Genomic DNA, 57,671 nt, shown 5'->3' on the forward strand with positions numbered 1-57,671 from the left:
TTCTACTTCTACTTCTACTTCTACTTCTACTTCTACTTCTACTTCTACTTCTACTTCTACTCATAACTAATTGTTTATTTGCATTTTATGTAAAAAACAGTGCGGACAGAAGTTTGAAGTTCTATGGTAGTAAAATTTAGTTTAAAAAGTCACGTGTCGTTGCGTCTGGGGGTATTGCTGACTTTAAGGGGAGATTCATCGCACTGATGCAAATTTTCATACTCGTATGAAAAGAGCTGACCCAGTTCTAAAAAAATATGACGTGCCCAGCGACCATCTTGCGTCAACATAAAATACTGGATATAACCTTACGACTATTTAGCGATAGCCATTATTTACCGTAGCTAGTTAATCTATGCAGACGGATGGTGTGTTGTCATTCGCCAGAGATGAAATAGTGGATTTTCCGCAAGCGGTATTCAATCGGGCCAATATGATTGCTGATGAATATTCGATGACTTACGACATGACAATGCCGGGCGGATTTGATGGCGTTGAGGTGGAATACGTCAGCCCATCGACAAACAAGAAAACCTATATCCGCTATCGAATAACGGATGCAGGTATTGTTGAGCAGGAGCCAGAGAACCCAAACAAAATTAAACTCGCGGGGTGCAGGAATGAATATCAGGCAAGAGACAGAGCCTTGCTTGAAGCAAATCGTTTGCTGCACTCCCGCATTAAAATGCAGTGCAAGGTATTAGCCGATGGCGAATACACGAATGTCGGGATGATGATTCAGGTTCCTGACACTTACGATTCTAACCAGCAGGCCAGATATCTTGTATCAAGAAACGGTTATCTGTTCGAAACAAACGAGAGGATAAATTTTGAAGGGGATATGTATGTCGTAATCACCGACTACATAGGAAATGCAACAAAGAGGTATAGAGCATATCCGCGCGATGATACCGAGTTCGGCTTTTACGCAGAAATACCCATCATACAGCTTAATTTTTGGGATGGAACGGATATCCAGTCACCATCTAGGTGGATTATCGCAACGCAAACGGAACTTGACAGCACCTTATGGCGAGTGGATGAGAAAAAACCTAATTCAGATGGAACTACCTCGTTGACTCTTTCCGAGTATAGCGATTCGATTTACGCCTACACCGTAAATTAAAAAAACACCGTTAAATCATCCAACCAATGCCCATCCTTATCGCTGGGTTTTTTATGGAATAATTATGGCCACTACACCAACCACCAATCCCGTTCCTAGCGAATCCCCTCGCGACCTGAAATTTAATGCTGGGAAAATCGACGATTTTGTGACATCGATTGTTAATTCATATATCGACCGATTGGGTAATGAGCATTACACAATTAATGGTTTGGAAAATTTAGTCCGCCAGATTATCGGCACGCTTGGCTGGGTGCCGTTTGGTACGTTTGAAGATGGCGCGACGCTAACAAACGCAACGCAGACGCTGAAATATGAGGCGGATGGAAACTATTACCGCTGGAATGGAGATTTCAATAAGATTATTCCTGCTGGTTCTACTCCAGAAAATAGCGGGGGCGTAGGAATCGGGGCATGGGTTAACGTTACTGACCTGACGCTGCGTAGCGCTCTTTCTCAGCTCACAGGCGCAAGTATGATCGGGATTTCTCAGGGCGGCACAGTCCAGAACGCTATCACTTATATCACACCTGAAATGTTTGGTGCGATTGGGGATGGGGTCACAGATGACTACACCGCGTTGCAAGCAGCTTTGACCTACTGGCGCAATAATCCTAATTGCGATTTTATGGCCGCTGGTAATTATCTGTTATCGCGAGGTGTAATAGTTGTTAGCCCGCGAAAAGGTTCCCGTTGCTTTATTAATACACTTATCCAATCATCGACTTGGACTGACAGCGGTGTAGACCTATTCAACCGTATAGGCTCGTTGGTTACACTAAGTACCGGTGGGGTTGGTAACTCTATGTGGGGTGCTAGTTTTCATGTAGGGGAGATGGTTGGTACCGGGTCTGGCCCCGATGGTATTAATTACCATATACACGGCATACGCAATCTGGGATGGCAGCAGTGTGAAATATCGTACGGTCACGCAACTGGGTTAATTTCCACCGTAGAGATTGTCAACTCGGAAAACACAACCCCAACAGTTCAGTACAAGGCCCGTATTGCCCGCGGTAATTTATTTAACTTCCTCGCACGCTCGAACCTGTCAAATATGTTTGAAGGTTGTTCGTTTGAAACAATGTGGGGTTCTGGCGGCGGTATGGGTGCAGAGGTGTTGGGTGCTGGTTCAGCGTACACCCACATTCACAACGGTAGTGTTGATTTCTCTGGTGGACTATTATCATTTCTAGCACTAAACACTATTCCGGCTAATGTACCAATAGGCCAACCAGTGACACTGGGTGGGAACTTGGTTGGTTGGACTATTGGTGTTTATTACAGAGAGTCTGATAGTACCCGGTACGCAATCATTGCTGAGAGGAAATTTATAGATGACGCAACCGGCTCTGCCGCAGCATCGGCATTTTCCGTAGGGTCTAACCCCGCATTTGGTGGTGTGACTTATACTGTCACAGGCAAGTTTGGCCCCAATAACTCACATACGCCCGGAAGATTCCTTCCCTCCGCAATTTGTATTGCTCCAACAACGCAAACAATAGTCAGATGGCGCATTGACCGTAATTATGACGCTGGGGTTATATTCCCATCTGACGTATACCGTGCTGACTCCTTTGTAGACACTGCCAATGAGGTTTCTGCACGTACCACACCACTACCGAGTGCGTGTAAATTTTCTGCCAGTGTACCGCAGGGGGTGTTGAGTCTCGCTGGGGCTAGATTTGCCACTCGATTGGTTCTATCTAATCTTGAGATAAAATCCCCGGGGGGGTTTAATACTGCAACGGCGGCAAGTGTATGGAGGCACAACGGGGGAGGCGTTACGGTATTGGTATCAGATGGGGTATCAACATCAACAGTAGCATTTACATCTGCCGGGTTAGGACGAAATCAGATAACAGGTAGAATATCTGGGCGAGGAACTGACCCCGCTACAGATTCTATTGGTTTGTGGGAGATTACTGGTTTTGGTGAAAATACTGACGGCTCCTTGTGTATAGACAAATGGACTGTCCTCACAAGTGGCGGCGCTTTTAAAATCATAAAATCGGTAAGTGGTACTGCGTCCACACTGACTAGCACAGTTGATGGTTCAGGATTATATCAACTAACATTAAACGCTAGCATTAATGCAACACAGGCAGCTTCAGGCGCGAGTTGGCAGTATAGAATGACCGCGATGCGCACCTTTATGCTGTAGTTTTCACACGGGACGAGACATGAAAAATTAGCGCAAAACAACTCATACCGAGAAAGAGGCGTGTTTGTCTTGCGAGAGCATGTGACGACAACGTGTCACTTTCTGTCGTGATTTGACGTGCTGCGAAATTCAGCCCGAATCGTTAATTAACGTCCGCATGGTCAGGAAACCGACCGCATAGCCATCATCAGCAGTGTTGCGTTATAACAAACTAACGCGATACTACCGCGCTGTCGGCGGAAGCCCGGCGGCAAATCGAAATACTTCTAACGGGTGTTAAGTAAGGATCGATCACCCCAAAGAGTTCATTGAGGCCACGAAAAATTTAAAGGGTGGCGCAGATGAGCAAGGTTAAATCCCGCCTTAGCGGAGTGATGCTGGCGCGTCATTTTCTCCGACGCGTACAGCGATATAGTTGCCGGAGTATTCGATCACTGCGAATGAGCCGATCGGGCAATCAGTCAGTATGTCGCTGTCGTCTAAAATGCAGATCGTCGTTCCGTTATAGTTGATCGTTTCCATTTTCTCATCCTTGATTTTATGACGGGTTATTCCCCCTAATTCCACCATAATTCCCCCTTTGAAATCCAGACGAAAAAAAACCAACCGTAAGAGGTTGGTTTTATTGGGAAAGTTGGTCGGCACGAGAGGATTTGAACCTCCGACCCCCGACACCCCATGACGGTGCGCTACCAGGCTGCGCTACGTGCCGATGCTATGGGCGTTTATACTACCTTTTCCTGACCTTATTGCAATAGCTTGATGGAACGACTGCTTTAGATTTAGGCAGTTAGTTGGCAATAAAGCGTCTTTCATTCGTTAGTACCTGTAAGAGCAGAGCAAGCTGTGGTTTTTCATCATTCAGGCGATTTCCCACCATGTCGTAAGCCCGGTAGTTGCCGTTGCTTTCTAACACGATGAGCTGATCCAACGTTGTGATTATCAGCGTGCCGCCATTGCCGTTAATTAACCACGGGTAGCGTCGTTGGGCAGAGAACAGGTCTTCACCTTGTGAATAATCATCCGTGCTGTTTTTAACGTGTAGTAGGCGCTGCATCAGCGTAGTCATGACGTCTTTGTTGTCCGTCATTTTTGTAATGGTCTGCGCAGGGGTATTCGGCCAATGAACAATGAGCGGTGTTTGCCACTGGGTACGGGCAAAACGTGCCGTGTTGCTGGCATTGGCATTCTGGTTTTGTGCGGTTGTTATGACGACTACGGTGTTATCCAGAATGTTTTTTTCCTGCAAAGTGCGAATAATTTGGCCGATCTGGCGGTCAACGTCCTGAATATTTATACGACTGTTGAGTTCTGTGCCTTTGCCATCTGCGGTTTTCGGTGCGCTGCTGAGTTCAACGTAAGAGAACCAAGGGGAAGGGGTATTATCACGCTTGAGCCACTCCTGCCATTGAGTGATGATGGCATCGCTGCTTTGCTGCTGCGGCGCAGGTAACGAGAAATCAGAAAGCAGTGCCTGACGATAGAGCGGGCTGTTGAAGCCGTTCGTCGAAAAGAGCCCGAACTGATAGCCCTGCTGGCTCAATGCGGTGATTAACGCTGAAGGCTTACGTGCGCTGAGGACGCCATCCATATAGGTTGTCGAGAGGCCGTAAAACAAGTTAAACAAGGCCGCGTCTGGCTGTGAACCCGAATCGTAATGATCGCTGAAGCGCACGTTTTCTGCGGCGAAGCGCGACAGGTTCGGCATACGATTCTGTATGGCATCAGGCGGCGTATCGTCGATCATCACCATCAGCAGATTGTAGCCGCTGCCGTTATCGCGGAAGGTGATGTTATTAAGCGGATACTCCACCGTCATGGCTTCAGGATTACCCTGCTGCGTTAGTCGACGCTGATATTCCTGTGCATCCAGCAAGCCATGTTTTTCCAGAAACCGGCGAGCCGTCATCGGATAAGACAGCGGCAGGTTGGCGCGCTGCATCGTAATCGGGCGATAGAAATTTGCATCGGCCCAGATATACATCAGGTGCGATGCGAGGAATGCCGAGATGAAAACGCCCGCCAGCGGTTTGCCTAAGTGGCGGCGATTCAGACTGCGTAATTTCTGCCAGCACCAGGTGCCGAACAGCATTTCCACCATGAAAATTAATGGAATACCGATAAACATCCACTGCCAGTCGCGGGCAATTTCACCTTGCCCTGGGTTGACGACAAGTTCCCAAACGGTGCTGTTGAGGTGCAGGTGAAAACGTGTAAAGACCTCAACATCCACTAACAGTATCGTCAACCCAGCTGTTGCCAGTGCCGCAGACAGGAACCTTAGAAGGCGCTGCGACATCACAATAAATGTGAGCGGGAAGATAACCAGCAGATAGGCGGCAAAGACGATAAAACTAAAATGACCAAGCCAGCTAACCAACGCGTAAATTCGACCGAACAAGGAGGTCGGCCAATCGGCAACAAACAGATAGCGGCTACCCAGCCCCAAAGTGAGCAAAATGTTGAATAAGGTGAACCAGTGTCCCCAACTGATCATCTGGGAGACTTTTTCACGGTAGCGCTGACGGTTGGTTACCATACGTTGGTCAAAACTTAGTGAGCTTTATCGGCTTTTTTAATCGAAGCCTGTAGGGCTTCAGCGAAAGAACGCGCCATAACCTGACGTTGCGCAGGCGCGATGCTGGTGTTAATCAGGTTTGTCACCATATTACCGAGCACCATCAAAGCAAGATCGGTCGGGGCGTGGTGCTTTTCCAGAACATTGACCATCTCAGAAAGCAGTTGTTCAACGTGTTCGTCACTATAACGGGATGATTGTGGCATAAAATGGCGTATCTCAAGCTGGTAAAGTCGCTTATCTTACCGTATAGGCTTATGCTTTTCCGCACTTTTATCATTACCGTACTTTTATCCCTGGCGGACTTTTATCAATAAACGGAATTTTATTAATAAGTAGTGTAGACGCTTAGCGCGCGTACAGGTGTGAAGGGCGGCTTTATGTGTTGCGGGCTGTCCGCATCAGTGTTTGAATACGCGCCTTGCCAAAAGGAGAGTTTATCATGAGTCTGGATATCGCCCAGATTGCCCTGCATCAGCTAATTAAACGTGACGAGCAAACGCTGGAAATGGTGTTGCGTGATTCCCTGCTGTCGACCAATGCAGCAGTCGAAGAGATGATGGCTGAACTGCATCGTGTCTATAGCGCCAAGAGTAAGGCCTATGGGCTGTTTAATGAGCAAAGTGAGTTGGCGGATGCGCTGCGTGCCTGTCGCAAAGGGGATGAGGACTTTTTGAGTTTCTCCCGCGCTGCCACCGGACGTCTGCGTGACGAGCTGGCGAAGTACCCGTTTGCTGAAGGCGGTATTGTGTTGTTTTGCCAGTACCGTTATCTGGCGGTCGAGTATTTACTGATATCGGTGCTCAATAGCTGCAACAGCATGCGGGTTAATGAACAGTTGGATATCAGCACCACGCACTATCTGGATATCAATCATGCCGATATCGTCGCGCGTATCGATTTGACCGAATGGGAAACCAATCCAGAATCTACGCGCTATCTGACATTCCTGAAAGGCCGCGTCGGGCGTAAGGTGTCAGATTTCTTCATGGATTTTCTGGCTGCCTCGGAAGGGCTGGACACGAAAGCGCAAAACCGTGGCTTGTTGAAAGCGGTCGATGAGTATTGTGATGAAGCGCAGTTAGATAAAAACGAGCGTCAGAATTACCGTCAGCAGGTGTATAGCTACTGCAATGAGCAATTGCAGTCCGGTGAGGAAATCGAACTGGCGTCGCTGTCACAGGAATTGCCACCGCTGGGTGAGAAAACTTTTCAGCAGTTTTCCACCGAACAGGGTTATGAACTGGAAGAAAGCTTCCCTGCCGATCGTGGGACACTACGCCAGTTGACCAAATTTGCCGGCAGTGGCGGCGGCATCAGCCTGAATTTTGATGCGCTATTATTCGGTGAGCGGATTTTCTGGGATCCGGCGACGGATACGTTGACGATTAAAGGCACACCGCCAAATCTGCGCGATCAGTTACAGCGTCGGACGAGCAGCGGCAAGTAATAGATATCCAGAAGACGACGTTGCCTTGTTCTTATCGTCAGGGAAAGGGCTGCGGCTGAACCCAGCTACGTCAAGGCGAAAAAAACGCCGCTTATGCGGCGTTTTTCTTTCCGGCGTCCCGGAAAACAACTTCAGCGCAAACTAAACGCGAACGAAGTCGATGTGAGTCAGTTTTGGCTTGTAAACGTGACGTTGTACAGCCTGAACTTTAACTTGTACTTCTTTGCCATCGATGGACAGAGTCAGTGCAGTACCGTAGAAGCCTTCTTTCGCTTCTTGGTTTTTCACTGAATCGTGATCCAGTTCGATAGAGACTGGTGCTTCTGAACCACCGTAAACGATGGCTGGGAATTTACCAGCTGAACGCAGGCGGCGGCTCGCACCCTTACCCTGATCCTTACGTACTTCTGCTTTGATAGTAATCATTTTATTCTCTACTTATAAAAGTAACCCTGCTACAGGCGACCCAGCAGCAGGCGGGGTTATTCAGCTTTTGCGAACAAAAGCGGGCTGAATTCTAGCGGAATATGCCTCTGCGGGCAAATGAATCTCAGCATTACTCGTCATATTTCAAGTTGCATGTGCGTTGGCAGCGTTCAGTAACCCGAATCGCTTACCTGAGTAAGCTCATCGGGATTCCCTCACTTGCCGCCTGCCTGAAACTCGAATTATTTAAAGTATACCTTAGCCGCGTAGCTCATTGGCACGACGAAATCGCCCCTGATAATCAAAAAGCTTTTCACGGATTTGCCAGAATTTTCCGTGTTTGCGGGCAACGACAAAGTCGGGGGGGCGCAATAACGCCTGCTGGGCGATGACATCAACGGCGTTCTGCCAATTAAACGGCGTCCCTGGTGCGCGTTGATGGACGCGTAAAAACTGTTGCAGGAAAACGTGACGCTGCGCGGTGGAATGCAGGCGAAAACGTTCGCTCACTTCGGCACTGTCCTCATCGTGGTAGATGATTTTCAGCCATTCTCCCTTTGCATCTTGCCCTGGCTCGAAGCTCATGCCGCTACAGCGTAAAACCAGCGCATCTTTCAGTTTCAGCGCGGCTTTCAGCATGTCATCGGGATCGACCAATACCTCGTCACATTGGTGGCAGCGCCGCGCCGAGATATCGTTTTCTGCGCTGCAGTGCGGGCAGACTTTAAACCGAAAGCGGAAATCACACTGCTGGCGTTGACCGTTTTCCACCATTTCCCACCCCTGACAGCGGCGACCATAGTGTTCGATGATATCGCCGTCCGGGGTGATTTTTCCCCAGAACAAATTGGCAAACCCACATTCAGGACAGAAAACCTGCACTGGCTGGCTGTCGGCATGTGGCCTGCTGTTGCCGACCTCCGGTGTATAAAGATCGTGCGGGTTGCCGGCGTAATCCAGTATCAGGCAGTCCGTTTTTCCTGGATAGAGGCGTAAACCGCGTCCGATGATTTGCTGATAGAGGCTTACGGACTCTGTAGGACGGAGAATGGCAATAAGATCGACATGCGGGGCATCAAAACCCGTTGTCAGTACCGCCACGTTGACCAAATATTTCAGCGACTGTTGTTTAAAGGCGCCAATCAGCGCATCGCGTTCGGCTGCTGGCGTATCGGCGCTGACCAACGCTGCCTGACCCGTCGGTAACAAGGCCGTAATTTCTTTGGCATGCTCAACTGTGGAGGCAAAAATCATCGCTCCGCGCCGCGTTTGTGCATAATCGATGACCTGGCTGATGATGTGCGGCGTAATGCGTTGTTGACGTTTGAGTTCAAGATTCAGATCCGATTCGCTGAATAGCCCGTTGCCACGGGCGACGAGCTTGCTGAAATCATATTGCACTACTGGCATATCCAGCCGATCAGGCGGCACCAGAAAGCCATGCTTGATCATATAACGCAGCGGCAGCTCATAGATGCAGTCGCGGAACAAACAGCGCTCGTCACCACGAATCATGCCGTGATAGTGATACTGATATATCCAGCCTTTGCCAAGTCGATAAGGCGTGGCGGTTAAGCCGAGCAGTCGCAGTTGTGGATTGGTTTTTTGCAGATGCTGGATAATTTGTTGATATTGGCTGTTATCGTCATCGCTGATGTGGTGACATTCATCAATGATCAACAGAGAGAACGCATTATCGAACTGGTCAAGATTACGTGCGACAGACTGCACGCTGCCAAAGACCACTTTTCCCTGACTTTCTCGCTGTTGCAGCCCGGCGGAAAAGATATCCGCATTAAGCCCCCAAGCGCAGTATTTGGCATGGTTTTGCGCGACCAGTTCCTTTACATGCGCAAGCACCAGTACACGACCGCGAGCAAGTCGCGCCAGTTCGGCGATGACCAGGCTTTTCCCCGCACCGGTAGGCAAAACGATAACGGCCGGTTGGGTATGGCGGCGAAAATAGTCGAGAGTGGCGGAAACAGCCTCACGCTGGTAAGGCCGTAGTGTGAACGACATAACTAGTGCTGACAGATTTTACTGGCGCTGGTGGTAAAGCCGGCATCGTGCGGAATAAATTTTCCGCGTTCAGCCAGAAACTGTACCAGCATCGGAGCCGTCATATTCTCGGCGGAGCAGGTATGAAAACGCATATCGCTGCCGAAGCGAGCTTCTATCATGCTAACCAACTGTTCGGTGGTAAACGACTCACCGGACGCGAGCATCATTTGCAAAACTTCATGACCATGAATAGATGACATAGCGTTGCCCTTAAAAGAGAGAAATTACCTCTATTATGCCTGTTGATAATACGCCGTGCGAGGATGTGCAGCCTGAAGGCGGCTAAAAGAGCAATTTATGGGCGGTGAATTGCAGGACGCGCGAACAAACCCCCGTTATACTACGATCTCATCATTTATGGTCTCACGATTTGAGACTGGCAGTATTTGAGACAGGTAGTGAGTTTTAATGCGATTGGACAAATTTTTATCTCAGCATCTGGGAATCAGTCGTTCTCTGGTGGCGCGTGAACTGCGTGCGCAGCGTGTTACAGTTGATGGTGATGTGGTGAAGAGCGGTGCCTTCAAACTATCCCCCGAGCATAACGTTGAATTTGATGGCAATCCGCTGGAGCAGCAGAGCGGCCCGCGCTACTTCATGCTGAACAAGCCTCAGGGCTATGTCTGTTCAACGGACGATCCCGATCATCCCACCATTCTGTATTTTATGGATGTCCCAGTGGCGCACAAACTCCACGCGGCAGGGCGACTGGATATTGATACCACGGGACTGGTGCTGTTAACGGATGATGGACAATGGTCGCATCGTATTACCTCGCCTAAGCATCAGTGTGAAAAGACCTATCTGGTAACGCTGGAGCAGCCGCTGGCCGAGGATACCGCCGCGCAATTTACGGCGGGCGTGCAACTGCATAACGAGAAGACTCTCACCAAACCCGCTACGCTTGAGAAGGTTACGGATCATGTCGTTCGGCTGACGATTAGCGAAGGGCGCTATCATCAGGTGAAAAGGATGTTTGCTGCGGTGGGAAATCGGGTCGTGGTGCTACACCGCGAGCGCATTGGTGACATCTGGCTGGATAGTGATCTGGAACCGGGGGAATTTCGCGAATTAAGCGATGATGAGATCGCCAGTGTAACATGATTTTGCTCAGAACGACCTTCTTTCTACTCTGGAGTTATTAGTGCAATTACGCCGATCTTCTCATCTCGGGCTGATCTTTATTCTTGGCCTGATTTCGATGCTAATGCCGTTAGCCATCGATATGTATTTGCCTGCATTACCAACCATTGCTAACGAGTTTGGCGTGGGGGACGGGCACGTTCAAATGACGCTCAGTACCTATGTGCTGGGCTTTGCGATTGGCCAGATGTTCTACGGACCAATGGCGGACAGCCTGGGTCGCAAGCCGGTGATTCTCGGCGGTACGCTAGTTTTTGCGTTTGCAGGCGTGGCTTGTGCGCTGGCGCAAACGGTAGAGCAGCTTATTTACATGCGTTTCCTGCACGGGGTTTCCGCCGCTGCGGCTGCGGTGGTGATTAATGCACTGATGCGCGACATGTTCTCGCGGGATGATTTTTCTCGCATGATGTCGTTTGTCGTGCTGGTGATGACGGTCGCACCGCTCATTGCGCCGATTGCCGGTGGCTGGCTACTGCTGTGGTTTAGCTGGCATTCCATTTTCTGGACGATCTCTGGTGCCGCGTTTTTAGCGGCAGCGCTGATTTTCTTTTTTATCAAAGAAACCTTACCGCCTGCGAAACGGCAAAAATTTCATCTGCGCACCACCATCGGGAATTTTGCCATCCTATTCCGCCACAAGCGGGTATTCAGTTATATGGTGGCGAGCGGGCTGTCGTTTTGCGGCATGTTTTCTTTCCTGAGCGCCGGGCCATTTGTGTATATCAACCTGTATGGCGTGTCACCTCAGAATTTTGGCTATTACTTTGCTCTGAACGTCGTCTTTCTGTTTGTGGTGACGTTGTTTAATAGCCGCAATGTGCGCCGGCTAGGCGCGCTGGCAATGTTCCGTGCGGGGCTGGTAATCCAGTTTGCGATGGGAATATGGCTGGTGATTGTCTGCCTGTTCGATCTCGGGTTCTTACCGCTGGTATTTGGCGTTGCGCTGTTTGTCGGCTGTATTGCCATGGTCGCGTCAAATGCGATGGCGGTCATCCTTGATGATTTCCCTCATATGGCAGGGACGGCGTCGTCGCTCGCGGGCACGCTGCGTTTCGGTCTTGGTGCGATGGTGGGCGTTATTCTATCGCTGGCCTCATTCAACAGCGTCTGGCCGATGGTGTTATCGATGGCACTTTGTTCGATTGGTGCTTTTCTGCTGTATCTGTACGCAAGCCGCTCGGCAGCGTCTTGATTTTCCCTTCTTATCAGATGCAGGAAAGGTGTTCCTGCATCTGAGTCTGTTTTCTCCTTTCCCTATTTCCTTTCTGACGGCGATACCCTGTCATGACTTTTGTTTTGTGAATGTAAAATATTTGACCTATAAGTGAACGAATGGGTCGAAAAGGGTTGAGATATTAAATGGAAAAGGTTACATATAGCCGGAAAAGAAGAAAAATTCGTGATCGGCTTGGCATTAATAGTGCTTGCAATCAGGCTGATTAGCCACTTTCACGATGTGAAAAAGGTGTGTTTGTTGTTTTTTTGTTCACGAAAGGTGGCAATAAATGGTATGAACACGCTACTATGAGAAATATGTTACTATTTTGTGAATTATTACCTGAGGAAAACAGTAGTGGACAGTTTCCAACTTTCGGTAGTTCATCGTTTGCCGCAAAGTTATCGCTGGTTATCGGGTTTTGTAGGCGTCAATGTTGAACCGATTCCGCTGAGCGGCAGAGAAGAAGAGAATAACCTGATTGGCCTCAAGCTGTTGAGCCATGACGGCGATATTGCATGGAAAATCATGCATCAGTTACATCAGTCTCTGTCTGAAATTCAGGTTGAATGCGTCGTTCTGGAATGGGAAGGCGAACCGTGCTTGTTTTTACATCGCAATGATGAAAGTACAGCAATGTGCCGTCTGAAGAACGTCGGTGTCGCTATCGCTGAGTCCGTATCGGCACAATACCCCTTTTAAACCGCAGCGTCAGCAGACTGGCGCTGCGGTATTTCCTCATCTACGCCGATGGTGTTTCCGCTGTGTAGGATGAAAACTGTAGCAATTCCCGCGTATAGTCTTCGGTAGGGTATGCGAATACTTGTTTACAATCCCCTTGCTCAACCACTTCACCCTGCCGTAACACAATAACCTGATGACAAAGCGAGCGGATAACCTGCAAATCATGGCTGATAAACAGGTAGGCGATTTTGTGCTTTTCCTGTAATGACTTTAGCAGCGCCAAAATCTGCGCCTGAACCGTTCTGTCCAGCGATGACGTTGGTTCATCAAGGATCAGCAGCTCCGGTTGCAGTATCAGGGCGCGCGCGATAGCAATACGCTGGCGCTGACCGCCGGAAAACTCGGCGGGATAGCGGTAGCGGGTCGCGGGATCCAGCCCGACTTCCTGCATCGCCTCAACCACGCGCTGGTCGCGCGCCTCTTTGCTTAATTTATGATGGACGGTCAAGCCTTCTGCGATAATTTGCTCCACATTCAGTCGTGGGTTAAGTGCGGAGTTCGGATCCTGAAAGACAACCTGAATCCGGCTGCGGAAAGGCAGGAGTTGCTTGCGAGTGAGTCCTTGCAAGGGCTGGCCGTCAAACCAGATATCACCGCGTGAGTGAATAAGGCGCAGCAGCGCTAATCCTGTCGTGCTTTTTCCTGAGCCGGATTCCCCCACCAGACCCAGACTTTCGCCGCGCCGTAAGGTGAAGTTGATATTGTTCACGACCAGCTTTTCGTCAACGGTACGGCGTAACAGGCCGCGTTTGATGGGAAAGGAAACGTGCAACTGTTCCACGCGCAGGAGAGGCTCGCTGTCATCCTCGACCGGAAGCGGCTCGCCTGATGGTTCTGCATCCAGCAATTGGCGCGTGTAAGGGTGCTGCGGTGCGCTGAAAAGTTGCTGACAGCGATTATGTTCTACGGCCTGACCGGCTTTCATCACCGACACGTTGTCTGCCAACTGACGGACAATGTTCAGGTTGTGGGTGATAAACAGTAAACTCATCCCCATTTCCTGCTTCAGTTCGTTCAGCAATGTTAATATTTGCGCCTGAACGGTTACGTCCAGTGCCGTTGTCGGTTCATCGGCAATCAGTAAATCCGGCTGTGTCAGCAGCGCCATTGCAATCATGACGCGTTGGCGTTCCCCCCCGGACAACTGGTGGGGGAAATCATTCAACCGGCTTTTCGCCTGCCGAATCCCTACGCGATCCAGACAGGTGATGACTTCGCTGCGGGCGGCCTCGGCGCGCATGCCTCGGTGGAGCGAAAGCACCTCTATCAGTTGTTTTTCAATGCGTTGCAGAGGGTTCAGCGATATCATCGGCTCCTGAAATATCATCGCGATCCGGTTGCCACGTATCTGACGCAGTGTTTTTTCATCAGCATGTAGCAGCGATTGTCCTGCGAAGCGGATATCCCCTTGTGGATAAATGACGGGCGGGGAAGGGAGCAAACGCAAAACCGACAGCGCGGTGACGCTCTTACCCGAGCCTGATTCACCGACCAGCGCCAGCGTCTCACCCGCGTTCACCGCCAGCGAAAGCTGATCGACAACACGTTGCTCCTGATCGCCTTTGCTGAAGGCAATGCTGAGATTATCTATCTGCAATAAAGGTGAACTGGACATATTAATGCGCCTTGCTGGGGTCAAAGGCGTCGCGCACCGCTTCGCCGATAAAAATGAGTAAGGAAAGCACGATGGAAAGCACCATAAACACGGTAATGCCCAGCCACGGTGCCTGAAGGTTATTTTTTCCTTCCAGCAATAAGGTGCCTAATGACGGTGAGCCCATCGGCAGACCGAAGCCGAGAAAGTCCAGCGATGTCAGCGTGGTAATCGAGCCGCAGAGAATGAAGGGCAGATAAGTCAGCGTGGCAACCATCGCGTTTGGCAGCATACAGCGGAACATAATGGCGCGATCGCTGACGCCCATCGCCTGCGCCGCGCGGATATAGTCAAAGTTTCGGGTACGTAAAAACTCTGCCCGCACGACGCCAACCAGACTCATCCAGCCGAAAAGGACGGTAATCGCTAATAGCCACCAGAAGTCTGGCTGAATCACACTGGACAGCAGGATGATGAGAAACAATGTCGGCATGCCGGACCAGACTTCGATAAAACGTTGACCCCATAGGTCGAGACGTCCGCCGTAATAGCCCTGTGTTGCCCCGACGGCGATACCAATCACGCTGGACAGGATCGTAAGCGCCAGACCGAACAGCAGCGAAATACGGAAGCCATACAGCACCTGTGCAACCACGTCTTTCCCCTGGCTGTCCGTGCCCAGCCAGTTCTGCCAGTCCGGTGCTGATGGGAAGGATGCGGTAGTGGCGTAGTTTATGGTGTCGTAGCTGTAGTGAATCAGCGGCCAGATAGCCCAGCCGTGGCTGCTGATACGCTCGGCGATATAAGGATCGCGGAAGTCAGCGGTGGTATCTAACTGTCCGCCGAACGTCCTCTCGCTGTGATCGATGAGAACCGGCGTATAGAACTGACCGTCATATTTCACCAGCAGTGGTTTATCATTGGCAATGAGTTCGGAAAACAGGCTGACGATAAACAGCACCATGAAAACCCACAGCGACCAGTAACCGCGACGATTACTTTTAAAACGCGCCCAGCGCGCCTGATTAATCGGGCTTAAGCGGCTCATTGGCGTCCCTCAAAATCGATACGCGGATCCACCAGCGTATAAGTCATGTCGCTGACGATATTCAGCAGTAAGCCGATCAGCGTGAAGATATACAGCGTGCCGAACATAACGGGGTAGTCACGTTGTAGTGTCGCGTCATAGCCCAACAAACCCAACCCGTTGAGAGAGAACATCACCTCAATCAGCAGTGAGCCGGTGAAAAACATGCTGATAAACGTGGCAGGGAAGCCGGCGATCACCAGTAGCATCGCATTACGAAACACATGGCGGTAGAGAATGCTCTTTTCATCCAGCCCTTTAGCGCGTGCAGTAACAACGTACTGCTTGCGAATCTCATCCATAAACGAGTTCTTGGTGAGCATCGTTAAGGTAGCAAACCCGCCAATCACGGAGGCCAGAACCGGTAACGTGATATGCCACAAATAGTCAGCGATCTTGCTATACCACGGTAACGTATCAAAATTGCTGGAAACCAATCCTCGCAGTGGGAACCAGTCCAGATAGCTGCCGCCTGCGAACAGCACAATCAAAATGATCGCAAACAAAAACGCGGGAATGGCGTACCCAATAATGATGAGCGTGCTGCTCCAGGTATCGAACGGCGTGCCGTTCTTTACGGCTTTTTTGATGCCAAGGGGAATGGAAATCAGGTAGACGATCAGCGTACTCCACAGCCCCAGCGTGATGGAAACCGGCATGCTTTCTTTAATCAGTTGCATCACCGAAGAACCGCGAAACAGGCTGTCGCCGAAGTCAAAACGGACATAATCCCACAGCAATTTAAAATAGCGCTCATGGATCGGTTTATCGAAGCCATAGCGTTTGGTGATTTCCTCGATGACTTCCGGGTCGAGCCCGCGAGCCCCCCGGTAGGCGTTCTCGATATTGGGTGCGCTGCTGGAGCCAGTACGTGCCATTCCGGCATCCATTCCGCTATTGGCGGTAAAACCGCTGCCATGTCCCATTTCAATGGCAGCGATGGCCTGATCGACTGGTCCACCGGGCGCAATTTGTACAATGAAGAAGTTAATCGTGATAATCGCCCACAGGGTTGGAATGACCAGCAGGAGGCGGCGTAACAGATACGTTCCCATTTTGATTCCTTAACGTCGCTCTGCGGGCAGCGTAGCCGCCTTTTGGTTATCGAACCACCAGCCGTCGAAGCCCAGCGAATAAGCCGGGCGCACAGCGGGCATAGCAAATTTGTTCCAATAGGCGACGCGGTCATGATTGGAATACCACATCGGAATCATGAACTGGCTCCAGGTCAATACTCTGTCCAGCGCACGCCCCAGTGAGAGCAGCGGCACTTTCTGTCCCTGATGCTTAACGATTTCCGCAATGAGAGCATCAATCGCGGGATCGCTAACGCCAGGTCTGTTATAGCTCGAGTCGATGTATTGTGAGCTCCAGAACATTTGCAGGTTGTCGCTGGGGTAGAGAAACGCGCTGTAAACCGTTGCCGTCATATCGAAATCCCGCTTACGGATACGGCTGTTGAACTGCGTGCTGTCGATGTTACGCACGTTCATGGTGATGCCCAGTTTTTTCAGGCTCTGCTGAAACGGCAGGACATACTGTGAGTTGCCAGCGCTTGGCAACAGCAGCTCAAACGTAAAGGGTTGTCCGGTTGTGCGATTCACCAGCTTTTGATTTTTCAACTCCCAACCGGCTTCCTCCAGCAGCTTAAGTGCCTTAAGCCAGTTTTGGCGGTCATAGCCGCTGCCGTCGGAGGAGGGCGGTTGATAGCGGGGGCCAAAGACTTCGGCGGGTACTTTGTCTTTAAGTGGCCTCAGCCAGGCGAGTTCTTCAGCGCTGGGTTCGCCTTTGGCGGCGTACTCGGTATTTTGGAAATAGCTGTCGGTACGTTGATAAGCGTTGTAATACAGCGCCTTATTCATCCAATTGAAGTCAAAGGCCAGCGCTAACGCCTGACGGACTCGTTTATCCTGAAATAACGGCCGCTGGATATTGAATGCCAGCCAGCGTGTATCTTGTGCGGATTGATTAACCTGATCCTGTTTGATGATATAGCCGCGTGCAAAGTTGCCGCCCTGATATTGCGTCGCCCAATGCTTTGGTGAGCCTTCTTCACGCAGGTCGAAAGCGCCGGCTTTAAACGCTTCCAGCGCGACGCTGTCGTCCAGATAGTAGTCGTAACGAATTTTATCGAAATTGTATTGACCTTTATTTACCGATAGATCGGCACCCCAATAGTCTTTCACGCGTGAATAGGTGACATATTGGCCGGTGCGATAGGCGGTGATGCGGTAAGGGCCACTGGCGGGTGGCGGGTACGATAGTGGCTCACTGAGTTTATGATTCTTCCAGAACTTCTCCGGCATAATGGGCAATGTCATCAAACTGAACATGCGGTTTTTGTCGGAAACCGGAAAATCGAAACGTATGGTTAGTGGTGCAACCGCTTTTGCGGTGACATCTTTAAAATAGATACGAAATTGCGGTACGCCCTGCGTCATAAACATATTGTAGGTGAACGCAACGTCGGCAGCGGTGATCGGTGAGCCATCATGAAAACGGGCTTTGGGATTCATCTCGATTTCAATCCAGCGGAAATCCGCTGAATGACGTGTTGTTAGCGCGACTAGCGGATAATAACTGCCGGGTTCGTCATCAGAGGAAACAAAGAGCGAATCGTAGAGCCGTTCAGTTCGTGCTGCCGCCACACCGCGTAGCGCGTAGCGATTGAAATTGTCAAAGGTTCCTAGTGCGCTGAGCGTGATGCTGCCGCCTTTGGGCGCATCGGGATTCACATAATCAAAATGGCGGAAGTTCTCGGCGTATTTGGGCTCACCCAAAAGTGTAAAGCTTGTGCTGTTTTCAATCGTTTCTGCATGCAGTCCAAAATGGGTCGTGCAAAGCCATACGGCAGCGATAACGCGTTTTAACATCTGACGGTAATCTCCTGCGAGCGGATGTTATCGGGGGGATCGTCTGATGCAGACGTGCCATACCGTAACATCAACAATGCCGATTTCCTCGGCATAAAGTTCTTGAAATAATTAGCATTCCCATCGGGAAGCGGTGTGTTTTCTTTTTATCATGAAATCAGGTGATAAACCTACCTTAATCACGGCCTGTTAATGTTTCAGGCTGTTGAGTTAGTCATATTTTCGCAGTGCGCTGCAGAAGGGGGGGGGAGATGTATGGCAGGATTCGGGTGAAAAGCAGACATCAAAATTTCCGGGAGAAATTTTTAACGTTGTGTCAGCAACGTCCCGTGGGGTGACGAACAAGGATGTCCGTCATAAAAAAACGCCGCTTGTTAAAAGCAGTGTTGATGTCGTCTCGTTTTGTTGGCTACAGCAAGGTTCTTTTACTAGTAAAAGAATATCACAGCAAGGGAGTGGATACGCATCAGCTAGTCGTTGTTCCTTTACTCAGAACACGGCGTCCTTCCTGATAACGCTTATTCCAGTAGTTTTCCGTCATTTTAGAAATAATAACGCCGCTGCTGGTTGATGCGTGGACGAACTGATCGTTGCCGAGGTAAATACCAACGTGGCGTCCGGTTGAACCGGCACGGAACAAAACAAGATCGCCCACGCGCAGTTTATTGCGCTGAATTTTTTGGCCCATCTCTTGCTGCTCATAGGTCGAACGCGGTAAATCCATACCAAACTGTTCGCGGAATGTACGCTGAACGAAAGCTGAGCAATCAATGCCACGGCGACTATCACCACCTAAGCGGTAACGAACACCTTTCCAACTGGCATATTGGTTAAGTAATTTGGACTTGATGTCCACGTTACGAACCAATGCTTCAAATTCATCCTGAGAGGCTTGCAGTAAAAGACCATCTTTATCATTAACTGCATGCATATCAGTTTGAGCTTTATGGTTATATGCACTGTTACTTCCACAGGCGGAGAGCATCATTGCTACCGCGACGGCAGGCACTGCCCGCCAGATATATCTCAGAATCGGTTGAGACTTGACCATTATTGTTATGTTCCCTTGCTGTCCTTAACGATAAATATCGCTATGTAGCATCCCCATTTCACTGGGGCATAAATGCCAAACGAAAACGAGACTCAGACTAAAACAGAGTTTCTTCTTAGCCAAACACTCCTCGGCGAAAATGTGTCGGAATGCACATTATTTCTCTTGCCGCTGCTAGTTCAGTATGCGCTAAAAAGCAAACTTGAACGAGACTACCGCAACAGCAGCAGGATTGCGAGAAGTTTTAACTATTTTATTTATAAGATTTAATGATGTGTTCAGCTAAAAAATAGCGATGTAAAAAATCTGAAGTCATAGGGATTTATACTGTCGATTTTTTAGGTAATAGTCGGTTTAACAGGGCAATGGCAGCATCGCTTGCTGGCGTTAATAGCCACCAGCTCAGGCCAACCAGAACAACCGAGAGCGAACCGACTGCAATATCGGTAAACCAATGCGCGCCAATCATGATGCGAGGCAATGAGAAAATCACCATGATGATCAGACCGATAACAAAAGCGGTGCGGGTGAAATAGCGCAACATAAAAGCAGCAAAGATCATCAGCATCATGCCGTGGTCGCCAGGGAAACTGTCAGATGAAGCATCTTTGGTCGGAATACCGGTTAAATCAGAAACGCGATTGACGTCGCTAAAATAGAGCGTCGGGCTGGCGTGCTGCACGGGTAATAAATGTCCTGCCTGATTCAGCACCACGGCGGTTAGCAGCATGATAAAGCCGATGATCAGCAAACGGCGGCGTTCTGTGGGCGTGGCTTTCAGATAAAACGACAGATACAGCAGACCCATCGCAATGAGCGCACAGCCGTCAAAGGCGCGGTTGTTGGTAATGGCAACCAAATGTAAAAACGCCGGACTATCAACTAAGAGACGATTGAAATAGAAAAAGATATGGCTGTCGAGTGTGAACCAAAAGCCATGATTTTCCAGCAGGTACCAGGATAAGAACAAACCAATGCCCAAGGCATTGAGCACTAGAATAGAAGAAAGACGAGCAAAAGACATAAGGCAAAGCATCCAAAAAAAGACGAAAAATTCAGTTTAGTCTACGTTAGCTAAACGAGCCTTTAACAATGAGGCTTGTAACGTATTCCATTCTGCCGGTGTTTCATTGATGATTTCGATACGGCTATCAATGGGTGCCGCCGATCGAGTTTCTATATGCAGATCGTGCCCCTGACGGTTAACGACGAGCGTCCCTTCTTTTATACGCATCACCCCTTTAACCCGGCTTACGGGAGAAAGACGAACCCAGTCCAGCAGAGCGGCGGTATCAAAAGCGGTTTCAGGTGCGAATATCCAGCCACAGGCGTGATAGCCCTGTCCCTGATTGAGCGAACGGCGCCAGGGCTGCCCACCTGGTAATTGCAGCGCGGCCAAACTGTTTGTTGTCTTATGTGAGTGGTGGTGGGCCCCATCTGGAAGTTCGCGCACACGGTTTTGCGATGCATTGTGTTGTGGTTGGTCGAGCAGTTGTCGGTCGATGTTTCCCTGACTGGCTTCGATAATTTGCCGATCGTCGGCACTTGCCTGCTGCCACTGCTGCAGGGCTGTGAGATTGTCGGGGGTATAGGTATCACGTTTGTTGGCAATAATGATATCTGCGGCGGCAAGTTGATCGCGGAAATTCTCATTTTCCGTGTAACGAGGCTCACTTAACTGGCGTGCATCCAACAGGCACAGCGTGGCCTGTAATGTCAGCCAGGGCTGATAAATATCGCTCATCAGCAACGAAAGAATTTGTTTGGGGTGGCCGAGTCCTGTTGGTTCGATGAGCAGACGGTGGGGCTTTTTCTGTTGCAGCAGCTTATTCAGGCCAACCTGCATAGGCAGACCGTTCACGCAGCACATGCAGCCACCGGGAATCTCTTTCAACACAGCGTCGCTGTCAGCCAGTAGTGCGCCGTCAATCCCTACTTCGCCAAATTCATTGACCAGCACTGCCCAGACTTCGTCTTCCGGTTTTTGTGAAAGAAGATGACGGATAGTGGTGGTTTTTCCACTTCCCAGAAACCCCGTAATCAAATTGACTTTCGTTAGCATGGCAGGCTCCTCTGCGTGTAGAAGGTTGACGTGTGCCGGATGTGTCATCCAGCGACAAGTATCACGCTGACAGCGCGAGTTTTCATCTTAGTCTGCGCGCCCCATATAGCGACGTTCTGGAATGTGAATACGGATTTTTTCACCCGCGCTCAGGTATTCTGGCACAGGAATGGTCAGGCCCGTGCTCATGGTGGCAGGTTTGTTGCGTGCACTGGCGGAGGCACCTTTAATGCCCGGTGCCGTATCAATGATTTCCAGGTCTACCGTTTGTGGCAGTTCCAGCGCGATGATCTGACCGTCCCAGCTCAATACCTGAATTCCCGGCATGCCGCCTTCAGGGATAAACAACAGCTCTTCTTCTATTTGATCTTTTTTGAAGAGGTAAGGGGTGTAGTCCTCATCATCCATAAAGACGTATTCGTCGCCGTCAATATAAGAGAAGGTGACCGTGCGACGCGTCAGTGTGATTGTGTCGAGAATATCATCGCCTTTGAAGCGCTCTTCTACTTTCAACCCAGTGCGTACGTCAGAAAAGCGCATTTTGTACAGTGTGCTGGCACCGCGGGCGCTGGGGCTCTGGACATCGATATCCTTTACCAGCAATAACTTGTCGTTATAGTTAACGACCATACCGCGTTTAATCTCGTTCGCTCTTGCCATAAAAATTACCTGCTATAAGGAGTGTGATTTTTGTGGCGACACGTTACTCGCGCCGGAGAATTCAGGCAAGTGATAAGATAAAAGGGCTGATATTGGTTTTTGGTGGAAGGGCTGTTATGGTGGCGCTCTCTATCTTTTGTCAGCCCACCGGAGAGCTTGCTGATGGACTGTCGCCCCCACTGCGGTGCCTGTTGTACTGCGCCATCGATTTCAACGCCGATGCCGGGGCTGCCGCACGGCAAGCCCGCGAACACGCCCTGTATCCATCTCGATGACGCGATGCGCTGCGGATTGTTTCATTCACCGCTGCGACCCGCGGTCTGTGCAGGGCTACAGCCGCACGCAGATATGTGCTTCAGTCATCGGGATGAGGCGATGGTTTACCTGCTTAAACTGGAAGCCGATACTGCACCTTAACGTGCTGCGGTCAGGCGTCTTTGATGTGCCACATGCAATAGATGGAACCGACGATCATCAGCAGCGCAAAGAAGAATACAGCGTGATAGTTCCATATTTCAGCAACGATCCCGGCCAGTGAGCCAGAGATGATCCAGCCGACACGCGTGGTATTGGTAAACAGCGTGGTGGCGGCACCGGCCTGTCCAGGCATTAAATCCTGAAAATAAAGCATGCCGATTCCGGCCAGAATGCCAATAAAGATCGCGTTCAGCGCTTGTAACCCCAGTAGGGCTATTTCCCCATCGAGAACTAGCAAGCCGCCGAAGAACAGCAAGCCGGAGGCAACGGCAAGCCGCATCAGGAAACGTTTCCCGAAGCGTTTAGCAACGTAACCAGCAATCAGCATGACCGGAATTTCCAGCCCGGCAGCCACACCCATCATGATCCCTGCCAGCTTTTCCGGCAGATGCAGTTCATGCACCAGATACAGTGGCATATTAATGAGGTAAATCCCGTTGCAGGCCCACATCAAGGTACAGGCAATGAACAGCAAGAGCGTGTCCTTGCGATTACGACGCGGCGATTCCAGCGTAGAGGTGGTCTTTTCCACGGCTTTGGGCATGGAAGGCAGGAAGAGTTTGACCAGAATGCCGCACAAGATAAAGACGGTAGCCGCGGTCAGGTACATCGCCGTGAAGCCGAATCCCAATGCCAGCGCAAAAGCGATTGGTGGGCCAACAACCCAGGCGAGAGAAATTTGGGCGCGGAGGATGGAGCTGAACATCGCCGCTTCACGACCCGTTTTATCCGCATGCTCGCGCGCCAGCGCAAAAAGTTGCGGATTTGCTGTCGAGCCAAAGCTGCTCAGCAGAACGCCAATAAAAAGCAGAATAAAGTAGTTACGGTTCCATGCAAACAGCATACAGGCCAGTGCGCCCAGCAGGCAGCAGACGAAGATCAGCGATTTGCGATCGCCCTGACGGTCAGAACGCGTAGCCAGCATTTGGCTGACGACAATGCCGATAACCGCACTGCCGGTGTAAAACATCCCCACCAGAAAAGGACGAGCTTGCACTTCGCTGGAAAGAAAGAGGCTGAGCGTGGGAAGTTGCAGGGCACCAGCCGTTCCGGTAAGAAAGGCAATAACCAGGAATGCTGACGATGTCAGGTCAAGCGGGCGTCGTGTTGTGTTTGCAGGAGTGAACATAAGTTGATAGCGCTTGGAAAATAGGCAGAGGCTGTCGAGCGCGACATACTACTCGGGTTTATAATGAAACAGAAATCTTGTTTCATTATTTTTCGTCAGCACGGCTTCAGCCATTTACGGATTTTTGTTGGCATGCAGCGCCTCATCCACGTTAAAATGTGCGTGATGTCAAAATTCTGTTACGTCAGCAGCGTAGAAAGCTTGCATAAATGACGTAATAGAATGAGACTTTTGAAACGTTTCAGCGGGATTTTTTTTGAAACGCCCTAGCAATCTACACATTTTTTTCTCATAAAAGCTGAAACGATTCAACTTTCAGCAAGAGAGGAGAGCCATGTTCCAGTTGTCACAGCAAGATATTCATTTGGGTGCAGCGGCCAGCAATAAGCAGGAAGCTATCCAGCTTGTTGCTTCAGCATTGACCGATGCCGGGTGCGTTAACGCAGGGTATGTCGACGGCATGCTACAGCGCGAACAGCAAACATCCACCTATTTGGGAAGCGGTATTGCTATCCCTCACGGCACCACCGATACCCGCGATCTGGTATTGAAGACCGGGGTTCAAGTATTCCAGTTTCCTCAGGGTATCGCCTGGGGTGAAGATCAAACCGCTTATGTGGTGTTGGGAATTGCAGCCCGCTCTGATGAACATCTGGCGTTGCTGCGCCAACTGACTCACGTCCTGAGCGACGATCGCGTAGCGGCTCGCTTGGCAAGCACCACGTCAGCAGAAGAACTGCGTAGCCTGCTGATGGGCGAGCAACAACTGGCGGAGTTCCGCTTTGATACCTCGCTGATTGCGCTGGATGTGACGACCGATAATCTGCTGACGCTTCAGGCGCTGAATGCGGGTCGTCTTCAGCAGGTCGGCGCAGCAGACGCCAGCTTCGTCAGCACCGCTGTCAGCAACAAGCCGTTGAATCTGGGACAAGGCGTGTGGTTCAGCGATAGCGCAGTGGGTAACCTCAGCAGCGCAGCAGCGGTGGCGCGTCCGGCTACACCTTTCAGCGTTGATGGTGAAAACGTGGCGTTATTGGTCACGGTGGTTGCGGCTGACGATCAGGCTTTTGCGCCGATCAATTACCTGAGCAACCTGCTGATTGCACAAAAAGCGGATCGTCTGCTGACGGCTGACGCACCGACGCTGCTGGCACTTTTAACCAGCGATGTACCGGAAGAGAGCGAAGTGCTGACGGCAGAATTTACCATTCGCAACGAGCACGGTTTGCACGCACGTCCGGGAACCATGCTGGTGAATGTGATCAAACAGTTCAGCAGTGAGATTACTGTCACCAACCTGGATGGCACGGGTAAACCGGCAAATGGCCGCAGCCTGATGAAAGTGGTCGCGCTGGGCGTGAAAAAAGGTCACAAACTGCGTTTCACCGCCAGCGGCAGCGATGCGGAACAAGCACTGGCCGCTATTGGCGACGCGATTACGTCCGGTTTGGGCGAGGGGGCGGCATGAGCAGGAGAGTAGCCACAATCACCCTGAATCCAGCTTATGACCTGGTTGGCTATTGCCCGGAAGTGGAGAAAGGCGAAGTCAATCTGGTTCAGACAGCGGGTCTGCACGCCGCGGGCAAAGGCATTAACGTTGCCAAGGTGCTTAAAGATCTCGGGATTGATGTCACGGTAGGTGGCTTTCTGGGCAAAGACAATCAGGATGGTTTTCAGCAACTGTTCAGTGAGCTGGGTATTGCTAACCGTTTCCAGGTTGTGCCAGGACGTACGCGCATTAACGTCAAATTAACCGAAAAAGATGGCGATGTAACTGACTTCAACTTTTCCGGTTTTGAAGTGACACAGCAAGACTGGCAGCGTTTCGTCAATGATTCGCTGAGCTGGCTGGGGCAGTTCGACATGGTCGCGGTGAGCGGCAGTCTGCCTGCTGGCGTCGATCCTGATGCGTTTACCGACTGGATGTCTCGTCTGCGTACGCAGTGTCCTTGCATTATTTTCGACAGCAGCCGTGAAGCGCTGGTGGCGGGATTGAAAGCCTCTCCCTGGTTGGTGAAACCAAACCGCCGGGAGCTGGAGATATGGGCTGGGCGTAAATTACCTACGCTGGCTGATGTGGTGGATGCCGCCCACGCGCTGCGTGAGCAGGGTATTGCGCATGTTGTGATCTCACTGGGTGCAGAAGGCGCGCTGTGGGTGAATGCATCGGGTGCCTGGCTGGCAAAACCACCGGCTTGTGATGTGGTAAGTACGGTAGGGGCGGGCGACTCCATGGTTGGGGGGTTGATTTATGGCTTATTAATGCGTGAGTCCAGTGAGCACACTCTGCGTTTGGCGACGGCAGTTTCGGCTCTGGCCGTGAGCCAAAGTAATGTTGGTATTACCGATCGTCCTCAGTTGGCCGCGATGATGGCGCGTGTCGACCTGAAACCCTTTAACTGATACAGCAGGAGATAAACAATGAAAACGCTGCTGATTTTGGATAAATCACTGGGCCTGGCGAGAAGCCAACTGGTGAAGAACCTACTCGGCGCTGCCGCTGCGAAAGCAGGGGTGACGTTTACAGAACAGGCTAACGACGCTGAACTGGCGATCGTTCTGGGTGCATCCGCTGCGGCGGACAGCGCACTGAATGGCAAACAGGTTTATGTCGGTGACATTGAGCGGGCTGTTTCACAACCGGAAGCCTTTTTGGCGAAAGCGCAGGCTGAAGCAACGACGTATCAGGTTGTCGCGCCAGCTTCTGTTCAGCAACCTGCCTCTGCTAAGCGTATTGTTGCCGTAACGGCGTGTCCGACTGGCGTCGCGCACACGTTTATGGCGGCCGAAGCGATTGAAAGCGAAGCGAAAAAACGCGGCTGGTGGGTTAAGGTTGAAACGCGTGGCTCTGTGGGCGCAGGCAACGCGATTACCCCAGAAGAAGTGGAGCAGGCCGATCTAGTGATCGTTGCTGCCGATATTGAAGTCGATCTGGCGAAGTTTGCGGGCAAGAAGATGTATCGCACTTCCACAGGGTTGGCGCTGAAGAAAACGGCGCAGGAGTTAGATAAAGCGCAGGCTGAAGCGAAAGTGTATCAGCCGTCCGGGCAAACCAGTGCGTCTAGCGCGAGCGAGTCTGCACAGAAAGGCGGAACGGGTCCCTATCGCCACCTGCTGACCGGCGTATCTTACATGCTGCCGATGGTGGTCGCGGGCGGTCTGTGTATAGCCCTGTCGTTTGTCTTTGGTATTGAAGCCTTTAAACAGGAAGGTACGCTGGCAGCGGCGCTGATGAAGATCGGTGGCGGTTCTGCCTTCGCACTAATGGTGCCGGTGCTGGCGGGTTATATCGCGTTCTCCATTGCGGATCGTCCAGGCTTAACGCCGGGTCTGGTTGGCGGGATGTTGGCGGTGAGTACCGGAGCGGGCTTCCTCGGTGGGATCATCGCGGGTTTCCTGGCCGGTTATGTGGTCAAAGCGATCAACAATAAGCTGATTCTGCCGCAAAGTCTGACGGCGCTAAAACCGATTCTGATCATTCCATTGTTTGCTACGTTGATCACCGGTCTTATCATGATTTATGTCGTCGGTACGCCGGTGGCGAAAATCCTGACGGGCCTGACAGGCTGGCTGCAATCCATGGGCACGGCAAACGCGGTGATTCTGGGCGCGATCCTGGGTGCAATGATGTGTACAGATATGGGCGGCCCGGTTAACAAAGTGGCTTACGTCTTCGGTACAACCTTACTCAGTAGCCAGATTTATGCGCCGATGGCGGCGGTGATGGCAGCAGGTATGGTGCCACCGCTGGCGATGGGGCTGGCAACCGTACTGGCAAGTAAGAAATTCAATCCGACCGAGCGTGAAGGGGGCAAAGCGGCATTTGTACTGGGCCTGTGCTTTATTTCCGAAGGGGCGATTCCTTACGCGGCACGTGATCCAATGCGCGTTCTGCCTTGCTGTATTATCGGTGGTGCACTGACCGGTGCGCTGTCAATGGCGGTGGGCGCTAAGCTGATGGCACCACACGGCGGTCTGTTCGTGCTGCTGATTCCTGGTGCGATTACCCCGGTTATCGGCTACCTGTTAGCGATCGTGGCGGGAACCGTTGTGGCTGGCGTGCTGTATGCGCTGCTGAAGCGCTCTGATGAACAACTGGCGAAAGTCGCGTAAGTCTGATTATCGTCGTTAAAAAGTCATGCCATAACACAAGGATGTGAATGAGATAGCGCCAGTTGGGTAACCCTCTGGCGCTTTTTTATGGGTTCTGCCCCTTGAGCTTCAAGAAAACTTATCCGAGGAACGGAAGCGGAGGAATGGGATAGAAGAGTAAAGCGTTTGCGCCATGGACAAAAACGTCAGGAACGTTTTTGAACGTCGCTTGCGCAGATATGAATCTCAGGGGTGAGATTCATATCTGCGCAAGCCGAGCGTACAGGGAGGTATTCACAGCGTCTTTACGATCTACCCATTACCTCCGTTTGGCACAATCGACTAGCAACTTTAAAAACATGTTGCAACTTTATGAGATAAAAAGGTTAATCAGCACTGCGCTTCGGATTTGAGCCAGGCGATTTCGTCGGCCCAGATATCAGGGTTGATTGTCTCCAGAATCATCGGGATACCATCAAAACGGGCATCTTTCATAATATAGCTGAAGGCCGTTTTGCCGATATTGCCTTCCCCCAGACTATGGTGCCGGTCAACGCGACTGGCGAACGCGCTCTTCGCATCGTTCAAATGCATTCCGCGCAGATAGCGAAACCCAACAATGCGATCAAATTCAGCAAAGGTGGCCTCACAATCCGCTTCTGTTCGCAGATCGTAGCCGCCGGCGAAGGCGTGACAGGTATCGATACAGACACCAACGCGGCTTTTATCTTCTACAGCATCGATGATGGCTGCCAGATGCTCAAAGCGGAAACCGAGATTACTGCCTTGTCCGGCGGTGTTTTCAATCACGGCGGTAACACCGTCCGTTTCCGCCAGCGCGATATTGATGGACTCGGCGATACGGGCCAGACAGTCTGCTTCTTCAATCTGTTTCAGATGACTACCGGGGTGAAAATTCAGCAGGCTCAGCCCAAGCTGCTGACAGCGGGACATTTCATCGATAAACGCGATGCGTGATTTCTCTAACGCCTCGTCGTCCGGATGGCCCAGATTAATCAGATAGCTGTCGTGGGGCAGGATCTGTGCTGACGTATAAGCGTACTGTTCACAGGCGGCTTTAAAACGGTCAATGACCTCGATGCTGAGCGGCGCGGCCTGCCATTGGCGCTGATTCTTGGTAAATAATGCGAAAGCCGTTGCCTTTATCTCATGTGCGCGAATCACGGCCTGATCGACCCCGCCTGCTGCGCTAACGTGCGCCCCGATGTATTTCATGTTGGTCTCCTCTGGTAACGGAGACATTATGCAGGTTAATGAGACGTTAACAGGTAAATAATTTATCGTTAGCCGAATAAATGTTCGAAGAACAGATTGATGCCTGCGCCGCCAACCACCAGCCAGATAAACAGAATGAGAGCCAGCAGCAGCGGTTTGGCACCGGCCTGACGGATGGCACTGAATCGGGTTGTGAGCCCCAGTGCAACCATCGCCATGGTCAGCAGTAGATTATCAAGCTGGACCAGTTGCGTGACAACGACGGGAGAAAGGAGCTGGAAGGAATTGAAAGCGGCCACGGCGATGAATCCCAAGGCAAACCACGGGAACATCAGTGGAATCGCGTCTTGCGCATCACTTTTTTGCGTCGCCTTTTTCAGGCAAAACCCAAGAATGACAAGGAAAGGCGCCAGCAGCATCACGCGCAGCATTTTACTGATGACGGCGATGTTTTCCGTGGTGCCATCGACAGCATGTCCGGCGGCAACGACCTGAGCGACTTCATGTATCGTCGAACCAAAGTACAGACCGACGATCTGCGGAGTGGCGTTAATCCAGTGATGTTCGAGATTGAGCTGATAGAGCCATGGATACAAAAACATGGCTGTCGTACCGAAAATCACCACGCTGGAAACAGCGACAGCAATGGCATTACTGGATGCTTTGACAACAGGTGCGGTTGCCATGATTGCCGCCGCGCCGCAGATGCTGCTGCCAGCGCCGATAAGCATCACGGTTTCGTTGTCGAGCTTCAGCCAGCGCTTGCCCATCCAGCAGGCGAGTAAAAATGTCAGCGCGACCACGCTCAGATCGACGGCAATCCCGGTAACGCCAACGGCAGTCACCTGCTGAAAGCTGAGACGAAAGCCATAAAGTATGATGCCCCAGCGGAGTAGATACTGTTTGGTCCACTGCACGCCGGGGTCGCACAGAGGATGAAGGCGCGGATAAACGCTGTTTCCCAGCACGATCCCGATCAGGATCGCTAATGTCAGCGAACCCGGCCCCCAGTGGGCGATTTTCGGAATATTTGCCAGCCAGAGGAGTGAAAAAGTTATTAAACTGACTAACAGCAGACCGGGTAATCGTGCTTTTGCTCCATCAGGTGGAACCATCGCTTGTAACGTTGCAGGAAGAGCCATGGGTTTGGTGCCTATTCTGACCGTACCGAATTGAGAAGCCAGCTTATAATCCACGAGATTAAAAGAGAAATTGATTATATATTTATAACCTATAGGTATTTCAGATAAAGAGCGCACTATGCATATCACGTTACGTCAACTGGAAGTCTTTGCCGAAGTCCTGAAAAGTGGTTCAACGACGCAGGCCTCCGTTGTGCTTGCCCTGTCTCAATCGGCTGTCAGCGCCGCGCTGGCGGATTTAGAAGGGCAGTTGGGGGTTCAACTTTTCGATCGCGTTGGCAAACGTCTGGTGGTTAATGAACATGGCCGCCTGCTGTACCCCAAGGCGCTGGCATTACTCGAACAGTCAATGGAAATTGAACAACTTTTTCGCCGTGAAAATGGTGCACTGCGTATCTATGCCAGCAGTACCATCGGTAACTATCTGTTGCCCGAGATGATTGCCCACTATCGCCATGACTACCCTGAAATACCGCTGGAACTGCATGTAGGCAATACGAAAGATGTGATCACCCGGGTGTCTGAATTCAGTGTTGACTTGGGATTGATCGAAGGGCCTTGCCATCATCCTGATTTGATTACGCAGCCCTGGCTGGAAGATGAGCTGGTGGTGTTTTGTTCTCCCGACCATCCGCTGAGCCGGGGTACGGTATCATTAGCGGCGCTGGCGGATGCACATTGGATCCTGCGTGAACGTGGCTCAGGTACGCGCGAAGTGCTGGATCATTTGCTGCTGACGCACCTGTCGCATTTCCATCTGGTAATGGAATTAGGTAATTCGGAGGCGATTAAGCATGCAGTTCGCCACGGGATCGGCATCAGTTGCCTGTCGAGACATGTTATTGCCGAACAACTGGCGTCAGGTTCGCTGGTGGAACTGAAGGTGCCGCTACCTAAACTCACGCGGACGCTGTATTTGGTACATCATCGGCAGAAACATCTGTCAAATGTGCTGCAACGTTTCCTGAGTTATTGCTGTGAAACGCCATAGCGAAAATATTTTCTACTGCTAATAATCGGGCGTAAGTTATTAAGCTCTCTTATAACTCGACGATCTTAACTAGCCAGTACAGCGCGATTTGCTACAATCCCGCCTCGATTTTTAGCACGAGCACGCGGGATAATAATGGCTCAGCACGATATTCAACAAACTACACAGGGCGCACCGACCCTGCGCCGTGAACTGAAAGCACGGCATTTAACGATGATCGCCATTGGCGGATCGATTGGCACTGGATTATTTGTCGCGTCTGGTGCGACGGTTTCACAAGCAGGCCCAGGTGGCGCACTGTTGTCTTATGCCTTGATCGGGCTGATGGTTTACTTCCTGATGACCAGCCTGGGTGAACTGGCGGCGTTCATGCCGGTTTCCGGTTCTTTCTCCAGCTATGGTTCCCGCTATGTCGAAGAAGGGTTTGGCTTCGCGCTGGGCTGGAACTACTGGTACAACTGGGCGGTGACCATCGCAGTCGATCTGGTGGCGGCGCAACTGGTGATGGGATATTGGTTCCCAGAGGTGTCCGGCTGGATTTGGAGTGCGCTGTTCCTGGCGCTGATGTTCCTGCTTAACTACATTTCCGTGAAAGGGTTTGGCGAGGCGGAATATTGGTTCTCACTGATTAAAGTGGCGACGGTCATCATTTTCATCGCCGTTGGCGTGATGATGATTACGGGCATCATGAGCGGTGCGGAAAATGCTGGATTCCACAACTGGGAAATTGGCGATGCGCCGTTTGCCGGTGGCTTCTCTGCCATGATAGGTGTGGCAATGATCGTGGGCTTCTCTTTTCAGGGAACGGAACTGATCGGTGTGGCGGCAGGGGAATCTCAGGAGCCAAGCAAAAACATTCCGCGTGCCATCCGTCAGGTTTTCTGGCGCATCCTGCTGTTCTACATCTTCGCGATTCTGATTATCAGCTTAATCATTCCGTATACCGATCCGAACCTGTTGCGCAATGATGTCAAAGACATCACGGTGAGCCCGTTCACGCTGGTATTTGAGAAGGCGGGCCTGCTGTCTGCTGCTGCGGTGATGAATGCGGTCATCCTGACTGCGGTGCTGTCGGCGGGTAACTCGGGGATGTACGCTTCGACGCGTATGCTGTTTACGCTGGCATCGGAAGGCAAAGCGCCGCGCATGTTCGCTAAGCTGTCAAAAGGTGGTGTACCGCGTAATGCATTGTATGCCACCACGGTGGTGGCGGCGCTGTGTTTCCTGTCTTCTTTGTATGGCAACCAAACGGTTTATCTGTGGCTGCTGAATACGTCCGGTATGACGGGCTTTATTGCCTGGCTGGGGATCGCCATCAGCCATTATCGCTTCCGTCGCGGGTACGTTATGCAGGGCCATGATCTGAACCGCCTGCCTTATCAATCGAGTTTCTTCCCGCTGGGGCCGATATTTGCGTTTGTGCTCTGTCTGATCATCACGTTGGGGCAGAATTATCAGGCGTTTCTGGAAGATAAAATCGACTGGTATGGTGTGACGGCGACGTACATCGGTATCCCGCTGTTCCTGCTGATTTGGTTCGGTTACAAGCTGTGCCGCGGAACGCGCTTTATCAAATATCAGGATATGACCTACCCCGATCATAAAGACTAAATCGTAAGCACGTGGTTAACGGGCGACTCCTTGACCGGGGTCGCCTTTTTTATTGGTTTTTTTCTTTTCGTACATCGGGGTTCTCATGTTTTTCCATATGTTAGTGTTGATTTAAATCAAATTTATTCACATTTATTTTTTAAGGTTTTTTTTTATTAACTCGATTTAATGATGAGATGATTTGTTTAATACACTGTTTATAAAAAGTTTTATATTAATTCTCCATCTTTCATATTGCGTATGTAAATGATTTCAATTTTCATTTACAATTATTTCTCTATCATTACAATGTGTTCAACAAAAAAACTCAATGTAAAACGTTCGTTTTGAGGATACAGACGCATGGCAATAAATATAAGAAAATCGGTGGCACTGGCGCTTGCTACAACCGTATCTACACCCGTTATCGCCGCACAGGACGATACGCTGGTTGTAACGGCTTCTGGTTATGAACAAAAAATCACCGAGGCAGCAGCGAGTATTTCAGTTGTCAGTCAGGATGAGCTGACTAAACGTAAATATAACGATCTTGGCGAAGCGCTCAGCGACGTGGAAGGTGTGGATGTGCGCAGTTCAACCGGTAAAACGGGCGGCCTTGACATCAGCATTCGCGGTATGCCGAGCGAGTACACGCTGATTCTGGTTGATGGTATTCGCCAGAACGGTTCATCGGATGTCACACCGAACGGGTTTGGTACGATGAACACCAGCTTTATCCCTCCGTTGGCGGCGATAGAGCGTATTGAAGTTATCCGTGGGCCGATGTCAACGCTATATGGTTCCGATGCGATGGGCGGTGTGGTCAATATCATCACCAAAAGAGCGTCGAAAGAGTGGGGGGGGAATATCACGCTGGATCATACCTTCCAGGAAGACAGAGACTATGGTGACGCTTCTAAATTCTCGATTTATTCCAGCGGTGCGCTGATCGAAGACAAATTGGGGCTTGCTCTGCGCGGCAATATCTTCCGTCGCGATGCATCAGCGGTGAATTCATCCTCAACAGGGCAGGAACTGAGTACGCGTGGCCCGAATCCGGTGAAGTCAGATAATTACCTCTTGGGCGGCAAATTATCCTGGTTGTTGGATGACCGTAACACGCTGTGGCTGGATGGTGAAGTCTCCAACCAGAAATATGATAACAAGCAAGGTCAGCTAGGGACGCTAGGCGCATCTGGCGGTTATGAGGATACGCTGCGTTATGAGCGTCGCAAAGTGACGTTGGGAAGTGACAATCAGCTCGATTTTGGCACCTGGAATTCCAGCTTGTCCTTCAATCAAACGGAAACCAAAGGCCGACTTATTCCCGGCTCTGCCATTGCTGATGCGACGGTAAGAGCTAATCATGCGGGTGATAAGCGGTTGTTGAAAAACACCAATCTGATTTTGGACACTAAGGTGGTTTCTCCGATTGGTGACAGCCATCTACTCAGCGTCGGCGGCCAGTATTGGAATTCGGTCATGAAGGACGGCGTGGTTCAAGTCAACAGCGGAGAGAAATTTGAGCAGAATTCCTGGTCATTGTTCGCTGAGGATGAATGGCGGCTGCTTGACTCTCTGGCGCTGACGACAGGTGCACGTTACGAACATCATGAAGCTTTCGGTGGCCATGTGAGTCCGCGTGCTTATTTGGTGTGGAATGCTCTGGATGAATTAACGATTAAAGGGGGCATAAGTACGGGTTATAAAACACCAAAACTTTCCCAACTGCACAACGGTATTAGTGGTGTTTCCCGTCAGGGGCAGAGTAACACGATTGGTAACCCTAGCCTGAAACCGGAAAAAAGCGTCAATACAGAGTTGGGCGCATACTACGAGCATTTCAGCGGTTTTTCAGCCAATGCGACGCTATTCCATAACCATTTCAGTAATAAAATCGATAGCTATGATATAGATAGTAATACTATCGGTTTCCGCAATATCGGTAAAGCGAACACGCAAGGTCTGGAGCTGGGATCGACCATTCCTCTGTGGTCGGATAACTGGACGTTGAACGTCAATTACACCTTTACCGACAGCGAGCAAAAAGGCGGTGAAAATCCAGGCGCTCGCCTGACTAATACGCCTAAGCATATGGCCAATGCTCGTGTAAATTGGACGGTGAATGAGCAGTTGAGTACTTGGCTTAAAGCGGAGTATCGGGGTAAAACCGCCCGTTTCACGGAGAACTATGATCAGCTCAGTGCGGCAAACAAAGTTGTTCATGACAATCTTGGCTCGGATTTCAAATCATTTACTGTCGTGAATCTGGGAGGTTCGTATAAGATCTCCAAAGATGTCACCTTGAATGGGTCGGTCAACAACCTGTTAGATAAAGATTTCACCAAAACCTATGTTTTCCCTGTTGGTACAGGTACTACAACGGCTGGTGATTACTTTACGTCAAGTCAGACAACCACAGGCTCCGTCCTGCCAGGTCGTAACTACTGGGTATCGGTAAACGTCAACTTCTGATGCAACACCTCCCCGGAATGGGCAAGTTTGTTCCGGGGAGGATGCCTCCGTTCGCTTTCCCTCTCCAGTTACATAGCACCGCTTCTGCTGTTTTTCTCACACATTTATTTTGCCTGATTCACGACGGAGATTCGTCGTGACCCGTTATTGCCGCCATGATCTTTGCTGATGACATGAGAACAATACGCAATTATCCGCGGCGTTTTATTGTGATATTTCTGAATGTCGTTGCTAACAACGTCGATGAATGGAATTCATTATATTAGGTATTGTTAATTGCTTTAATGCTGACTACGCTTCACGTTACGGAGTGATGGATTCCCGATGAGGCAGGAAGTGTAACGTTATTAGTGCGTTCGTTGTCTTGTGTCGTACAGAGAAATTAATTCATTATTTTTGTATGAGAATACCTGTCGTGATTGCCAATTGCGGAACGCATGATATCGGCAATCAGTGTATGAATAGCAACCAGGACACGATGATGTTAAAAATTACCTTTTTGGATAAAGGCTCACTGCCTGAAACCATTTTTCTGAAAAAGACGAATTTTAGGCGTCCACAATGTCGCCATGAATGGATTGAATATAACTACACCTCGCTCGATCACGTTATCGCCCGAGCAAAAGACACCCACGTTATCATCACGAATAAAGCCCTGTTAACGCGAGATACCTTGGCCGCGTTGCCTGAGCTGAAGCTGATTGCCGTGACGGCAACGGGAACCGACAATATCGATCTTGTCGCGGCCAAAGAGTTGGGTATCACTGTCAAAAATGTGCCGGGCTACTCGACGCAAGCCGTATCCGAGCACGTGATTGCCATGATTTTCGCGCTAAAGCACAGCCTGATGGCGTGGTATCGCGATCAATTGGGCGATCGATGGGCCAGCCAGTCGCAATTTGCCTATTTTGATCATCCCGTTAAAGACATTGCAGGTGCGACGCTGGGCATCATCGGGGCAGGTGCGATTGGGCGGGAAGTCGCGCGTTTGGCTCAAGCGCTGGGGATGAAGGTGATTTTTGCCGAGCACCGAGGCGTTTCGCAGTGTCGTGTGGGTTATCTGCCGTTTGAGGACGTTCTGCGGCTGGCGGATGTGATTTCACTCAACTGTCCGCTCAATGCGAGCACGCGGCATCTGATTAATGCGGAGACGCTCGCACTGTGTAAACCCACTGCGTTTCTTATTAACACTGCCAGAGGTGGATTGATTGATGAAAATGCGTTGGCTTTGGCATTGCATGAGCGCGTCATCGCTGGCGCAGCGCTGGACTGCCTGACGCAGGAACCGCCGCAAAAAGACAATCCATTGATGGTCGCGGCGAAAACTCTGCCTAATCTTCTGATTACTCCACATATCTCCTGGACGTCTGCTTCATCGCTGCAACTGTTGATGGAAAAGACGATTGAAAATATTGATGAGTATGCCCAGCAGAACGGATACAAATAAGAGGTAATCTGATTTCGCCGGGTATAAGGGAATATTGCCCGGCAACGAAAATATGATGCTAATCAATTTTAATTGATTACTAAAATTGAACGTTTCTTCAGATTGAATATTTTGTCATCGATTATCTACGTCAGCTTCACGATCGGTGAAGGAATGAAAGATATTTGCGAGATAATGAAAGTGCTACACATCAGATCTAAAACGAAACGTTATTATTTGTGATTCTTCTGATTAATCTCTTTGTTGTATGAGGGAATATTTATCTATTAATAATAACAGCAGTAAATAATAAAACGGGTGTGGTGATATTTTTTGTGGGAAAAGTCCGATTTAATGAAGGAAGATAGTGGTGGGCTGAATGGTGAATCCGCCCCGAATCCGGATGAATGGGGCGGAAGTCAGTGCGTATCAGCGTTTCTGGATATAGGTCATTGCCAGCGCGAGCGCCAGAACCAGACCTTTGATAATATCCATGGCGTAATAAGGCACGGAGAGCATCACCAGCCCATTCTGTAAGACGCCAAGAATAACGGCACCGAGCAACGTACCCAGCGCGTTTGGTTTACCGGACCCCGCCAGCGAGAAACCGATGTAAGCAGCGGCAACGGCATCCATCAAATAGCCGCCTCCGGCATTGACCTGAGAAGAGCCGATACGTGATGCCAGTAAAATGCCGCCCAGCGCCGCGAGTAATGAAGAAAACACATACGCCTGCACACGATAACGTGCCGTACGAATCCCCGCGAGTCTCGCAGCCTCCGGGTTGCCACCGATGGCATACATTCGGCGGCCGTGTTTGGTGAGGGACAGATACAGCTGCACCAGCACCGTTACTGCCAGCATGATGACAACAATTACTGGTACCTGACCCAGTGAGGCAAAGAACTCAGGAATGATGCCTTCCGCCATCTCGCCGCTTGGCAGCACCATGTTCTGTGTGATAGAGCCGCCATAGCTGTAGGTCATCGCGACGCCCTGAATGACGAACAGGCTGGCAAGCGTCGCCAGCATATCAGGAATCTTCAGCACGACGATGAGGAAGGCGTTGAACAGCCCGACCAGCGTACACAGCAGCAGCGTCAGAACGATCGCACCTGTGGTACCGAATCCGTACCAGACAAAAAGGGAGATAACCAGCGCGTTGGCCAGCGAAGCCGTTGAGCCCACGGAAAGATCGAAACCGCCCACGGACAGCGAAATAGAGACACCAATCGCAATCACCGTGACGATGGCGATAGAGCGCAGGATATTAATAATGTTATACGGATCGAGGAAATTGTCCGACGCCAGCCCGAAGAGGGCAATCAGCGCGACAACCGTGATCAGCATGCCCCACTTATAGAGAAACTCGAAAACGTGGTGACGGAAGGGGAGCGCCCCGTTAGATGAAAGTGGGTGACTCACGCGGGAGTTCCTCCAGTTGAATATAAAAGTAGGGTTTCTTCGTCAATCTCAGCGGCGTTCAGCTCTGCGACAATGCGGCCATCCCATAGCACGCAGATGCGATCGCAGAGTCCAACCAGTTCGGAAAACTCGCCCGAGGCATAAATAATGCCTTTGCCCTGACGGGCGAGGTCGTCAATCAGCGTGAACAAGTCCTGTTTGGCCTTGATATCCACGCCTTTGGTTGGTTCGTCAAAAATCAGAACCTGTGCTTCACTGCGTAGCCACTTGCCGATCGCCACTTTCTGCTGATTTCCACCCGACAGGCGCGCCAGCTTTTGTGCCGGACCGGTGGTGCGAACTGCTAGTTGATCAACGATCTGTTTCGCCCAGTTGACTGCCTTACTGCGGCTGAAGAAGCCCCAGCGAGAAAAACTGTCGGTGGCGGTGATGCTGAGATTCATGGTGACAGATTCATCAATAAAAATGCCTTCTTTACGCCGCTCTTCAGGAACCAGCGCCAGACCCTGCTCGACGGACTGGTGCGGCGAGTGTGGTCGCCAGGGTTTACCGCGATATTCTCCTTGTGCGATCTGGCACGGCTCCGCGCCGAACAGTGCTTTACATAGCTCGGTTTTCCCCGCGCCAGCCAGCCCAGCGATACCCAGAATTTCCCCTCTGCGTAGCGTAAGAGAAATATTGTGCAGCAGCGTTTCGTCGTGCAAGCCGGTGACCTGAAGCAGCGTCTCTTCGGCAGGTGCCGTTCGGCGTGGTGGGAAGATGTCGTCAAGCCGATGCCCCAGCATTCGCTCTACGATCTCTTCGCCGCTGAGTCCCTGCATTGCCCTACTGCTGACAAACTCGCCGTCACGCAGAACGGTCAATGTATCGCAGATTTCGCTCAGCTCATGAATACGGTGGGAAATAAACACGATCCCGATGCCATCGGCCTGTAAACGGCGCACTACCTGAAAAAGGCGTGCGCTTTCTGCCTGATCCAGCGGGGCAGTGGGTTCATCTAAGATCAGGAAGCGGCACTCGTGGGACAAGGCGCGGGCGAGCAGAATTTGCTGTTTCTCGGCCAGCGTACAGATATCCAGCCGCTGACGAACATTGAGGTGAACACCAAGCTGATCGAGCAGCACCTGCGCCTGGCGGTATATTTGCGGCCAACTCAGCAAATGCCCGTCCTGCGCCAGTGTATCCAGCATAATGTTTTCCGCTACGGACAGCGTGGGAACCAGCGCGACATCGACTTCCTGCTGCACCAGATGAATACCGTACCGCTTGGCATCACGCGGTGAATGGACGTCAACCTGCTTACCATTAATCAGAATGTCACCCTGATAGTGATCGTAAGCCCCTGATAAGATCGTCATAAGCGTGGATTTACCCGCGCCGTTTGCGCCGGTCAGGGCATGAATCGATCCCCCTTCCAGTGTGAAATTAACCTGCTTGAGGGCGTGGAAACCAGAAAAGGAGATGGAAATATTGTGCATTTCCAGTCGGCTTTGGGAGGTAGGGATCATGGTCGGTAACGCTCTTGGCGGTCAGGGTCATCAAATAACGGAAAAGAAAGGTAGCACATATCCCAGAGAATTTAATACAGCTTCAAGTGTTTGAGATAGGGTGGCTATGAACGAAAAAGCATAAATTAAGTAAAAAAGTTCTTAATCTACCGCAAGCAAATGAATAAGATGGGATTATCAACCGGGTAGCGCAGCATATTCGGCTGTTAAAAACATAAGATAAGACCGTGCTCAAGAAAAGGCGCGGCGAGGAAAATTCGAACATGCACACAACGACAGTCCGTGTACAGGTTGGCCCTGCTAACTATTTTTCTTTCTCTGGTGCTCTCGATAAGCTGCTGGAGTTTTATCCGCCGGAGATGCTGAAAAACGCACTGTGGATCTACGGTGAGCGGGCGATGGCTGCGGCGCGACCATATTTGCCAGCCGAATTCGACGCCCCTTCAGCTCGACGCGTTCAGTTTGGCGCGCACTGTAGCGAGAGGGAAGTCGCAAAACTGGTTGCACAGGCGGGCGATGGCTGCCAGGTTGTTATTGGCATCGGTGGTGGGGCGGTGCTGGATACCGCGAAGGTCACCGCGCGCCACATTGGCGTGCCGCTGGTGGCTATTCCGACTATTGCGGCGACCTGTGCGGCTTGGACGCCGCTGTCCGTCTGGTATAACGATGCCGGCCAGGCGTTGCGTTTCGAGATTTTCACCGATGCTAACCATCTGGTGCTGGTGGAGCCGCGGATTTTGCTGGCAGCACCGGTGGAGTACCTGCTGGCTGGCGTCGGTGATACGCTGGCGAAATGGTATGAAGCCGTCGTGCTGAGTCCTCAGTCAGAAACGCTGCCGCTTTCTGTTCGACTGGGCTTACAGGCCGCATTGGATATTCGCAACGTGTTGCTGCAACAAAGTGAATCTGCGCTGGAAGCCGTCAAACGTGGTGAACTGACGCAGGACTTTCTGGATGTGGTCGATGCGATCATTGCGGGTGGCGGTATGGTTGGCGGGTTGGGTGAACGTTACACCCGTGTGGCGGCGGCACATGCGGTTCATAATGGTTTGACGGTGTTGCCGCAAACGGAACGCTTCCTGCACGGCACTAAAGTGGCCTATGGCCTTCTGGTGCAGAGTGCCTTGCTGGGGGATCGTGAAACGCTGTGCCAACTGAAATCGGCGTTTAAGGCATTGGGTTTGCCGACCTCGCTGGCCGCACTGGATGTGGATATTCACGATCGCGCGGCGCTTCAGGCCGTTATTGCCCGAACCTTGCAGGTGGGAGAATCCATTCATTATCTGCCGTTGACGCTCAATGAAGAGGTTCTTCTGGCGGCCTTTAATACCGTTGAGTCTGCTAAAGAATAAACCGGTAGGAAGAGAAGAGGCGGAGAGGGAGCTCCGCTCTTATAGACTATTTTTGTCTTTAAAAACGACGGTTCGTTGTCTTTAAAAACTATTGTGTCTTCTCGTAAGGGAATGAATTTTTGATGTAGCTGGTGTAGTAGCGGTACTTCGTCTTGCTTGCCATCAGCTCTTCATAAATCATGCGTGCGACGCCGCTATAGAGGTAAATACTCCCATTCAGCAGTTCGACTTCTAACTGACTTTTTTCTGCATCGTATCCGACTGAAAACAACTCTGTTGATGAAACGCGTTTTCTCTGCAAAATTAATCACTCCCAACGTATCAAAGCCGCATCCTGACGGTATACCACCTATCGACTACTGCTATCCTCTATCGTGTTATAGTTCGAAATATATCGGGGTAAACCGCAGCATATCGTTATTACTTTATGAATAATCAGCAAATGCTCACAGAATTTCTGTGTTGTTACTCATGGAACGGTTTATTTCTCATCGTCGATGAGAACATGTCCCGAATGCGTCGTTAATCCTGAGCGATAGCCCGTTGAAAAGCAGGCTGGTTTTCTATTCTCTCAATGTATTGCTGGATATACGGATAGTGACTGAAATCCAGACGCGTTTTTGCCAGCACGAGCGGGACTGCCATTTGTATATCCGCACCGCTGAGTGACTCTCCTGCAAGCCAGTCTTGTGTACTCAAATGCTGCTCGATGAACTGAAGCTGCGCCGTCAATCGCGGTAGAATAAACGCCTTTTCGATACTTTTCACAATTTTTCGCGCCACGGGGCGAATGAAGAATGGCATCGGCGCGGATTCTGTTTTCGCCAATACCAGACGCATCACCAGCAGTGGCATGAACGAACCTTCAGCAAAATGCAGCCAGAAACGATAGTCCAGTAGCGCTTGTCCACTCTGTGGACGGAGCCTGCTGTTACCGTAAGTCTCAATCAGGTATTCCACAATCGCCCCGGATTCGGCAATCGTAAGGTCGCCATCGGTAATCACCGGCGATTTACCTAATGGGTGGATTTGCTTGAGCGATGCTGGAGCACTAAACGTTTTTGGGTCACGCGTATAGCGAATGATTTCATAATTAACGCCCAACTCTTCCAGCAGCCAGGTCACGCGGGTAGAACGGGATTTTTCGAGGTGATGAACGTGTATCATCAAGGTTTCCTTATTGTCTGATTTGATTCCGTTATTTAGCACGGCAGGTACGCTATTTTTTACTGCGATTTTCTGTGATAGTGAAGAGAAATAGCACTCGGGGAACCGGAATGGTATCCATCCCCGAGTGCGGTTATCAGCCAGATGAGCATAGCCCATTATTCGTAGCACAGTTTAAGCGATTACTCGAACAAATGCTGGGCATGGAAGCGCAGGTGGTCCTCAATGAAACTGGCGATGAAGAAATAGCTGTGGTCATAGCCAGACTGTGTCCGCAGCGTTAGCGGCCAGGCATACTGACTTGCCAGTTCTTCCAGTTTTGCCGGTTGCAGTTGGTCGGGAAGAAATTGATCGCAGTCTCCCTGATCGACCAATATTGGTAGCATCTTCTGGCTATTGGCCAGTAAATGACAACTGTCATATTGCAACCACTGCGTTTCATCCTCGCCGAGGTAGGCGGTAAGCGCCTTGCGTCCCCAGGGAACCTGACTGGGGTTAACGATGGGCGCGAACGCCGATGCAGAAAGGAATTTTTCCGGGTTGCGCAGCGCCAGCATCAGTGCGCCGTGTCCACCCATCGAATGTCCACTGATAGACTGACGGCGGTTCACGTTAAAATGCTGCTGGATCAGTGTCGGCAATTCGGTGCTGATGTAGTCATACATCCGGTAGTGTGTCGACCAGGGCAACTGCGTGGCATTTACGTAGAACCCTGCACCCTGACCCAGATCGTAACCGGCATCGTCCGCTACGCCCTCGCCACGCGGGCTGGTATCTGGCATCACCAGCACCAGACCCAGCTCGGAGGCAACGCGCTGTGCGCCTGCTTTCGTCGTAAAGTTTTCGTCGTTGCAGGTTAACCCGGACAGCCAGTAAAGCACGGGCGGCGGCGTGTCATCCTGCGTCGGTGGCAGATAAATGCTGAATGTCATCGCGGTGTTCAGCGTGTCTGACACATGGCGGTAGCGCTGTTGCCAGCCACCAAACATACGGTGTTCTTCCAGCAGTTCCAGTGATGATGTCATCGCTGTACAGCCTCCTTTTTCTGTTCCTGACGGTGGTGCAATTAACCGAAATGAATCACAGAGCGAATCGATTTGCCTGCGTGCATTAAATCGAATGCCGTGTTGATGTCGTCCAGTCCCATGGTGTGGGTGATGAAATCATTCAGCGGGAACTCGCCTTTCAGGTAACGATCGACAATGCCTGGCAGTTCGCTACGGCCTTTTACGCCGCCGAATGCGGAACCGCGCCATATGCGACCGGTCACCAGTTGGAATGGACGAGTGGAGATTTCTTCGCCTGCACCCGCTACGCCGATGATGATGGATTCACCCCAGCCTTTATGGCAGCACTCTAGTGCGGAACGCATGACATTGACGTTACCGATACACTCGAAGGAGAAGTCCACGCCGCCATCGGTCAACTCAACGATGACATCCTGAATTGGCTTGTCATAATCTTTCGGATTGATCAGATCGGTAGCACCCAGTTTGCGCGCCAGATCGAATTTGCTGGTGTTGAGATCGATACCGATGATACGTCCGGCACCGGCCATTTGCGCGCCAATAATGGCCGACAAACCAATGCCGCCAAGGCCGAAAATCGCAACGGTATCACCAGCTTTAACTTTTGCCGTATTCAGCACCGCACCCATACCGGTGGTCACGCCACAGCCCAGTAGGCAGACTTCTTCCAGCGGCGCTTCTTTATTCACTTTCGCCAGCGAAATTTCAGGCACGACGGTGTGCTCTGCGAACGTGGATGTGCCCATGTAGTGGAAAATCGGCTGGCCGTTTTTAGAGAAACGGGTGGTGCCGTCTGGCATTAGGCCTTTGCCCTGCGTGGAGCGAATAGCCTGACACAGGTTGGTTTTGCCGGAGCGACAGAATTTACATTCGCCACATTCTGGCGTGTAAAGCGGAATAACGTGATCGCCGACGGCGACGCTGGTGACACCTTCTCCAATCGCTTCTACAATCCCACCGCCTTCATGACCCAGAATGGCGGGAAAAACACCTTCAGGATCTTTGCCGGACAGCGTGTAGGCATCCGTGTGGCACACGCCAGTTGCGACGATGCGTACCAGAACTTCACCTTTTTGTGGTGGCATCAGATCTACTTCTTCAATCGACAGTGGCTGGTTGGGACCCCAGGCGATGGCGGCACGGGTTTTAATCATTTGCATGGTGGAGACTCCTAATGGTATTCCGTTATGGGTTGTAAAGTGAATGAGAGGACGTGGTATTCATCACCGTATCGTCGGGTCTTAAAATGGCCGCTCAGGGAAAATTAGGGGTTATTCCTGCTGAGCGGGTGGTTCAATAATGCTGCACTGTTCAATAATGAGCTTTTTTAGCGCTTCGACATTGGGGCCGAAGGCGTCTCGCCGCCAGACGAGCCACGTGGACGCCGCGGCGATGTCGGGCGGCAATTCATGCACCTGAACGCGCGCGCCAGCGGGCAGCGATTCAAGTATGGCATACGGGAGCATGGCCAGCCCGGCACCGCTGGCTACACAGGCAAGCATGGCATGGTATGAGTGGATCTCCATGATAGTGCCGGGCACCACGCCATCCTGCCGGAACCAGCTCTCAAGGCGCTTTCGATAGGAACAGCTGGGGCGGAAGGCAAACAGGGTATCGTGGCTGGCATCCCGCGCCTGGCTAATCGGCGCGTGCGTTGTGTCGGATATCAGCACGAGTCGTTCTGTAAAACATGAACAGCCATTCAGTTCATCGTAAACGACGGGGCCATCGACTAACGCGGCTGCCAGCGTTCCTGCCCGTACGCGCTCAATGATTTCCCCAGAGGTACCGGTATTCAGAGACAGCGACACGTTGGGGTAGCGCTGATGGTAAGCTGCTAACAGTGTGGGCAAACGGGTTGCCGCAGTGCTTTCCATCGAGCCTAGCGCGAAATTACCCGTGGGTTCACCCGTGCGCGTCATGCTGATCGCTTCTTCACTCAGTGCCAGAATGCGCTGCGCATAACATAAGAAATTGTGCCCAATAGGAGACAGGCGCAGGCGCTGTCTCTCACGGATGAATAGATCGGTACCCAATTCCTGTTCCAACTGGCGTAACCGCGTGGTCAGATTTGAAGGCACCCGATGAAGCTGTTCTGCGGCGCGCGCGACTGAGCCCGTTTCAGCAACGAGACAGAACATGCGGAGTTGGGTCAAATCCATAATTTTCTCTTTTCGTAATGAACTAGCGTTTGATTATTCATTTTTTGTGAAGTGTAGCGGTAAGCTGCGCATTTCGCAACAGGATCACGCCACACGGAGATGAACGAGATGTAAGCGAGTCGTGTGCAATTTTGCCTGCATCATGAAAATGATGGGCGTAATTATCATCAGGATTAATATTTGGGCTTAGAAAGAGATAAAATGATCGCGACCTGAATGAATAGCACCATAATCAACTTTATAACGAATAGAAGCATATTTTTCTAAATATGAGACCAAAATGGAAATAAGAATAATCACAGGAAAATAAAATTGTATTTTACTGTGATGTAATAGTGAAGAAGAGAAAATAGATAATTAAAATAAATAGTTAAATGTATAGATAAATTGTTGTAGTAAAATGATAGTCAAAAACTATCTATGTTATCAATTTTGGTCGTATTTTTTGATGGAAAAGCGTAAAGTGGCCTGCCAGAAGTGCCGATAATGTTAATGTGTGGTAGGAGCATGTTATCGTTATTGTAAGTAAAAGTATATTTTTGTCATAAAATGAAAATAGCTCTAACTAATGAGAGCCTCTGCTCTTCATTAAATGGCGTAACACCAGGCGTATTTCCAATTAAAAATGTGCAGCTATGTTGCATAAAGCGCAGAGGAAAGTCGCCAGATAATTTATAGGAGTCTTCTGTGAATTTTTTAAAAAATATCACCATCAGGGCAATGCTTTTAACAATATTGGGCCTGTTTCTTGTTGTATGGGGTGGCGCGTCTTTTTTTACCACCACCTCATTAAGCAACATGACCAAACTGTTGGAATCCGGCGAAACTCAACGTAAAGACGTAGAGATGCTGGTAAAAGGCAATGACCAGTATTTTCGTACGGTTACTCGTTTGTTACGCTCGATGGATTTCCAGCAAACGGGCGAAACGGCGGAAGCAGAAAAAGTCTTTACGTCAGCAACCATCGCGTTTAAAAACGCGTCAGATCAACTGGCTGCGTTCAAAGCCAGTGAGCATGCTGGCGTCAATAAAGAAACCGCAGACGATACGATAGCTGCGTGGACCCAGTTACTGGATAACGGGTTGACGCCGATGCTGAACGCTGCGCGTGAGAATCGTCAGGAGGAGTTCCGTCAGCTTTTTCGTAAATCCTACCCGCCGTTGAGCGTGGCGTTCGGCGTCAATATGGAGAAATACCAGGCCGCGATTCTTTCCTCGTCAGAGGAGTCAATGAACGAGGTCTACGGTCTGGTTGGCTGGAGTAACCATATTTTGCTCGGTGCAGCGGTTCTTGGGTTGATTATCCTGCTGTTGACGGATCGCTATCTGGTCAACTACCTGGTCAAACCGTTGAATATGATCAAAGGATATTTCCGGGTGTTGGCCGCCGGACAGCTTAATCACCCGATCGACGAGTTTGGCCGTAACTGTGCCGGACAACTGATTCCTTATCTGAAAGAGATGCAGGGAAGTCTGGTGAATACGGTTTCTATTATCCGCGACAGCTCTGCATCGATTCATCAGGGTTCCAGTGAAATCAAGAGCGGCAATAACGATCTCTCTGCACGTACGGAACAGCAGGCCGCTGCACTGGAGCAGACCGCCGCCAGTATGGAAGAGTTGAGTGCGACGGTAAAACAGAATGCGGATAACGTACATCAGGCGACCAAGTTGGCGCAGGATGCGTCCATCGCGGCGAAGAAAGGGGGCGATGTCACGGCTGATGTGATGGCGACGATGGCGAGTATTACAACCAGCTCGAAGAAAATTGCTGACATCACCAGCGTGATTAACGGCATTGCCTTCCAGACCAACATTCTGGCGTTGAACGCGGCGGTGGAAGCGGCCAGAGCCGGTGAGCAAGGGCGTGGTTTTGCGGTAGTGGCGGGCGAAGTTCGTAATCTGGCGCAGCGCAGTGCTCAGGCGGCGAAAGAAATTGAAAGCCTGATTGCGGAATCCGTTGAACGCGTCAATACGGGGTCAAATCAGGTCACACAAACTGGCGAAGCGATGGACTCCATCATTTCCGCGATTACCCGTGTGAACGATCTGATGGGCGAAATCGCATCGGCATCGGATGAACAGAGTCGCGGTATTACCCAGATTGGTCAGGCTGTGACGGAGATGGATGGTGTGACGCAACAGAACGCCGCATTGGTGCAGGAGTCTGCCGCCGCTGCCGCCTCGCTGGAAGATCAGGCGCGTCAGTTAACTGAAGCGGTATCGGTGTTCCAGTTGTCGGCGGCAGATGCACATCGTCGTTCCCAACCTCGTCTGGCGGAGAAAACACCCGCCGCAGAGAAGCCGATGCTATTAGCGGCTTCTGGCGGTAAGAAAGGTCATGCAAACGATAACTGGGAAACCTTCTGATAGCCTGATAGCAAGCGTCTTCAGCGCTCTGTAGACCGCCAACATCAGGGACGTTATCGCTAAAAGCACCGGGATATCCACCCGGTGCTTTTTTGTTTATGACGAACCTTGATGACGGAATCGTGGTTTTTCTGTGCGTACGATTCACACCTCGCGACCGTGTATCGTCACATTCGTCACATTTGATAACCTGAATCTATTTCAACAATCATGAGATACAATCGCTGGATAATCGTGACTCTCTCAACTAGAGTGTTGACGGCGCTAGGGTTCAATCAAGGCCGTGATAGTGCGATAGGCATAGTTACACCTGCAGGAGAATAATAATGTCATCACTAAGTAAAGAAGCCGTTATGGTGCACGAAGCGCTACTGGCTCGCGGTCTGGAAACGCCGCTGCGCGGCGCGTTATTGGATCGGGATACGCGTAAGCAACGTATTGCCGAGCATATGACGGAAATTATGAATTTGCTGAGTCTCGATCTGAGCGATGACAGCCTGGCTGAAACACCGACTCGTATCGCCAAAATGTACGTTGATGAAATATTCTCCGGTTTGGACTACGCCAATTTTCCTAAAATCACCATCATTGAAAACAAAATGAAGGTCGATGAAATGGTCACTGTGCGGGATATTACGCTGACCAGTACTTGTGAACACCATTTCGTGACGATCGATGGGAAAGCGACGGTGGCATATATTCCGAAAGATGGCGTCATCGGTTTGTCGAAGCTCAATCGCATCGTCCAGTTTTTCTCTCAGCGTCCTCAGGTGCAGGAACGCTTAACACAGCAGATTTTAGTCGCGCTGCAAACGCTATTGGGTACCAATAACGTTGCGGTTTCGATCGATGCGGTGCATTACTGCGTGAAAGCGCGCGGTATTCGTGATGCGACTAGCGCCACGACGACGACATCACTCGGTGGACTGTTTAAATCCAGTCAGAACACACGTCAGGAATTCTTGCGTGCGGTGCGCCACCACCATAATTAAGCCTCTCTATTAGCGATGATGAAGAACATACACGTTGTCATCGCTTAATAGGTCATCGCTACATTGGTAAGTTCTTTCGCTTTTTCCCCGCCTATGCATACAATCGCGACTTCGATGATTTGAAAATGTAATGTGTATGCCTTCTCACTCTGTACCATCAATTCAATCGCCACCTGCGCGGATCGTTGCGCTGGATTTTGCTCGCGGCGTCGCCATTCTGGGCATTTTGCTGATGAATATTACGGCGTTTGGCTTGCCCCATGCGGCATACCTGAATCCAGCCTGGCAGGGACAAGTCACGTTATCTGATGCTTTAACGTGGGCGGCGATGGATCTACTGGCGCAGGCAAAATTTCTCACGCTGTTTTCCCTTCTTTTTGGTGCAGGTCTCCAGATGCTATTGTCACGGGGGAAACGCTGGGTACATGCGCGTCTGTTCTGGTTGATGATCATCGGCTTGATTCATGCCATTTTCCTGTGGGATGGCGATATTTTGCTCGACTATGCGCTAATTGGGCTGGTGTGTTACGGCATGATTCGCCATGCGGAAAGCAGCCAATTATTAATGCGTACGGGGGCGGTTCTGTATCTGGTGGGAATCGGCGTGCTGTTGGTATTGAGCCAGATTCTGAGCCTGCAACCGGGGAGATTCTGGCTACCGGGTATGGTGGATATCACCTATGAGGCTTATTGGCGGGCGTTAGGCGGACCGGAAGCGTGGAGTAATCGCGTCAATCTGCTCACGGAAAGTCTGTTGTCGCTGGGTGTGCAGTACGGCTGGCTGCTAGCGGGATCGATGCTATTAGGAGCAGGTTTGATGCGCAGCGGCTGGCTGAAAGGTGAATTCAGCACGGCACACTATCGCAAGGTTGCACTGTGGCTGATTCCACTGGGCGTGGCGATTAACAGTATTGGCGTGGTGGGGCAGTGGCTGGTGGATTGGGAATATCGCTGGAGCGGACTGTTATTGCAAATTCCGCGCGAACTGAGTTCACCTTTGCAGGCAATAGGCTATCTGGCGCTGTGCTATAGTTTTTGGGGCACGTTGTGCCAATGGCGCATTACGTACTGGATTACGGATGTCGGGCGTATGGCGTTAACCAACTATTTGCTGCAAACGCTGATTTGCGTGGTGATGTTTAACCAGTTTGGCCTGTTTATGGCCTTCAGCCGCCTGCAACTGCTGGTGCTGGTTCCTGCGATTTGGATCGCCAATCTGGTCTTTTCACACTACTGGTTGCGCTATTTTCGACAAGGGCCGCTTGAATGGCTATGGCGCAAACTCACCTATGCGCTAGGGAAAACGGCGTAGAAAAAGACTTTACGGTGCGGTGTGCTCGTTCTGCGGTTCGGGCCCGGCTTTCGCCGGTTGGTCAGGTTTAGCCTGATGAACTGGCGAAGGCAGCACCTGCTCCGGCAGGACGGCAGGATAATTCGGGGCATCTTCTGGAATGGTATGTTCTGAGGGAATCGGCACCTGCGGCCCTAAAAAGCGCGGCTCGCGCTTAAGGATATACAGATCGAACAGCGCGCCCAGACGAGCGCCAAACTCACGAACCCGCACGGTCATCATATTTTTGGGCGAGGGCACGGCGTAACACTGCGCCTGAATCCCGAGGTGCAGCGCGATGAACAGCGCGCGTTCGCAGTGGAAGCGTTGGGTGATGATGGTGAAATCGTTGGTATCAAATACCTTACGTGTTCTGACGATGGAGTCCAGCGTGCGGAAACCTGCATAGTCTAGCACGATATCCGACGGCGGAACGCCAGCGGCGATCAAATCGCGCCGCATCGTCATCGGCTCATTATAGCTTTGCAGCGCGTTATCACCACTGAGGAGCAGATAGCTGACTTTACCGCTGTTGTAAGCGTTAATCGTCCCTTGCATACGGAACAGATAATACTGATTGATCACGCCGGTACGGTAGTATTTCGCCGTCCCCAATACGACGCCAACCTGACGCTTCGGCAGCGTCTGAAGCTCATCGTAAATAAACGGCGCGGTTTTCCAACTGATCCAACGATCGAGGGCAAAAGCAGAGAGCAGCAGCACGCCAATGAGGGCTAACAAACTGAATGTCAGGCGTTTCCACATGCTTATGCCTCGGGTAAGGCTAGTCGACTAATCATGCCTCAAGGCTACTTTACCTGACTGGGGGAAGCAAGACGAAGGCGAGGAACGGGCAGTTTATTGATTGAATTTTCAGCGTCAGGGGACGATGATATGAAAATAAAACGCCAGCCTTTCGGGCAGAAAAGCTGGCGTGATGGGCGTGCTAAACCCGGCTACCCCACAGATCGTATTCGTCTGCGTGTTCGACTTTGACCTTAACGATGTCGCCGACTTTCACGCCAGTTTCTCCGTTGAGGTAAACCGCGCCGTCGATTTCAGGCGCATCGGCCATGCTGCGGCCAATCGCGCCTTCTTCGTCGATTTCATCGATCAACACCAGGACTTCACGGCCAATTTTATCCTGCAAGCGCTGGGTAGAAATGGCCTGCTGAAGCTGCATGAAACGGTGGAAGCGTTCTTCTTTGATCGCTTCCGGTACCTGATCCGGCAATGCATTGGCTGCTGCGCCTTCGACCGGGCTGAATTTAAAACAGCCTACGCGGTCGAGTTTGGCTTCTGTCAGGAAGTCGAGCAGCATTTGGAAATCTTCTTCCGTCTCGCCGGGGAAACCGACAATAAAGGTAGAACGCAGCGTTAAGTCTGGGCAAATTTCACGCCAGCGCTTAATGCGCTCCAACGTTCTTTCTACTGCGCCGGGGCGTTTCATCAGTTTGAGAATTTTCGGGCTGGCGTGTTGGAGCGGGATGTCCAGATAAGGAAGAATTTTGCCTTCTGCCATTAATGGAATCACATCGTCTACGTGTGGGTAAGGGTAGACATAGTGTAGGCGCACCCATACGCCGAGTGATGCTAGTTGCTCACACAGGCTGACCATGCTGGTCTTGACCGGCTGCCCGTTCCAGAATCCGGTGCGCTGTTTCACATCAGCGCCGTACGCCGAGGTGTCCTGAGAAATCACCAGCAACTCTTTTACGCCGGCATCAACCAGACGTTTCGCTTCATCCAGCACCGAACCAATTGGACGGCTATCTAAATCGCCACGCATAGAAGGAATGATGCAGAACGTGCAGCGGTGGTTACAGCCTTCTGAAATTTTCAGATACGCGTAATGGCGCGGCGTGAGTTTCACTCCCTGCTCGGGAACCAGACTGGTAAACGGGTTGTGCGTCGGTTTAGGAACATATTGATGCACGTGCGACAGCACCTGCTCGTAGCTGTGCGGACCGGTAATTTCCAGCACTTTTGGATGCACTTCGCGTATTTGGTTTTCTTTGGCACCCAGACAGCCCGTCACGATAACTTTACCGTTCTCATTCAGCGCTTCGCCGATGGCTTCCAGCGACTCTTGTACGGCGCTGTCAATAAAACCACAGGTATTGACGATCACCAGTTCAGCATCGTCATAGCGGGGGACGACCTGATAACCTTCAGTACGCAGTTCGGTCAGAATCCTCTCGGAGTCGACGAGGTTTTTCGGGCAGCCGAGGGAAACAAAGCCGATACGTGGTTGTTGCATATTATTCGCTCACAAAATAAACAGAAAATAAAAACCGGAGGATTCTACACCATAGTTGATTATCCTTATAGTCAGTGGTGTAAAACTCAGCATTTTATCGCCGTGGTGATGAGGTCTCGTGGAAGGTGCTTCGCAAAGCGGCGCTAAATAGTAAATGCATGCAGAACGTTATGGTATAATTTTTCATCATTACCACGAGTCAGGAGGCATGATGGTGCAACGAATTAAAGTCGTGCGGAAGCATCAGCGTAAAAGCAAGATTGATGATAATCGAACCTTAATGCAGATCGGTGCCCGTGCCTCAAAGCAGGCAATCAAAGAAGCGTTAGATTCCGGTGTATCAATCGCTTATATCAAAGATGGATGGCTGGTCAGTCAAGCTCCTGATGGTACGCTCTCAGAAATTAAACCCGTGGACGGTCAACCGCCAATTAAGCTCAGGGAGCTGCTTTGCCGAGCTTGAGACGGGTTGCAGGCCCGAATGGATCGGGCAAAACGACGTTGACTAAAGAATTGCGAGAAACCTACGCCGTTCCTTTGGGGCAGTACCCGAACCCCGACGATATTGCAAAGCACATTGATCTACCTGCGTTGCTGGGGGGTGACGGTCGATAAAGCACTATTGTCCGATGGATGACTCAGCGGCCAGGCTGGCACAGAGAATTTCCTTAGGTTTGAGGGAGGACTGGATTCGCGATCGGCTTTCTTTTACCTATGAGTCCGTGATGAGTCACAAAAGTCATCTCGATTTTGTAAAAGCGGCAAGAGAAAGCGGTTATAAACCTTACCTTTATTATGTCTGTACGTCAGATCCAGAACTCAACGAGGAGCGAATAACTCAGCGTGTTGCATTAGGCGGGCATAGTGTGCCGAAGGATAAGGTCTTCGGGCGTTATCAGCGTAGCTTGATTTATCTCTCTGAGATGATCCGACTCTGCCATCGTGCTTATTTTTTCGATAATTCAACGACGACATTGACGTTTCTTGGTGAGGTTACACCGGATGGCTTTCTTGATATCGTCGAGGAATCGTTTGATAACGTGCAGCCTATGTGGTTGTACAACAGTGTGATGAAATCGTGGGATGAAAACAAAATCAGGATGATTCAGCCGAGATAATCCAATTTATTATTTCCGCCGCTTTAGCTACTGGTTTCTTTGAATTTCTTCAATAAATGTAAACCTTGCCCTGTTTTTTTGCACAAACATTGCCCGCCGCCTAAATTTACAGGACTTTTTGTTGGATGGAGACAACGCTATGTCCTACTGCCTGATGCCTCGCAATTCTGCTTCAGCCCCCCTGTTACGACGATTTCTTACTGCGCCACATTGGCTGCTGCTTAGCGCGACGCTGCTGTTTTCCAGCCCGTTATTGGCGGCGGAACCGAAGGTGACGGAATTGCAGGATAAGCTGGATCACCCGTGGTCATTAGCATTCTTGCCGGAAGATCAGGGGATACTGATTACGGAACGCGCCGGGAATCTACGCTTATGGAAAGCGGGCAGCGCGCTGTCTGCACCGATAGCGGGTGTACCGACGGTTTTTGCCAAATCACAGGGGGGATTGCTGGAAGTCGCGCTATCGCCGAATTTTGCGCAGAATCGACGCATCTACCTGAGTTTTGCTGAAGAGGGCAGTGATGGTCAAGCGGGAACCGCAGTCGGCTATGGCAAACTCTCCGAGGACAATAAGCGGTTAGAGAACTTCACGGTCTTCTTCCGTCAGGAACCGAAGTTGTCGACGGGTAACCACTTCGGCGGCAAGCTGGCGTTTGATCGACAAGGTCACCTGTTTATCGCGCTGGGTGAAAACAATGAGCGCCCGACCGCACAAGATCTGGATAAATTACAGGGCAAAATTGTGCGTCTGACGGCAGAGGGTAAGGTGCCGCCCGATAACCCGTTTGTGAATACCCCTAATGCGCGGCCGGAAATCTGGTCTTATGGGCACCGCAACCCGCAGGGATTGGCGATTAATCCGTGGTCTGGTGTGCTGTGGGAAAATGAACATGGCCCGAAAGGCGGTGATGAAATCAATATCCCCAAAGCCGGTGAAAATTACGGTTGGCCGGTTGCGACACACGGCATTAACTATTCTGGGTTGAAGATTCCAGAAGCGAAAGGAAAAGAGATTGCAGGGATGGCGAACCCGGATTTCTATTGGGAAAAATCACCGGGCATCAGCGGAATGGCTTTCTACAACAGCGATCGTTTCCCACAGTGGAAAAACTCAGTGTTTATCGGCGCACTGGCAGAGAAGAACTTGATTCGGTTGGCGCTTGATGGTGACAAAGTCGCGTCCCAAGAGCGCTTGCTTGGCGATCGCGGCGAGCGCATTCGCGACGTAAGGCTGGGGCCTGACGGCTACCTTTATTTGCTGACCGATCACGACAATGGCAAATTGCTGAAAGTCGGACTGGAGTAAGAAATCAGGCACCTTACGGTGCCTGTTCTACTCAAGACAGAGGAATCATGACGTGCTTCTGATACGCCGGGCGCTCAGTCAACTGCTGATACCAACGTTCCAGATGCGGATGCGACTGTTGCTCAATCGGCATATTCAGCCAGCCGTAGACGATGCAGCCTAGCGGAATATCGCCAATACCAAACAGTTCGCCGGATAGCCACGGCTGATTAGCCAGGACGGTATCGACAATATCGAACAGGCGTTCGCATTCGGTGATGCCTTTCTGTACTAACGCCATATCGCGTTTTTCCGGCGCGACGCGTACCATATTAATGAACATCGGCCCAAAAGAAACGGCGAGGGCGCTGGCCCAGTCCATCCACTTTTCAGCACTGGCGCGTTTGCCGGGATCCGCGAGATACAGCGAATCCTGACCATACTGTGCCGCCAGATAACGCACGATGGTATTGGATTCCCACAGCACCAGATCGCCGTCCCGCAAACAGGGGATGAGGCCATTAGGGTTCATCGCCAGATAATCGGCTTCATGGGTAAGACCGAATTGCCCACCCGCCGCAATATGCTGATAAGACAGTGTCAGTTCTTCCATGCACCACAGGACTTTCTTTACGTTGGTCGAGTTATCACGACCCCAAATCGTTATCATACCTGCCTCTCTTTCTTCGTGAAGCCTGCCCCGGTCATCCGCGACAGCCGATGAGAAATAATGATATGCTTTTTTAGTCTTTATGATTTAACTTGTCATTCTTAATAATGACAGCAAGTTACATTCAGACAGGAAAGTTACACAATGAAATTGACGCATTCTGTTCGCGCCGTGCTGGGCATCACACTGCTTGCTGCCGGTATGCAACTGGCGATCGCCAGCAGCGATCCGCAGACGATCACATTTGGCGTGGCACCAGGGCCGTATGGCGATATGGTGAATTTGGCGATCAAACCTGAGCTAGTGAAGAAAGGCTACAAGGTTGTCGTGCGTGAATTCAGCGATTATGTTCAGCCCAATCTGGCGCTGGCTAACGGCAGCATCGATGCTAACCTTTTCCAGCATACGCTGTATCTGGAAAAATTTGCTACGGATAAAGGGTTAAAAATTTCCCCGCTGATTACCGTACCAACAGCCAGCATGGGCTTCTACTCGAAGAAGATCACATCTCTGGATGAACTAAAGAAAGGGGATGTCGTCACGCTTTCTAACGACGCCACCAATCTGGCGCGCGGTCTGCGTTTCCTGCAATCGCTGGGGCTGATTACGATTAAGGCGGATATTGATCCTACTAAAGCGTCAGAAAAAGATATTCTTGAGAATCCACGTGGGCTGATTTTCAAACCGATGGAAGCGGCACAGTTGCCGCGCACGCTGGATAGCGTGACGGCATCGCTGGTGAACGGTAATTTCGCGCTGGCATCCGGCCTGAAATTGTCATCGGCCATCAGGCTGGAAACGTTGGATGAGAACCTGAAGAATGTCATTGCCGTGCGTACCGACGATCTCGATAAACCCTTTGTTAAAGATACTAAAGCGATTGTGGAATCACCCGCGTATGCCGCAGTGATCAACGATCCGGCGTTGATGTACAGCCAGTTCCAAAAACCTGAGTGGATGCAGGCGAAAACGCCAGTGCCCGCGCAGTAAGCGTCAGGCTTGCATAGAATACCATTTGGCCGGTCTATGACCGGCTTTCTTCTTTTCCGCTCAGGCCAGGAGTTTGCGGATGATGATTCAGTTAGAAGGGGTAAGCGTTGACTTCTCTCACGGGAAGCAGCCAGAAAACCGCGCGGTAGACAACGTGTCGCTGCACATCCAGCGCGGAGAAGTTTACGGCATTGTTGGCACTAGCGGCGCGGGAAAAAGTACGCTGCTGCGGACCATCAATCTCTTACAGCGGCCGACGTCAGGCCGCGTGCGCGTCAATGGCGTGCTCATCAGCGAACTGTCAGGGCAACCTCTACGGGAACAACGGCAAAAAATCGGCATGATTTTTCAGCATTTCAACCTGATGCAAACGCGTACCGTGGCGGAAAACGTGGCGTTTAGCCTGAAAGCCGCCGGAAAATCCAACGTGGATATCGCGGCGCGCGTGCCGGAAATTCTGAATCTGGTGGGGCTGGCGGATAAAGCGTCGTCTTATCCGGCACAGCTCAGCGGTGGTCAGAAACAGCGCGTAGGCATTGCCCGAGCGATTGCCAACGATCCTGAAGTCTTGCTATGCGATGAGCCAACGTCGGCGCTCGATCTGGAAACCTCAGCCGCCATTCTGGCGCTGTTGAAAGAGATTAACGACAAACTGGGCATTACCATCGTACTGATTTCTCATGAAATGAGCGTGATTAAGGCCGTTTGCGATCGGGTGGCGGTCATGACGGGCGGTCAGGTTGTGGAAGAAGGCGATGTTTTCGATATCTTCGCGACGCCGAAGCACGCGTTCACGCGTCAACTGGTGTCCCACACGCTCGACTTGGCGCTGCCGCCGCGCTTGCTGAAGGATTTGCAGGGCACATTATTGAAGATTTTGTTCGTCGGCGAATCGGCGGAGCAACCCGTGTTGTCGGATGTCGCGACGCGCTTTGGTGTGTCCGTCAATATCCTGCACGGGAAGATCGAATACATCGGCAATCGTGCGCTAGGCATCCTCGTGGCGCTATTGACCCATCCATCCGATCCCGTAAAAGTGGCGGGAGCGGTGGAACATATTCAGGTAAGGACGGCTAACGTGGAGGTGCTGCATGGCTGATTTATGGATCGATCTGGTCGCGGCGTTCGGTGAAACGTTCCAGATGGTGGGGATTTCTACGCTGCTTGCTGTCATCGGCGGTTTACCGCTGGGGCTGCTGATTTATGTCACGGACAGGAATC

At 51.0% G+C, this 57,671-nt stretch carries 52 protein-coding genes and 1 tRNA gene (1 of these 53 running past the window's edge); 24 read left to right on the plus strand and 29 right to left on the minus strand.

From position 1 onward, the window contains the following. Positions 1–355: 355 nt before the first annotated feature. Together ACKQAD_RS09960 and ACKQAD_RS09965 are read left to right on the plus strand one after the other, a co-directional pair. Positions 356–1,126: a host specificity factor TipJ family phage tail protein gene (locus ACKQAD_RS09960; protein WP_409160016.1), complete on the plus strand. Its 771-nt coding sequence runs from the start codon at positions 356–358 to the stop codon at positions 1,124–1,126. Positions 1,127–1,190: 64 nt separating this feature from the next. Continuing rightward, positions 1,191–3,290: a tail fiber/spike domain-containing protein gene (locus ACKQAD_RS09965; RefSeq protein ID WP_409160017.1), complete on the plus strand. Its 2,100-nt coding sequence runs from the start codon at positions 1,191–1,193 to the stop codon at positions 3,288–3,290. A 363-nt stretch (positions 3,291–3,653) separates the two neighbouring features. Here the strand turns inward: ACKQAD_RS09965 and ACKQAD_RS09970 are convergent, their stop codons facing one another. The 4 genes from ACKQAD_RS09970 to ACKQAD_RS09985 form a co-directional block, all read right to left on the minus strand. Further along, complete coding sequence (locus ACKQAD_RS09970) at positions 3,654–3,860, minus strand: hypothetical protein (protein WP_409160018.1); 207 nt, start codon at positions 3,858–3,860, stop codon at positions 3,654–3,656. A 65-nt stretch (positions 3,861–3,925) separates the two neighbouring features. Continuing rightward, positions 3,926–4,002 (minus strand) — tRNA-Pro (locus ACKQAD_RS09975). 78 nt (positions 4,003–4,080) lie between these two features. After that, on the minus strand, positions 4,081–5,829 hold the full coding sequence (gene yejM / locus ACKQAD_RS09980) for an LPS biosynthesis-modulating metalloenzyme YejM (protein WP_409160019.1): 1,749 nt from the start codon (positions 5,827–5,829) through the stop codon (positions 4,081–4,083). A gap of 14 nt (positions 5,830–5,843) precedes the next feature. After that, positions 5,844–6,074, minus strand: a complete 231-nt coding sequence (locus tag ACKQAD_RS09985; RefSeq protein WP_015839894.1) for a YejL family protein — start codon at positions 6,072–6,074, stop codon at positions 5,844–5,846. A gap of 236 nt (positions 6,075–6,310) precedes the next feature. On the opposite strand from ACKQAD_RS09985, the gene yejK reads away from it, so the two are divergent. Then, a complete protein-coding gene (yejK, locus tag ACKQAD_RS09990) occupies positions 6,311–7,318 on the plus strand; it encodes a nucleoid-associated protein YejK (protein ID WP_409160020.1) in 1,008 nt (335 codons plus the stop codon). 141 nt (positions 7,319–7,459) lie between these two features. Here the strand turns inward: yejK and rplY are convergent, their stop codons facing one another. From rplY to ACKQAD_RS10005, 3 genes are all read right to left on the minus strand, one after another. Continuing rightward, positions 7,460–7,744, minus strand: coding sequence for a 50S ribosomal protein L25 (gene rplY, locus ACKQAD_RS09995; protein WP_180741325.1), 285 nt, complete (start codon positions 7,742–7,744; stop codon positions 7,460–7,462). Between the two features lie 258 nt (positions 7,745–8,002). Next, positions 8,003–9,763 (minus strand): DNA repair helicase RadD, encoded by a 1,761-nt coding sequence (radD, locus tag ACKQAD_RS10000; protein ID WP_409160021.1) that lies wholly within the window; start codon positions 9,761–9,763, stop codon positions 8,003–8,005. A 2-nt stretch (positions 9,764–9,765) separates the two neighbouring features. Next, on the minus strand, positions 9,766–10,005 hold the full coding sequence (locus ACKQAD_RS10005; RefSeq protein WP_409160022.1) for a YecH family metal-binding protein: 240 nt from the start codon (positions 10,003–10,005) through the stop codon (positions 9,766–9,768). Positions 10,006–10,213: 208 nt separating this feature from the next. On the opposite strand from ACKQAD_RS10005, the gene rsuA reads away from it, so the two are divergent. From rsuA to ACKQAD_RS10020, 3 genes are all read left to right on the plus strand, one after another. Further along, entirely contained in the window at positions 10,214–10,909 is a 696-nt protein-coding gene (rsuA, locus tag ACKQAD_RS10010) for a 16S rRNA pseudouridine(516) synthase RsuA (protein ID WP_409160023.1), read from the plus strand. 40 nt (positions 10,910–10,949) lie between these two features. Further along, complete coding sequence (locus ACKQAD_RS10015) at positions 10,950–12,140, plus strand: Bcr/CflA family multidrug efflux MFS transporter (protein WP_409160024.1); 1,191 nt, start codon at positions 10,950–10,952, stop codon at positions 12,138–12,140. 381 nt (positions 12,141–12,521) lie between these two features. Beyond that, entirely contained in the window at positions 12,522–12,866 is a 345-nt protein-coding gene (locus ACKQAD_RS10020) for a YejG family protein (protein WP_409160025.1), read from the plus strand. Positions 12,867–12,906: 40 nt separating this feature from the next. Here the strand turns inward: ACKQAD_RS10020 and yejF are convergent, their stop codons facing one another. The 8 genes from yejF to yeiP form a co-directional block, all read right to left on the minus strand. Further along, a complete protein-coding gene (yejF, locus tag ACKQAD_RS10025; RefSeq protein WP_409160026.1) occupies positions 12,907–14,523 on the minus strand; it encodes a microcin C ABC transporter ATP-binding protein YejF in 1,617 nt (538 codons plus the stop codon). A gap of 1 nt (position 14,524) precedes the next feature. Next, the gene (locus tag ACKQAD_RS10030) at positions 14,525–15,550 is read right to left on the minus strand and encodes an ABC transporter permease (protein ID WP_271873500.1); all 1,026 of its coding nucleotides are present in this window, start codon (positions 15,548–15,550) and stop codon (positions 14,525–14,527) included. Further along, the gene (locus tag ACKQAD_RS10035) at positions 15,547–16,644 is read right to left on the minus strand and encodes a microcin C ABC transporter permease YejB (RefSeq protein ID WP_409160027.1); all 1,098 of its coding nucleotides are present in this window, start codon (positions 16,642–16,644) and stop codon (positions 15,547–15,549) included. Before ACKQAD_RS10035 ends, ACKQAD_RS10030 begins: the two co-directional genes overlap by 4 nt. Positions 16,645–16,653: 9 nt before the next feature. Then, on the minus strand, positions 16,654–18,462 hold the full coding sequence (locus ACKQAD_RS10040; RefSeq protein ID WP_409160028.1) for an extracellular solute-binding protein: 1,809 nt from the start codon (positions 18,460–18,462) through the stop codon (positions 16,654–16,656). 466 nt (positions 18,463–18,928) lie between these two features. After that, positions 18,929–19,513 carry a bifunctional murein DD-endopeptidase/murein LD-carboxypeptidase gene (gene mepS / locus ACKQAD_RS10045; RefSeq protein ID WP_409160029.1) on the minus strand — a complete coding sequence of 195 codons (585 nt, stop codon included), beginning with the start codon at positions 19,511–19,513 and terminating at the stop codon, positions 18,929–18,931. A gap of 322 nt (positions 19,514–19,835) precedes the next feature. Next, positions 19,836–20,537: a phosphatase PAP2 family protein gene (locus ACKQAD_RS10050; RefSeq protein WP_409160030.1), complete on the minus strand. Its 702-nt coding sequence runs from the start codon at positions 20,535–20,537 to the stop codon at positions 19,836–19,838. A 36-nt stretch (positions 20,538–20,573) separates the two neighbouring features. Beyond that, on the minus strand, positions 20,574–21,575 hold the full coding sequence (locus ACKQAD_RS10055; RefSeq protein ID WP_409160031.1) for a CobW family GTP-binding protein: 1,002 nt from the start codon (positions 21,573–21,575) through the stop codon (positions 20,574–20,576). Between the two features lie 87 nt (positions 21,576–21,662). After that, entirely contained in the window at positions 21,663–22,235 is a 573-nt protein-coding gene (gene yeiP / locus ACKQAD_RS10060; protein WP_263059394.1) for an elongation factor P-like protein YeiP, read from the minus strand. A 162-nt stretch (positions 22,236–22,397) separates the two neighbouring features. Between yeiP and ACKQAD_RS10065 the strand changes: the two genes are divergently transcribed. After that, entirely contained in the window at positions 22,398–22,652 is a 255-nt protein-coding gene (locus ACKQAD_RS10065) for a YkgJ family cysteine cluster protein (RefSeq protein WP_409160032.1), read from the plus strand. Between the two features lie 10 nt (positions 22,653–22,662). Here the strand turns inward: ACKQAD_RS10065 and setB are convergent, their stop codons facing one another. Then, the gene (setB, locus tag ACKQAD_RS10070; RefSeq protein WP_409160033.1) at positions 22,663–23,841 is read right to left on the minus strand and encodes a sugar efflux transporter SetB; all 1,179 of its coding nucleotides are present in this window, start codon (positions 23,839–23,841) and stop codon (positions 22,663–22,665) included. Positions 23,842–24,175: 334 nt separating this feature from the next. Between setB and fruB the strand changes: the two genes are divergently transcribed. From fruB to fruA, 3 genes are read left to right on the plus strand one after another with little or no spacing between them, the layout of a single operon-like run. Next, positions 24,176–25,309 (plus strand): fused PTS fructose transporter subunit IIA/HPr protein, encoded by a 1,134-nt coding sequence (fruB, locus tag ACKQAD_RS10075; protein WP_409160034.1) that lies wholly within the window; start codon positions 24,176–24,178, stop codon positions 25,307–25,309. Next, positions 25,306–26,244, plus strand: a complete 939-nt coding sequence (gene fruK, locus ACKQAD_RS10080; protein WP_005967280.1) for a 1-phosphofructokinase — start codon at positions 25,306–25,308, stop codon at positions 26,242–26,244. The genes fruB and fruK overlap by 4 nt, the downstream gene beginning before the upstream one ends. 18 nt (positions 26,245–26,262) lie before the next feature. Further along, on the plus strand, positions 26,263–27,954 hold the full coding sequence (gene fruA, locus ACKQAD_RS10085; protein WP_409160035.1) for a PTS fructose transporter subunit IIBC: 1,692 nt from the start codon (positions 26,263–26,265) through the stop codon (positions 27,952–27,954). A 369-nt stretch (positions 27,955–28,323) separates the two neighbouring features. Here fruA and nfo read toward each other — a convergent pair whose 3' ends face one another. Then, positions 28,324–29,169 (minus strand): deoxyribonuclease IV, encoded by an 846-nt coding sequence (gene nfo / locus ACKQAD_RS10090; RefSeq protein ID WP_409160036.1) that lies wholly within the window; start codon positions 29,167–29,169, stop codon positions 28,324–28,326. A 68-nt stretch (positions 29,170–29,237) separates the two neighbouring features. Beyond that, a complete protein-coding gene (locus tag ACKQAD_RS10095; RefSeq protein WP_409160037.1) occupies positions 29,238–30,311 on the minus strand; it encodes a YeiH family protein in 1,074 nt (357 codons plus the stop codon). A 118-nt stretch (positions 30,312–30,429) separates the two neighbouring features. On the opposite strand from ACKQAD_RS10095, the gene yieE reads away from it, so the two are divergent. The 4 genes from yieE (at position 30,430) to ACKQAD_RS10115 (ending at position 36,814) form a co-directional block, all read left to right on the plus strand. Beyond that, a complete protein-coding gene (yieE, locus tag ACKQAD_RS10100; RefSeq protein ID WP_409160038.1) occupies positions 30,430–31,302 on the plus strand; it encodes a DNA-binding transcriptional regulator YeiE in 873 nt (290 codons plus the stop codon). Between the two features lie 135 nt (positions 31,303–31,437). Next, complete coding sequence (locus ACKQAD_RS10105; protein ID WP_409160039.1) at positions 31,438–32,913, plus strand: amino acid permease; 1,476 nt, start codon at positions 31,438–31,440, stop codon at positions 32,911–32,913. A 342-nt stretch (positions 32,914–33,255) separates the two neighbouring features. Further along, positions 33,256–35,367 (plus strand): TonB-dependent receptor, encoded by a 2,112-nt coding sequence (locus ACKQAD_RS10110; protein ID WP_409160040.1) that lies wholly within the window; start codon positions 33,256–33,258, stop codon positions 35,365–35,367. A 457-nt stretch (positions 35,368–35,824) separates the two neighbouring features. Then, complete coding sequence (locus tag ACKQAD_RS10115; RefSeq protein ID WP_409160041.1) at positions 35,825–36,814, plus strand: 2-hydroxyacid dehydrogenase; 990 nt, start codon at positions 35,825–35,827, stop codon at positions 36,812–36,814. Positions 36,815–37,222: 408 nt separating this feature from the next. On the opposite strand, the gene ACKQAD_RS10120 is transcribed toward ACKQAD_RS10115, so the two are convergent. Both ACKQAD_RS10120 and ACKQAD_RS10125 read right to left on the minus strand, forming a co-directional pair. After that, positions 37,223–38,143: an ABC transporter permease gene (locus tag ACKQAD_RS10120; RefSeq protein ID WP_409160110.1), complete on the minus strand. Its 921-nt coding sequence runs from the start codon at positions 38,141–38,143 to the stop codon at positions 37,223–37,225. Between the two features lie 71 nt (positions 38,144–38,214). Next, positions 38,215–39,726 (minus strand): sugar ABC transporter ATP-binding protein, encoded by a 1,512-nt coding sequence (locus ACKQAD_RS10125; protein ID WP_409160042.1) that lies wholly within the window; start codon positions 39,724–39,726, stop codon positions 38,215–38,217. Positions 39,727–39,989: 263 nt separating this feature from the next. Here ACKQAD_RS10125 and ACKQAD_RS10130 point away from each other — a divergent pair, with 263 nt between their 5' ends. Further along, positions 39,990–41,078, plus strand: a complete 1,089-nt coding sequence (locus ACKQAD_RS10130; protein WP_409160043.1) for an oxidoreductase — start codon at positions 39,990–39,992, stop codon at positions 41,076–41,078. An 88-nt stretch (positions 41,079–41,166) separates the two neighbouring features. Here ACKQAD_RS10130 and ACKQAD_RS10135 read toward each other — a convergent pair whose 3' ends face one another. The 6 genes from ACKQAD_RS10135 to ACKQAD_RS10160 all read right to left on the minus strand — a co-directional run bounded on the left by ACKQAD_RS10135 (position 41,167) and on the right by ACKQAD_RS10160 (position 46,235). Beyond that, positions 41,167–41,379 (minus strand): KTSC domain-containing protein, encoded by a 213-nt coding sequence (locus ACKQAD_RS10135; protein WP_409160044.1) that lies wholly within the window; start codon positions 41,377–41,379, stop codon positions 41,167–41,169. A 221-nt stretch (positions 41,380–41,600) separates the two neighbouring features. Then, complete coding sequence (locus ACKQAD_RS10140) at positions 41,601–42,245, minus strand: glutathione S-transferase family protein (RefSeq protein WP_409160045.1); 645 nt, start codon at positions 42,243–42,245, stop codon at positions 41,601–41,603. A gap of 182 nt (positions 42,246–42,427) precedes the next feature. Next, on the minus strand, positions 42,428–43,270 hold the full coding sequence (gene fghA / locus ACKQAD_RS10145) for an S-formylglutathione hydrolase (protein WP_409160046.1): 843 nt from the start codon (positions 43,268–43,270) through the stop codon (positions 42,428–42,430). A 41-nt stretch (positions 43,271–43,311) separates the two neighbouring features. Further along, complete coding sequence (locus ACKQAD_RS10150; protein ID WP_409160047.1) at positions 43,312–44,433, minus strand: S-(hydroxymethyl)glutathione dehydrogenase/class III alcohol dehydrogenase; 1,122 nt, start codon at positions 44,431–44,433, stop codon at positions 43,312–43,314. A 111-nt stretch (positions 44,434–44,544) separates the two neighbouring features. Beyond that, complete coding sequence (ptrR, locus tag ACKQAD_RS10155) at positions 44,545–45,435, minus strand: putrescine utilization regulator PtrR (RefSeq protein ID WP_409160048.1); 891 nt, start codon at positions 45,433–45,435, stop codon at positions 44,545–44,547. A 542-nt stretch (positions 45,436–45,977) separates the two neighbouring features. Then, the gene (locus tag ACKQAD_RS10160) at positions 45,978–46,235 is read right to left on the minus strand and encodes a hypothetical protein (protein WP_409160115.1); all 258 of its coding nucleotides are present in this window, start codon (positions 46,233–46,235) and stop codon (positions 45,978–45,980) included. On the opposite strand from ACKQAD_RS10160, the gene ACKQAD_RS10165 reads away from it, so the two are divergent. From ACKQAD_RS10165 to yeiB, 3 genes are all read left to right on the plus strand, one after another. Next, on the plus strand, positions 46,123–47,805 hold the full coding sequence (locus ACKQAD_RS10165) for a methyl-accepting chemotaxis protein (protein ID WP_409160049.1): 1,683 nt from the start codon (positions 46,123–46,125) through the stop codon (positions 47,803–47,805). The two genes, ACKQAD_RS10160 and ACKQAD_RS10165, sit on opposite strands and share 113 nt — an antisense overlap. A gap of 326 nt (positions 47,806–48,131) precedes the next feature. Then, complete coding sequence (folE, locus tag ACKQAD_RS10170) at positions 48,132–48,797, plus strand: GTP cyclohydrolase I FolE (protein WP_409160050.1); 666 nt, start codon at positions 48,132–48,134, stop codon at positions 48,795–48,797. Positions 48,798–48,933: 136 nt separating this feature from the next. Continuing rightward, on the plus strand, positions 48,934–50,109 hold the full coding sequence (yeiB, locus tag ACKQAD_RS10175; protein ID WP_409160051.1) for a DUF418 domain-containing protein YeiB: 1,176 nt from the start codon (positions 48,934–48,936) through the stop codon (positions 50,107–50,109). Between the two features lie 9 nt (positions 50,110–50,118). Here the strand turns inward: yeiB and sanA are convergent, their stop codons facing one another. Then, on the minus strand, positions 50,119–50,892 hold the full coding sequence (gene sanA / locus ACKQAD_RS10180; RefSeq protein ID WP_409160052.1) for an outer membrane permeability protein SanA: 774 nt from the start codon (positions 50,890–50,892) through the stop codon (positions 50,119–50,121). Between the two features lie 181 nt (positions 50,893–51,073). Next, positions 51,074–52,387: a 30S ribosomal protein S12 methylthiotransferase RimO gene (gene rimO, locus ACKQAD_RS10185; RefSeq protein ID WP_409160053.1), complete on the minus strand. Its 1,314-nt coding sequence runs from the start codon at positions 52,385–52,387 to the stop codon at positions 51,074–51,076. A gap of 208 nt (positions 52,388–52,595) precedes the next feature. On the opposite strand from rimO, the gene ACKQAD_RS10190 reads away from it, so the two are divergent. The 3 genes from ACKQAD_RS10190 (at position 52,596) to ACKQAD_RS10200 (ending at position 54,811) form a co-directional block, all read left to right on the plus strand. Continuing rightward, the gene (locus ACKQAD_RS10190) at positions 52,596–52,850 is read left to right on the plus strand and encodes a hypothetical protein (RefSeq protein WP_157910781.1); all 255 of its coding nucleotides are present in this window, start codon (positions 52,596–52,598) and stop codon (positions 52,848–52,850) included. Positions 52,851–53,016: 166 nt separating this feature from the next. Next, positions 53,017–53,505 (plus strand): ATPase, encoded by a 489-nt coding sequence (locus ACKQAD_RS10195; RefSeq protein WP_409160054.1) that lies wholly within the window; start codon positions 53,017–53,019, stop codon positions 53,503–53,505. A gap of 139 nt (positions 53,506–53,644) precedes the next feature. Further along, positions 53,645–54,811: a PQQ-dependent sugar dehydrogenase gene (locus tag ACKQAD_RS10200; RefSeq protein ID WP_409160055.1), complete on the plus strand. Its 1,167-nt coding sequence runs from the start codon at positions 53,645–53,647 to the stop codon at positions 54,809–54,811. Between the two features lie 31 nt (positions 54,812–54,842). Here ACKQAD_RS10200 and ACKQAD_RS10205 read toward each other — a convergent pair whose 3' ends face one another. Further along, on the minus strand, positions 54,843–55,460 hold the full coding sequence (locus tag ACKQAD_RS10205; RefSeq protein WP_409160056.1) for a glutathione S-transferase family protein: 618 nt from the start codon (positions 55,458–55,460) through the stop codon (positions 54,843–54,845). 144 nt (positions 55,461–55,604) lie between these two features. Between ACKQAD_RS10205 and ACKQAD_RS10210 the strand changes: the two genes are divergently transcribed. The 3 genes from ACKQAD_RS10210 to ACKQAD_RS10220 all read left to right on the plus strand — a co-directional run. After that, positions 55,605–56,450, plus strand: a complete 846-nt coding sequence (locus ACKQAD_RS10210; RefSeq protein WP_409160057.1) for a MetQ/NlpA family ABC transporter substrate-binding protein — start codon at positions 55,605–55,607, stop codon at positions 56,448–56,450. A gap of 82 nt (positions 56,451–56,532) precedes the next feature. Next, positions 56,533–57,549, plus strand: a complete 1,017-nt coding sequence (locus ACKQAD_RS10215; protein WP_409160111.1) for a methionine ABC transporter ATP-binding protein — start codon at positions 56,533–56,535, stop codon at positions 57,547–57,549. Beyond that, positions 57,542–57,671, plus strand: the 5' end (the start) of a protein-coding gene (locus ACKQAD_RS10220) for a methionine ABC transporter permease (protein ID WP_180777004.1). 530 nt of this gene lie beyond the right edge of the window; 130 of the gene's 660 nt are visible here — the first part of the coding sequence; its start codon is at positions 57,542–57,544; its stop codon lies beyond the right edge, outside the window. The genes ACKQAD_RS10215 and ACKQAD_RS10220 overlap by 8 nt, the downstream gene beginning before the upstream one ends.

Origin of the sequence: Pectobacterium artocarpous, from assembly GCF_046159765.1 — a bacterium.
In the GTDB taxonomy this organism is placed as follows: domain Bacteria; phylum Pseudomonadota; class Gammaproteobacteria; order Enterobacterales; family Enterobacteriaceae; genus Pectobacterium.

What these genes read in the sequence shown, in the direction of transcription:
- fruB (WP_409160034.1), top strand. Translation starts at nt 24,176, where the DNA reads ATGTTCCAGTTGTCACAGCAAGATATTCATTTGGGTGCAGCGGCCAGC.
- rplY (WP_180741325.1), bottom strand. Translation starts at nt 7,744, where the DNA reads ATGATTACTATCAAAGCAGAAGTACGTAAGGATCAGGGTAAGGGTGCG.
- ACKQAD_RS10095 (WP_409160037.1), bottom strand. Translation starts at nt 30,311, where the DNA reads ATGGCTCTTCCTGCAACGTTACAAGCGATGGTTCCACCTGATGGAGCA.
- yieE (WP_409160038.1), top strand. Translation starts at nt 30,430, where the DNA reads ATGCATATCACGTTACGTCAACTGGAAGTCTTTGCCGAAGTCCTGAAA.
- ACKQAD_RS10160 (WP_409160115.1), bottom strand. Translation starts at nt 46,235, where the DNA reads ATGTTGCTTAATGAGGTGGTGGTAAAAAAAGACGCGCCACCCCATACA.
- fruA (WP_409160035.1), top strand. Translation starts at nt 26,263, where the DNA reads ATGAAAACGCTGCTGATTTTGGATAAATCACTGGGCCTGGCGAGAAGC.
- yeiB (WP_409160051.1), top strand. Translation starts at nt 48,934, where the DNA reads ATGCCTTCTCACTCTGTACCATCAATTCAATCGCCACCTGCGCGGATC.
- ACKQAD_RS10050 (WP_409160030.1), bottom strand. Translation starts at nt 20,537, where the DNA reads ATGTCTTTTGCTCGTCTTTCTTCTATTCTAGTGCTCAATGCCTTGGGC.
- ACKQAD_RS10190 (WP_157910781.1), top strand. Translation starts at nt 52,596, where the DNA reads ATGATGGTGCAACGAATTAAAGTCGTGCGGAAGCATCAGCGTAAAAGC.
- setB (WP_409160033.1), bottom strand. Translation starts at nt 23,841, where the DNA reads ATGTTCACTCCTGCAAACACAACACGACGCCCGCTTGACCTGACATCG.
- ACKQAD_RS10140 (WP_409160045.1), bottom strand. Translation starts at nt 42,245, where the DNA reads ATGATACACGTTCATCACCTCGAAAAATCCCGTTCTACCCGCGTGACC.
- ACKQAD_RS10200 (WP_409160055.1), top strand. Translation starts at nt 53,645, where the DNA reads ATGTCCTACTGCCTGATGCCTCGCAATTCTGCTTCAGCCCCCCTGTTA.
- ACKQAD_RS10205 (WP_409160056.1), bottom strand. Translation starts at nt 55,460, where the DNA reads ATGATAACGATTTGGGGTCGTGATAACTCGACCAACGTAAAGAAAGTC.
- sanA (WP_409160052.1), bottom strand. Translation starts at nt 50,892, where the DNA reads ATGTGGAAACGCCTGACATTCAGTTTGTTAGCCCTCATTGGCGTGCTG.
- ACKQAD_RS10040 (WP_409160028.1), bottom strand. Translation starts at nt 18,462, where the DNA reads ATGTTAAAACGCGTTATCGCTGCCGTATGGCTTTGCACGACCCATTTT.
- ACKQAD_RS09985 (WP_015839894.1), bottom strand. Translation starts at nt 6,074, where the DNA reads ATGCCACAATCATCCCGTTATAGTGACGAACACGTTGAACAACTGCTT.
- ACKQAD_RS10105 (WP_409160039.1), top strand. Translation starts at nt 31,438, where the DNA reads ATGGCTCAGCACGATATTCAACAAACTACACAGGGCGCACCGACCCTG.
- ACKQAD_RS10210 (WP_409160057.1), top strand. Translation starts at nt 55,605, where the DNA reads ATGAAATTGACGCATTCTGTTCGCGCCGTGCTGGGCATCACACTGCTT.
- ACKQAD_RS10005 (WP_409160022.1), bottom strand. Translation starts at nt 10,005, where the DNA reads ATGTCATCTATTCATGGTCATGAAGTTTTGCAAATGATGCTCGCGTCC.
- ACKQAD_RS09970 (WP_409160018.1), bottom strand. Translation starts at nt 3,860, where the DNA reads ATGGTGGAATTAGGGGGAATAACCCGTCATAAAATCAAGGATGAGAAA.
- ACKQAD_RS10110 (WP_409160040.1), top strand. Translation starts at nt 33,256, where the DNA reads ATGGCAATAAATATAAGAAAATCGGTGGCACTGGCGCTTGCTACAACC.
- ACKQAD_RS10195 (WP_409160054.1), top strand. Translation starts at nt 53,017, where the DNA reads ATGGATGACTCAGCGGCCAGGCTGGCACAGAGAATTTCCTTAGGTTTG.
- ptrR (WP_409160048.1), bottom strand. Translation starts at nt 45,435, where the DNA reads ATGGATTTGACCCAACTCCGCATGTTCTGTCTCGTTGCTGAAACGGGC.
- fghA (WP_409160046.1), bottom strand. Translation starts at nt 43,270, where the DNA reads ATGACATCATCACTGGAACTGCTGGAAGAACACCGTATGTTTGGTGGC.
- yejF (WP_409160026.1), bottom strand. Translation starts at nt 14,523, where the DNA reads ATGTCCAGTTCACCTTTATTGCAGATAGATAATCTCAGCATTGCCTTC.
- yeiP (WP_263059394.1), bottom strand. Translation starts at nt 22,235, where the DNA reads ATGGCAAGAGCGAACGAGATTAAACGCGGTATGGTCGTTAACTATAAC.
- fruK (WP_005967280.1), top strand. Translation starts at nt 25,306, where the DNA reads ATGAGCAGGAGAGTAGCCACAATCACCCTGAATCCAGCTTATGACCTG.
- ACKQAD_RS10120 (WP_409160110.1), bottom strand. Translation starts at nt 38,143, where the DNA reads ATGCTGATCACGGTTGTCGCGCTGATTGCCCTCTTCGGGCTGGCGTCG.
- ACKQAD_RS10035 (WP_409160027.1), bottom strand. Translation starts at nt 16,644, where the DNA reads ATGGGAACGTATCTGTTACGCCGCCTCCTGCTGGTCATTCCAACCCTG.
- ACKQAD_RS10115 (WP_409160041.1), top strand. Translation starts at nt 35,825, where the DNA reads ATGAATAGCAACCAGGACACGATGATGTTAAAAATTACCTTTTTGGAT.
- mepS (WP_409160029.1), bottom strand. Translation starts at nt 19,513, where the DNA reads ATGGTCAAGTCTCAACCGATTCTGAGATATATCTGGCGGGCAGTGCCT.
- ACKQAD_RS10215 (WP_409160111.1), top strand. Translation starts at nt 56,533, where the DNA reads ATGATTCAGTTAGAAGGGGTAAGCGTTGACTTCTCTCACGGGAAGCAG.
- nfo (WP_409160036.1), bottom strand. Translation starts at nt 29,169, where the DNA reads ATGAAATACATCGGGGCGCACGTTAGCGCAGCAGGCGGGGTCGATCAG.
- folE (WP_409160050.1), top strand. Translation starts at nt 48,132, where the DNA reads ATGTCATCACTAAGTAAAGAAGCCGTTATGGTGCACGAAGCGCTACTG.
- ACKQAD_RS10030 (WP_271873500.1), bottom strand. Translation starts at nt 15,550, where the DNA reads ATGAGCCGCTTAAGCCCGATTAATCAGGCGCGCTGGGCGCGTTTTAAA.
- ACKQAD_RS10065 (WP_409160032.1), top strand. Translation starts at nt 22,398, where the DNA reads ATGGACTGTCGCCCCCACTGCGGTGCCTGTTGTACTGCGCCATCGATT.
- yejK (WP_409160020.1), top strand. Translation starts at nt 6,311, where the DNA reads ATGAGTCTGGATATCGCCCAGATTGCCCTGCATCAGCTAATTAAACGT.
- ACKQAD_RS09965 (WP_409160017.1), top strand. Translation starts at nt 1,191, where the DNA reads ATGGCCACTACACCAACCACCAATCCCGTTCCTAGCGAATCCCCTCGC.
- yejM (WP_409160019.1), bottom strand. Translation starts at nt 5,829, where the DNA reads ATGGTAACCAACCGTCAGCGCTACCGTGAAAAAGTCTCCCAGATGATC.
- ACKQAD_RS10055 (WP_409160031.1), bottom strand. Translation starts at nt 21,575, where the DNA reads ATGCTAACGAAAGTCAATTTGATTACGGGGTTTCTGGGAAGTGGAAAA.
- ACKQAD_RS10130 (WP_409160043.1), top strand. Translation starts at nt 39,990, where the DNA reads ATGCACACAACGACAGTCCGTGTACAGGTTGGCCCTGCTAACTATTTT.
- ACKQAD_RS09960 (WP_409160016.1), top strand. Translation starts at nt 356, where the DNA reads ATGCAGACGGATGGTGTGTTGTCATTCGCCAGAGATGAAATAGTGGAT.
- rimO (WP_409160053.1), bottom strand. Translation starts at nt 52,387, where the DNA reads ATGCAACAACCACGTATCGGCTTTGTTTCCCTCGGCTGCCCGAAAAAC.
- rsuA (WP_409160023.1), top strand. Translation starts at nt 10,214, where the DNA reads ATGCGATTGGACAAATTTTTATCTCAGCATCTGGGAATCAGTCGTTCT.
- ACKQAD_RS10125 (WP_409160042.1), bottom strand. Translation starts at nt 39,726, where the DNA reads ATGATCCCTACCTCCCAAAGCCGACTGGAAATGCACAATATTTCCATC.
- ACKQAD_RS10150 (WP_409160047.1), bottom strand. Translation starts at nt 44,433, where the DNA reads ATGCAAATGATTAAAACCCGTGCCGCCATCGCCTGGGGTCCCAACCAG.
- radD (WP_409160021.1), bottom strand. Translation starts at nt 9,763, where the DNA reads ATGTCGTTCACACTACGGCCTTACCAGCGTGAGGCTGTTTCCGCCACT.